The organism is Shewanella vesiculosa (genome assembly GCF_009994065.1).
In the GTDB taxonomy this organism is placed as follows: domain Bacteria; phylum Pseudomonadota; class Gammaproteobacteria; order Enterobacterales; family Shewanellaceae; genus Shewanella; species Shewanella vesiculosa.
The window spans coordinates 115,344-173,014 of record NZ_JAACSD010000009.1 but is presented as its reverse complement, the minus strand read 5'-3'; the positions used below and the strand labels follow the sequence as shown (position 1 = coordinate 173,014).

The following is a 57,671-nucleotide window of genomic DNA, read 5'->3' as shown; positions in this document are numbered from 1 at the left end:
GAACGCTGACCCACCAACAGTTTCACTAATTCGTATTGGCTAGTATTAGTATCTTGATACTCATCCACCAGCAAGTATTGAATTTTGGTTTGCCAGCGGGTACGCACCTCTTCATTCATCCGCAACAATAAGGTTGGAATTAAGATAAGATCATCAAAATCGAGCGCATTATAGGACTTCATATGCTGAGCATATCGTTGATACAAGGTAGCAAATAATTGGCTTTGCTCATCTTTTGCCATACTGATTGCCTGCTGAGGGATCACTAATCCCCCTTTCCAGTTCGATATGGCTGATGCCAAGGACTTGATTAAATCTTTATCGTCATCGAACTCATCTTCAGTCAGCTCTTTTAATAGCGCGAAGGTATCTTGATCATCAAACAAAGAGAAACCCGCCTTAAGCCCAAGCACTTTATGCTCACGCTTAATGATTTCGAGTCCTAAGGTGTGAAAGGTAGATATCCATAATCCACGGGCTTCTTTGCGGCCCATAGACTGAGCCACACGCTCTTTCATTTCACGCGCGGCTTTATTAGTAAAGGTTACAGCGGCAATATTACGGGCTTTGTAGCCACACTTTTCAACTAAGTAAGCAATTTTATTAATGATAACTCGTGTTTTACCACTCCCCGCGCCAGCAAGCACTAAGCATGGACCCGACACATAATGTACGGCTTCATTTTGCCCTGGATTGAGTTTCATTAATTATTACACCTTACTTAACGTTAAACGAAGGCGGATCATAGCAGAATCAACTGGTGACGGTTAACGAAAAATCACAGTTAAGGTTTGGAAAAGCGCTCACCTCGGTTACAATTAACTCAATATATCAGTAGGGGATCATAATGATTAATCCAAAGAAAATTGAAGAGCTCGCTAAACAACTTAGCGACAACTTACCTAGCGGTGTTAAGCAGTTTGCCGGGGAATTTGAAGAGCGCAGCAAGCAGCTATTACAAAACCAACTGATGAAGCTGGATGTGGTATCGCGTGAAGAGTTTGAAGTGCAGCAACATGTGTTACTGAAAACCCGTGAAAAGCTGGAAGCATTACAAGTACAAGTCAATGAATTAGAGAAAAAGTTAGCTGATTAGCGACTAAATAATCTCTGAAAAATCATAAAAAATGACGCTCTAAAGCGTCATTTTTATGATAATTCAACAATCAATGTTTATGTTAACGACTCTTCTAATGCGTGTAAGCAAAGGGCGACATTTTCACGACGAGCACTGAAGCCCATCAGGCCGATACGCCATGCTTTACCTGCTAAAGCACCTAGCCCAGCACCAATTTCTAAATTATATTCTTCCAATAAATGCTTACGCACTGCAGCGTCATCGACACCGTCTGGAATATATACTGTATTGAGTTGCGGTAAACGCGACGACTCTTCAACCACAAATTTAAAGCCTAATGTTGTTAGCCCATCACGCAGTAACAAGTGCATTTTTCGGTGTCTTGCCCAGGCATTTTCGAGCCCTTCATTGGCAAGTAAACGTAAAGATTCATGCAGAGCATATAAGGCATTCACTGGCGCAGTATGATGATAACTGCGTTTAGCACCAGCACTATTGCCCCAATAACCCATGACTAAGGTTTGATCTAAAAACCAACTTTGCACCTGGGTAGTACGGGCTTTAAGCTTGGCAACCGCTTTAGGTGAAAATGACACAGGCGATAAACCGGGGACACAGGAGAGACACTTTTGGCTGCCAGAATAAATGGCATCAATGCCCCACTCATCCACCAGCAATTCAACACCACCCAATGAGGTTACGGCATCAACAATACTGATACAGTCATGTAATTGCGCTAAGGTGCACAAGGTTTTCGCATCAGACAGTGCACCTGTTGAAGTTTCGGCATGTACAAATGCGAGAAATTTTGCATCTGGATGCGCCACGAGTGCTGCTTCAACTTTATCTGGGCATACAGGTTCGCCCCATTCATTGTCGACAACAACTGCTACACCGCCAACTCGTTCAACGTTTTGACGCATGCGCTCACCAAACACCCCATTACGACATACGATGACCTTTTCGCCTGGCTCAACTAAATTGACAAAACAGGTTTCCATACCGGCACTGCCTGGTGCTGATACCGCTAAAGTCATTTCGTTTTTAGTTTGAAAAGCATATTGAATTAAGCTTTTGAGCTCATCCATCATGCCGACAAATAATGGGTCAAGGTGACCGATAGTCGGCCTTGATTGTGCCGCAAGCACTTCGGGATACACATCAGATGGGCCTGGGCCCATTAAGATTCTGCGCGGTGGCATAAAAACTGGAATTGTTGGCACGGGTAACATCAATGTCTCCTTAAAATGAGGTCTAAAATTCATAACTCAATATGAATCTGGAAAAATTTACCCTACATATAAAGCAAAACATACCAATCAGTTGCAGCAAAATAAATCAACATTAACTTGTTGGTAATCGTTTCTACAGACCCACGAATATTTTTTCGTTTTAGGCGTACTGACAATACCACATTGAGGCACTAAATCACCTAAGAATGGTAGTTAACCTGAACTAGGGATAATAAACGCCTCTCAAACAGCCCTTTGTCTTGCTAACGGTGTTGAATTAACTTGCCATAGACCCGCTATTGACGCGCAATTCGCCTTGTTAGTAAAACAAATGACAAGTTTGATAGTAATAAACGTCTAAGGCTATGATATTTAATATCATATCTTCATCTCTTATCCCGATTTCAGGTCAGTTAAAAATGAATTATGATTTTGCTTTCGCACTATTTAAAAATAACTGATAAGCCGGACTGTGGGTTTCTTCTTGATAAACGAAACCGAGCTCCATTAAAAATTGCGCAAACGCGACGTCATCTTTAGCCGGTACTTCAAAACCGGTTAACACCCTACCAAAGGCTGCACCATGGTTACGGTAATGAAATAAACTGATATTCCATTTGCTCTGTAAAGTGGTTAAAAACTTCAGCAATGCCCCGGGATGCTCAGGAAACTCAAAGCTAAATAAGCGCTCTTCTAATGGCTCAAGTGGGTGACCACCGACCATATAACGCACGTGTAATTTAGCGGTTTCATCTTGGGATAAGTCTTGAACTTCAAAGCCTTCAGACTCTAACTTAGCAATGATCTCACTGAGTTCTGCTTGGCCGCCAGTGAGACGAATACCCGCAAATACCACTGCAATATCACGACTGCTAAAACGGTAATTAAACTCGGTCATCACTCGTTTATCAAGTAACTCACAAAAACGTAAAAAACTGCCTGGTTTTTCAGGTATTTTAACCGCTAATACCGCCTCTTTTTGCTCAGCTAATTCACAACGTTCAGACACATAACGTAAACTATGAAAATTGACGTTAGCACCACTGAGAATAGCCGCTACTTTTTTGGGGGCATCGATAGAGTCACCCTGTTGCGCCATGTACTTTTTAAGCCCCGCAATCGACAAGGCTCCAGCGGGTTCGGCTATCGCGCGGGTATCCTCAAAAATATCTTTTACTGCGGCACAAATTTCATCAGAAGTGACGGTAACCACTTCATCAACGTATTCACGCGCTAAACGAAATGGCTCAGTACCAATCCGCTTAACCGCTACGCCGTCAGCAAACAACCCCACTTGAGCCAAAGTTACTGGTTCATCAGCTTCGAGTGCCGCCTTTAAGCAAGCAGCGTCTTCGGGTTCAACCCCAATGATCTTAACTTGCGGCATCACAGCTTTGTAATAGGCCGCAATACCGGCAATTAAACCACCACCGCCAACAGGCACAAACACGATTTCAATATCGCGTTGTTGTTGTACCATTTCTTGAGCAATAGTGCCTTGTCCGGCAATAACCGCTTCGTCATCAAATGGGGCGATATACACCCGTCCTTCTGTTGCCGAGAGGTTTTTGGCATAGTCATTGGCTTGATCAAACGCCTGCCCATGAAGGACCACATTGCCACCCAAGCGTTTCACCGCATCAATCTTAATATCTGGCGTGGTACTAGGCATTACAATTACGGCATCAATACCGCGACTGGCAGCAGACATAGCTACCCCTTGAGCGTGATTGCCCGCTGATGCGCACACCACACCTCTATCGCACTCATCTTGAGTTAACGCTGCGATACGGTTGTAGGCACCACGTATTTTAAACGAATGCACAGGCTGCATATCTTCACGCTTTAAATACACCTGACAACCAAAGCGAGCAGACAATTTATTCATGCTCGACAATGGCGTCACTTTAGCCACATCATAAACAGACGACAGCAAAATTTTCTGTAAATAATAATGCGCTAAATCTAATTGAGTTTGAGACGCCAAAGCCAACATATTACCCCTCCAGCTTAGAGCGATCGCGAACGGCACCTTTATCAGCACTGGTGGCCAATAATGCATACGCCTTAAGCGCTAATGACACATAACGTTCACGAGCAACCGGCTTCCAACCTAGCGGACCTTTGGCATCCATCGCAGTGCGACGCTGAGCAAGCTCTTTATCGCTGATATTAAGCTGAATGCTACGCTTGGGAATGTCGATGGCAATTTGATCGCCGTTCTCGATAAGTGCAATGGTGCCACCTGACGCCGCTTCTGGTGACACATGACCAATCGATAAACCTGAAGTACCACCGGAAAAACGCCCATCGGTAATTAACGCACATTTAGTGCCTAAACCACGTGATTTTAAGTAGGTTGTTGGATAGAGCATTTCTTGCATACCCGGACCACCTTTAGGGCCTTCGTAGCGAATAACCACTACATCACCTTCAACGACTTCGCCACCGAGAATACCGGCTACCGCATCGTCTTGGCTTTCATACACTCGAGCGCTACCAACAAAGGTTAAGTTAGACTCGTCTACCCCTGCGGTTTTCACAATACAACCATCAACGGCCACATTACCTGACAATACGGCTAAGCCCCCTTCTTGGCTAAAGGCAAACTCACGCGAACGAATACAGCCATTTTCACGATCATCATCAACACTGTCCCAACGACAATTTTGGCTGAATGCTTTCGTGGTGGGAATACCAGCAGGGCCGGCACTAAAAAAGCGGATTACATCTGGATCGTTAGTTTGTTTAATGTCGTACTTAGCTAAGACTGATTTTAAATCACCACCATTGTCTGCGGCCACATGCGGTACATCGTTATGGATTAAACCTGCTCTATCTAACTCGCCTAAAATCCCCATTACCCCACCAGCACGGTGAACATCTTCCATATGATATTTAGGCGTTGATGGTGCAACCTTACATAGATGAGGCACTAAGCGCGATATGCGATCAATATCCGCCATAGTAAAGTCAATTTCCGCCTCTTGCGCTGCGGCGACTAAATGCAACACAGTATTAGATGAACCTCCCATGGCAACATCGAGTACCATGGCATTTTCAAATGATTTAAATGACGCAATATTACGTGGCAAGGCAGTTTCATCGTCATGCTTGTAATAACGTTCAGCCAGCATCATCACCCGGCGACCTGCTTCTAAAAATAATTCACGACGGTCTTCATGAGTTGCAAGCATTGAGCCATTACCCGGTAAAGACAAACCTAAGGCCTCGGTCAAACAGTTCATTGAATTAGCAGTAAACATACCTGAGCACGAGCCACATGTAGGGCAAGCACTGCGTTCAATTTGCTTGCTGTCTTCATCACTGACATTAGAATCTGCACCGGCAATCATGGCATCGACTAAATCAAGTTTAATAATTTGATCAGATAACTTGGTTTTACCTGCTTCCATTGGGCCACCAGACACAAATACCACAGGGATATTTAATCGCAGCGCGGCCATTAACATGCCTGGGGTAATTTTATCGCAGTTAGAAATACACACTAATGCATCTGCACAATGAGCGTTGACCATATATTCAACACTATCTGCAATTAACTCACGAGACGGTAAGCTGTACAACATGCCGCCATGACCCATGGCGATACCATCATCGACGGCAATAGTATTGAACTCTTTGGCAATACCGCCCGCCTCTTCAATCGCGCCAGCAACCAATGAGCCCATATTCTTTAAATGTACATGACCCGGTACAAACTGGGTGAACGAATTGGCAATGGCAATAATGGGCTTACCAAAATCATTTTCTTTTACGCCAGTGGCACGCCATAGTGCGCGGGCGCCTGCCATGTTGCGGCCTTCGGTACTGGTTGCTGAACGTAATTTTGGCATTGCAAATATCCTTGTTTAATGTGGAGCGCGTTACCGATTTGATCACGGATAACGTTCTAATAATGAGTGATAAAAAAGCTTAACTGTTTGCTGCTTGATCCAGTGACACTGCTGGCAAAACTTTACAATGCATCACATCAATGAGTTTATCTAACTGGGTACTTAACAATTCAATGGCGCGTTCGGCCTCAACCCATAAGTCGACCGCCATACTGGTGTCATCGTTGATGCGCACCTGCATTTGAGTCACTTTAAATCCTCGATGGCGAGTCACACGGAGCACGCGTTCAAGTACCTCGGGGCGTTGCTGAACGGTTATTTCTAATGCATGCATCATGTTTGCTTCTCCATTTGGTCCATCATGTCACTATTACTCGCACCCGGCGGTACTAAAGGCCATACGTTAAAAATATCATCAATCGATACATGCAGCATGTAAGGACCGCTACTGTTTAACATATCATCTAATCCTTGCTCGACTTGATCCGCACGCGTAATGGTTCGGCCAGGGATATCAAATGCCGACGCCATAAGGACAAAGTTAGGGTTATCAGATAAGTCTGTTTCACTGTAACGTTCTTCAAAAAATAGCTGTTGCCATTGCTTAACCATACCCAGTTTTTGGTTATCAATCAGTAAGATTTTCACCGGTAATTTACGGCGTTTAATGGTGGTTAACTCTTGGACATTCATCATAAACGAGCCATCACCAGAGACAGTAACCACAGTCGCATCGGGGCGTGCGACTTGGGCACCAATGGCGGCAGGTAAACCAAAGCCCATAGTGCCTAACCCTGCGCTGGTTAAATGATCTTCAGGGCGGCGGAACCACATGTGCTGTGCAACCCACATTTGATGCTGGCCGACATCGCAAGCAACTACGCTGTCTTCCGGTAATTTATTGGCTAAACGACGTAACATCGCTGGCGCATAAATTAAATCACCTGGATGGTGATAATCCCATTGATGCTTTCGAGACAACTCCTCAACATCTGCTTGCCACTGACCAATATCAAGCTTATCTGCTACCGCCGCAGTTAATGCTGGCAACACTATGCTCAACTCGGCGGCAATGGCGACATCCGCCTGGCGTAACTTGCCAATTTCGGCGGCATCGATGTCTAAATGCAATACTTTGGCATTACTGGCGAAACTGGCAAGGCGGCCAGTAACCCTGTCATCAAAACGTGCACCGACAACCATCAATAAATCGCATTCTTGCACTGCAAGGTTGGCACCTTTACCACCATGCATACCCAACATGCCTAAATAACCTTTAGTCCCATGTGCAATACTGCCCAAGCCTTTTAACGTCGCTACGGATGGGATACCCGTGGTGTCGATGAACTGACGTAAATGCGCAACAGCACCCGCCATCCCCACACCACCGCCAACGTATAACATAGGTTTTTTAGCCTGCTTAATTAACTCTGCAGCTGCATCTAAATCGCTTATCTGAGGTTGTAACTCATCAGCAACGCTTTGAAGCGGTGTTCTGTATTCTAATGCCGCAAGTTGGATGTCTTTTGGGATATCAACTAATACAGGACCAGGACGTCCTTCTGCAGCGATTTCGAATGCCCGATATAAAGTCGGGATTAACTCGTTGATGTCGGTGACCATAAAGCTATGTTTGGTACATGACAACGACATACCTAATACATCGATTTCTTGAAATGCGTCAGTTCCAATAACACTAGTAGACACTTGACCGGTTATGGCAACTAATGGCACTGAGTCAAGTAAAGCATCGGCAAGTGAAGTGATGAGATTCGTGGCCCCTGGACCTGAGGTGGCAAAGCACACTCCGGTTTTACCACTGGCGCGGGCATACCCTACAGCAGCAAACGCAGCACCTTGTTCGTGACGACTAAGCAAGTGTTCTACCGGACCGCCATAAAGGGCATCGTAGATTGGCATAATCGCTCCACCAGGATAACCAAATACGGTTGTCACACCATGTGCTGCTAGTACTTTGATTACTGCATCCGCGCCGCGCATTTTCTGTCCTGCTTCCATATGTTGCTCTCTACTTCGTCAATGGTTCTGCTGCTCTACTGTGTGGTTGTTTTTCTTTAAGCCTAAAACTAAAAAACCCCCGGTCCTTTCGGAGCGGGGGTTTTTGCAATCTGTTTGACTCTTAGGTCAGTCTAGTTGCCAAACGCCACCCCCGCTGTGACTTAATAATCACTACGGTAATAATTACGAGAATGAGCATGGCTGCATGGTTTAACATGTTTTAGACTGTATCCTAAGTTTCTAGTAAATAATTTGTTTAGTTATGTTCAAATAACGTTACGGTATTACTAACAAGTACCATAAAAGATTTACTTAGCACAACTAATAAATTGTCTTTATAAAAAAAATTCAGCTTCCCTGCCGAGACAATGCAAACAACAACAAAAACTTAACCTATGAGTTCAACGACATAATCAAGTCGAACTCACTCTAACTATTTGTTTTCCCCACGCCTCAATCAGGAGGATGAAGGCGTTTCGATTGATGCCTGTCCGACAACGGAGCTGTATTTCCAGCCAAAACTCTGAACAGGTACAACATCAGTTCAATTAAACACTTGGTAATTAGTGCTTAGTTCGCTTCCACAATGCCTTTCATGTCGGTCATGTAACCGCGTAATTCTGCGCCAATGAATTCAACATCGGTATGGCGAATTTGCTCATTCACTTCAATCAAACGTTTGTTATCAACACCATTTGATGAAACATCCAGCCCTGCACCTAAATATGCCGCTGGCATGGCATTCACATAATCACGTAACATTGGCACGGCAGCATGGTTGAACAAGTAACAACCGTATTCTGCCGTATCCGAAATCACTACGTTCATTTCGTATAAACGCTTGCGTGCAATAGTGTTCGCAATCAAAGGGGTTTCATGTAACGACTCATAGTAAGCAGACTCTTCAACAATACCTGCGGCAACCATGGTATCAAATGCCAGCTCAACACCGGCTTTGATCATCGCCACTAAGAAAATACCTTTATCGAAGTAGGTTTGCTCATCAATATGTTCAGATGACACTGGCGCATTTTCAAATGCGGTTTCGTTAGTTTCCGCTCTCCAACGCAGCAAGTTAGCGTCATCATTTGCCCAGTCTGCCATCATAGTGCGAGAAAACTCACCGCTAATAATGTCATCCATGTGTTTTTCGAATAATGGCTTAAGGATAACTTTTAACTCTTCAGCCATATCAAATGCTTTGATTTTTGCTGGGTTAGATAAGCGGTCCATCATGTTGGTAATGCCGCCGTGCTTAAGTGCTTCGGTAACCGTTTCCCAACCTTGTTGAATTAACTTGCCGGCATAACCAGGTTCAACACCGTCAGCGACCATTTTCTCGTAGCCTAAAATGGCACCCGTTTGCAACATGCCACATAAAATGGTCTGCTCGCCCATTAAGTCTGACTTAACTTCAGCCACAAACGAGGACATTAAAACACCGGCACGGTCGCCACCTGTTGCACTAGCATAAGCCTTAGCAATGGCTACACCGTCACCATTAGGATCATTTTCTGGATGTACAGCAATCAAGGTCGGCACGCCAAAACCACGCTTATATTCTTCACGAACTTCTGTCGCAGGACACTTAGGTGCAACCATAACAACAGTAATGTCTGGACGAACTTGCATGCCTTCTTCAACAATATTGAAACCATGTGAATAAGATAGCGTAGAACCTTGTTTCATTAATGGCATAACCGCATTAACAACATTGGTATGTTGCTTGTCTGGTGTTAGGTTTAACACTAAATCAGCTGCAGGAATAAGCTCTTCAAAGGTGCCGACTTTAAAACCATTATCGGTCGCTTTTTGCCATGAGGCACGCTTTTCAGCGATCGCTTGCGGACGCAAGGCAAAAGAAATGTTCAGCCCTGAGTCTCGCATGTTTAAACCTTGGTTAAGGCCTTGTGCGCCACAACCTAAAATAACGATATTCCAATCTTTAATATATTGGCAACCATCACTGAATTCAGTACGGTCCATAAAGCGGCATTGTGCTAGTTGAGCTAATTGTTGACGTAAATTCAGAGAGTTAAAATAGTTAGCCATCTGATACCACCTTTAAAATTTAATAATTTGGGACTCAACATCTTATAAGTCAGCGACCTTAAGCGTTGTGATTGAAATCACTATAGCGCATGCATATGATTGCTTAAAATGATATATTCGGGACGTCACGTTGCAATTAATGCAACATGGACTGATTAACCTCATACTCAACTGAATTTGTGCTTTAAGGTACTGTTATGGATATTCGCTCACTTAAATTGTATTTACACTTGTGCGATAGCCTGCATTTTGCCAAAACTGCAGAGCAATCTCATGTCAGTCCCTCGACGTTAAGCCGTGCTTTACAGCGTTTAGAAGAAGAAGTAGGCAGTAAATTGTTCGAGCGTGACAATCGCAGTGTCACTATTACCCATGCAGGCATTGAATTTAAAGGTTTTGCGGAGCAAACTTTAGCGCAATGGACCCAACTACGCAGTCGGATTGATCCCAATCAGCAGGTGTTACGCGGTAATCTTAATCTGTATTGTTCGGTGACCGCTGCTTACAGCCATTTACCGGCACTGTTAGATCGCTTTAGACGTGAACATCCCCATGTAGACATCAATCTCAACACCGGAGATCCGGCAAATGCAGTCGGCCAAATTCAAAAGAATCGTGCTGATATTGCCATTATTGCATTGCCAGAGGTGCTCCCCAGCAGTTTGCATTTTACCCCGATTGATAAAGTACCGATTTCTGTCATTGCACCCACAATACAATGCCAAGTTCAGCAATGGGTCAATCAAGCAAAAATTGACTGGGCTAAATTACCTTATATCGTACCGGACCATGGTCCCGGCAGAAAAAGAATCGATTTATGGTTTAAGCAGATGGGGATTAAACCCAATATTTATGCTCAAGTATCCGGTCAGGAAGCAATTGTCTCTATGGTCGCACTCGGTTGTGGTGTTGGTATTAGTCCAGAAGCGGTGATCCACAATAGTCCGGTGCGAGAGCGTATCCAAACCTTATTGTCACCGGTGCCGATTCCTCCTTTTGAATTAGGCTGTTGCTGCAAAGAAAAACGCACCAATGATCCAATCATTAGTGCGTTCTTAGACATCATTTAATCGTACCGAGGCGACTTAGACTTAAGCGGATAGACGACACTTAAGGTAGTGGTGGCATCTCAATATCTAAACGAGTAACCAGTAATTGGTCCACTTTATATGAATCAATATCGACTACCTCAAACTTGTAACCCGCGTAATTGACAAAATCAGTCCGTTTAGGGATTTTGCGCAACATATACATCATAAAACCAGCAATGGTTTCGTAATTTTGATTATGCGGAAAGGCTTCAATATTAAAAGCGCGCATCACATCAGTGATAGGCGTCACACCATCGACTAACCAAGAATTGCCATCACGAGCAACAATTTGCTCCTCACTTTCGTGTAATGACCACGCCCCCATCACGGCGCTTTGTAAGTCATTAGTGGTCACAATGCCGACGACTAAAGCATACTCGTTCATGACCACCGCAAAGTCAGAACGATTATTCTTAAAATATTCCATCGACTCAGACAAAGTCAACGTATCAGGAATGATCAGACAATTATGCACTAGGGTACTGCCTTTTAAGGTGATGTTCTCGCCGTTAATCACCCTAATGAGCAACTCTTTAGCATCAACAAAACCTTTGATCATGTCCAGTTGGCCGTCACAAACAATAAACTTATTATGTGGATTCTTAGCAATTTTTTGTTTGATGACTTCTTCACTATCTTGCAGTAAGAAATACACTAAACTTTCACGCGCCGTCATTGCAGAGGTCACCGATACCGACTGCATTTCAAACACGTTCTCCATCATTTGCTGCTCACCTTTATCCATTACACCAGCTTCAGTACCTGCGGTCATCATGGCGTAAATATCATCGTGAGTAACTTGATCATTTCGCGCTGTAGGCACTTGCAACAATTTAAAAATCGCATTGGCCAGGCCATTAAAAATCCACACGAAAGGTTTTAACACTTTAATACACAAAATAATCGGCATCACAAAAGTGACCGCGACTTGCTCAGGGATCACCATGGCAATCCGCTTCGGCATTAAATCAGCAAATAGAATGAATAAGGATGTAACTGTGATAAATGAACACACAAAACTCAGTTGTAAACCCCATTCGTTGCCTAATAAAGGTAACAATAGTTGTTCAAAATGAGGTCTAAAAGCAGACTCTCCAACGATACCGCCCATGATCGCCACCGCATTGAGGCCGATTTGGACAACGGTAAAAAAACTACCGGGATGAGCTTGAAGTTTCAGCACTTTGGCTGCACGTAAGTCGCCCTCATCAGCCATTAATTGCAGACGAATTTTACGCGACGCCGCAAGGGCAATTTCGGACATAGAAAAAAAACAACTAATGCCGATGAGGCACAAGATGATGACTAAATTATCAGAGAGGCTCATAGTTTACCTTTACCTGAATACTAGCCAAAATATCAGGAATGTATGGACATATCATTGTTACAAAATGGGTAAATGTAAAACCAAGCGATTGATTTAAATAAAAAATCAATAAAGCTAATGATTCAATACAAATAGAAATAACGACAGATGGAATATGATTATAGCGTTTCACAGCAAAAGGCCTATTGATTAACAAGCCTCTCGTACTATAAAGCCGCGGTATTCTACTCAACATCAGTGATTTAAACTAGCGTGCCAGCATAATTATATCTGAGTTATTTGGGCTTTATCACGCAAAAAAACACATCGCTGCTAGACTATAATCACGTGTTGATTTGTATATTATTCAAACAAAAGGAATTGTTAATGGCGATTGCCTGTGTATTTACCCGAGCGAGTTGCGGTGTAGAAGCGCCGAGAGTCACAGTTGAAGTCCATTTAAGTAATGGTTTACCAGCATTTAATCTGGTGGGATTGCCAGAAACGTCAGTTAAAGAAGCTAAAGAGCGGGTCAGAAGCGCGTTAATTAATGCAGGATTTGAGTTCCCGCAACGACGGATCACTGTCAACCTAGCGCCAGCAGATTTACCTAAGCAAGGCGGTCGCTATGATTTGCCTATTGCCGTTGGAATTCTCGCAGCATCAAATCAAGTCCCAGCCAAAGCATTACATCAATGTGAATTTGTCGGTGAACTGGCTCTTTCCGGTCAAATTCGCCCTTGCAGTGGCTTGTTACCTGCTATTATTGCCGCCCGTAACGATCAGCATCATTTCTTTATGCCTATCGAAAATCGCCATGAGGCAGAGCTCGTTGGCTATCATCACAGTTATTTTGTCGCCCACTTACAAAACTTAGCGGCATTTCTACACGGCCAAGCACAATTACCTTTACTCGATACTCTCCCCGAGTGGATTGAAGAAGAGCCGCAACTGCAATCATCACTTTGCATGAGCGATGTCATTGGTCAATATCAAGCCAAACAAGGATTAGAAATCGCAGCTGCCGGGGGACATAACATGCTATTCATAGGCCCCCCTGGCACAGGAAAAAGCATGTTAGCTAATCGAATTATCCCACTATTACCCAAACTCACCTACGATGAGGCCATTGAAGTGGCAGCCATTCACTCTGTCGCCGGATTACATATTAAACCACAAAGTTTCCTTAACCGCCCTTTTCGCTCGCCGCATCATACGTCATCATCGATTGCGCTTATTGGTGGTGGCAGTCATCCAAAACCTGGGGAAATATCGTTGGCTCACCGTGGTATATTATTTCTTGACGAAATAGCTGAGTTCCCTCGAAAAGTATTAGATTGCCTGCGAGAGCCACTAGAAACTGGTCAAGTTGAGATATCACGCGCAGCCGCTAAACTGACTTTTTTGAGTCGATTTCAACTCATCGCGGCAATGAACCCCAGCCCCTGTGGCGATACGGAACGTACTCGTTCTACCCCTGATCAAATTCAACGTTACTTATCACGTCTATCAGGACCTTTTTTAGATCGTTTCGATTTAACCGTTGATGTACCCAAACTGCCAGCTGGCACCTTAACCCAACAACATCAACCCAGTGAGTCCAGCGTTGAAATCGCTAAACGGGTTAAACAAGCACGCGATCGACAACTCAACCGATCTGGGGTATTAAATAGTGAATTAAGCCCAAAACAACTCAAACAAGACGGCGGAATAACTCAAGCAGATTTGGCTTTTTTGGAGCAAAGTGTGGTGAGTTTAGGGTTGTCGGTTCGCAGTTTTCATCGTATTCAACGGGTATCTCGCACCATTGCCGACTTACAGCAATCACCAACCACCGAACGCAGTCATATTGCTCAAGCCCTTGGCTATAGGGCAATGGACCGATTGCTGGCAAAATTGAATCAGCAATAAGCGTAATTTAACCTATCGTATTGATTGAGCAAAACAGCGACTACGAGTAACATAGCACTCCGTTTAATAGGAGATACAAATGTCGCTGCTTTCGAAAATCAAAGGTTCAATCGCATTCTTATGTTATGTCATTAATACCATTTTTTGGACCATCCCGATCTTAGCATTTAGTTTTGTAAAATTGATCCCTATTGGTATTTGCCAAAAAATCTGCAGCTATATTCTTGATAATTGCGCCACTGCTTGGATTAGCGTCAATACCGTCATCGAAGCTATTTTTCATCCGATGCGTATTCGCGTTACAGGTGATCAATCATTTTCGGAACAAGAGTGGTATATGGTTATTGCTAACCATCAATCCTGGGTCGACATCCTCATTTTACAACGAGTATTTAATCGCAAGATCCCCTTTTTAAAGTTTTTCCTGAAACAAGAACTGATTTTTGTGCCCGTACTAGGCTTGGCTTGGTGGGCATTAGACTTTCCTTTTATGCGCCGTTATAGCACATCACAATTGCGCAAAAACCCTAAATTGAAAGGGAAAGACATTGAAATCACACGTAAAGCATGTGAAAAATTTAAAACTAAGCCTGTGAGTATAATGAACTTTGTTGAAGGTACGCGTTTTACTGCAGCTAAACACGATAAACAAGCATCACCTTTTCAACATCTTTTAAAACCTAAAGCTGGTGGTATGGCGTTTGCTCTCTCAGCCATGGGTGAACACATTAACAAGCTGGTTAATGTCACTATATATTACCCTGATACGGTACCCACATATTGGCAATATATCAGTGGCGGGTTGTCTGAGGTAAGAGTCGACATCAAAATCACTGATATTCCTCAGAAGATGCGAGGTGATTACCTAAAAGATCGTGAGTTTAAAATTGAATTTCAAGAGCAGCTCAATCAGCTTTGGCTTAAAAAAGATTTACAGTTACAGGAATTTTCTTCGCAAGCAAAGCAAGAGGTATAACAAGGAATGCTGTCTTTTCTACCAGGTCCGATACTGTTTATTATTAGTCTGTCACTATTGATCATCAATACCGCAATATGGAGCACCTTATTGACCATTGGTGGGGTGGTAAAATTATTACTGCCTTTCTTGCCCGTTCGTCGTCTATTAACGCGAATAATGAACCGATTCATGTGGGCGTGGGCAACATGCAATGGTGGTATTTTATATTTAATCTCAAATATAGAATGGGACGTCGAAGGTTTAGATAAACTTGACCCTAATGGCTGGTATTTATTGATCAGTAATCATGTTAGTGGTTTCGATATAGCAGCCCAAACATACTTATTGCGTAACCACATTCCAATGTTGAAATTCTTTTTAAAAAAAGAACTCATCTATGTGCCCATTATGGGTCTAGGTTGCTGGGCACTCGATATGCCATTTATGGATCGCACCAGTGCTGCCAAACTGAAAAAAAATCCCAAATTAAAAGGCAAAGATCTGCAAACAACCCGCAAAGCTTGTGAACGATTTAAGCACATGCCGACATCCATTATTAATTATGTCGAAGGGAGTCGGTTTACCGAAGAAAAACGCCTGCGTCAAAACTCACCTTATCGCCATTTGTTACGCCCTAAAGCAAGCGGTATCGCTTTTACACTTTCAGCAATGGGCGAACAATTTACCGGACTGCTCAATATCACTTTAGTGTATCCAGAAACGTCAGAAAAAGTATTAGCCAATGTCATGCATGGGCGCACTAAAAAAGTGGTTATGCGTGTTGAAACGCTACCCGTGCCTAAAGTGGATTCAGAAATTTACTTTTCAAGCCCTGAAAACCGTGTCGAATTTCAGCGCTGGTTAAATCAGCTCTGGTTAGATAAAGACCAGCAAATTGATGACATAATAAAAGTTTACCAACAGTAATAAGGGTATTGGATAGGTTTAATTGTCAGAAAGTCGACAAATGACGATTTTCTGTTGCGTTGAGCATGTAAAACTGTCAGTTTTAGAAATAAAATAGTTTTCAGATAACTCAATTGATAAAATTAGTTAACAACTGAATCTGCAAAGCTTAAATTAGCATATCATTGTTAACATAATTAAAAATTTTCGCAGCCTTCCAATGAAATGTTTATAGGTGAAATTTGAATTTTCGTGCCTTAACGCTTGCAACACACTGGCTAATTTTGGTCATTACATTGAGTTTCTCAGTGTCTGTTGCAGCGCAAAAAAATGCTCCTTATGACAGCCTAACTGAAGTAAAATTTGAGCACTTTGATACCAAGGATGGCCTAAATCAAAACTCTATTACTCGCCTTTTCATGGACAGTGCGGGAATGCTATGGATAGGTACTCAAGACGGTCTGCACAGTTATAATGGTGTAGACTTTAGCTTGTATTTGAAACAACAAAAAAGCACTAACTCTATTTCAGGCAATTTTATCACTGATATTTTGCAGTCACCTGACGGCGATTTATGGGTCGGTACTCTCAATAATGGTCTCAATAGGTTAAATTTAACCACAGGCAAATTTACTCAGTTTAAAAAAGCTCAAGGCTTGCTAGATCTTCAGGTGACCAAACTTGATGTTATCGGTGATACCCTTTGGATCGGCACACGTTCAGGTCTTTACATTCTCTCGCTAAAAACAGAAAAAATAACCTCCGTTAGCCTAGGCAATAACATTGCACCTGAAATTACCAGTATCGCTAACATCGACAATAAGTACATTGTTGTCGGTACTCAAGCGCATGGCATATTTGCCATCGACAGTAACACTATCATTCGACTTGATATTCCGGTCAATATGACAGTAAATCAAATTAAATCGAGCTCAATCTATTCAGTTTGGTTAGCGATTAATAATCAAATTTGGCGCTACAATCTTGATACCCATGAAAAAGAACTCATTTGGACAAATGAAAATAGTTACGGATACAACCGTAATATTGCAGACTTTGTGGTGATTAATGCCAATCAGATTTTTGCTATCGGCAATAACAATGGCCTTTTTCAGCTGGATTTTTTTGATGAACAATGGCATAGCAGGCATTACAAGTATAATCCGCAAACCCTCAATACCATCAGTGCTAATAATCTGCAAAACCTAATGCTTGATCCAAATGGCACCTTATGGATTGGCACAGGTTATTCAGGAATTGATAAACTCTCTCTTACCAATCAATACTTTAGCCATCTCTACGATTACCAAACTGATACCCCAGGCATGGCAAACATGATCCGGGCTATTTTTCGCGATAAGCAGCAACGCCTGTGGGTTGGTACTGATGGTGCAGGGCTTAAATATTTAGCTCCTAATGACCATCAATATCACTATATTAATGAATTATTTGCTAAAACATTAGCAATACCAGCAGAAGAGTTATCGTTTGTAGTACACGACATAGTGCAAGATAACCAAGGTTTACTGTGGTTTGCCACCAATATAGGACTGTTTACTCTCGATAACAACAACACCCTCAAACAAGTAAAACCTGCAAATGAGCAATTTAGTACCGATACCAAGTTTCGCAGTTTAACCATTGATGACAAAGGCCGTTTATGGATAGCAAGTTCACAGGGGTTGTATTTCATCTCTGAATATAGTCACACTATGATGGCTTATAACTTTGGCTTTCAAGATGACTTTTCACCCTATAAATACCAGATTATTAAGCTCTATTTTAGCCAAGGTTATTTATGGCTAGGCACCATGGGCGGTATCGTTAGGCTCTCTGCTGAAGCGCAACAATTAGTGTTGTTAAACCACGACCCAGAAAATCCTTACAGCATTAGTGATAACCGTGTTAGAGACTTTTTACTGGCCGATAACGGTGATTTTTGGATAGCAACCCATGGTGGTATAGACAAGCTAACGATTGAATACGGTACATTTAAATTTGAACGGATGGACGTTAACGCGGATAACAGTAGCAATACGGTTTATGCCATTTTAGAAGATGACGCTCACGATTTGTGGCTCAGCACTAACTCAGGAATTTCACGATTTACTCCAAGTACTCAGAGCTTTATTTCCTATAATAAATTCGAAGGTCTACAAGCTAACGAGTTTAATGGTACTGCCAAATTTAAAGAGGCGAATGGCGCCTTATGGTTTGGCGGTATTAGAGGGCTTAATCAGTTTAACCCCAGCACGATTCCCACTCAGAGAGCGGAGAATAAACTGGCGCTAACGAAATACACCGTAGGTGAAAACCAGCATCCTATTCTCGACTTAAGCCATGCACCTCACATTGTCATGCCTTATGAACAACAACTGATCAGTTTTGAAATCGGCTCACTCAATTTTAATTACCCTGGATTAAACCGTTTTAGTTACTTTTTAGACGGCTATGATAGTGATTGGCATGAGTTATCTAACGGCAATGACATCACTTATACGAACTTGCCGCCGGGTGAGTACACCTTAATGGTTCGCCATGCTCTGGGAACCAATAGATACAGTCAATATACACTAAATGTAAATGTATCCGTCATCCCGCCTATTTACATGACCAAGATGGCCTATGCACTTTATGCCACATTCGGGTTATTTATTATTATTTGGATTTTTTCGACTAGAAAGAAAAAACGAGCTAAACAACGCGAGTTTGACAGCAGTATCCGCGCATCTGAAGAGCGTCTCAAATTAGCGCTTTGGGCTTCTGGCGACGGTATGTGGGATTGGAATATTAAGGACGATAAAGTTTATCGCACTAATATGATTGAGCCGATGAATTTATCATTAACAGATCAACTATTGATTAAAAATATTGATCCAGAAGATAAGCCTCGAGTTCAACAACTGCTTAACGAACATCTCAATGGCGACAGTGAGTTTTTTGAAGCTGAGTACCGTGTTGAAACCAAACCCGGAGAATGGGCTTGGGTACTAGACCGGGGCCAAATCGTTGAACGTGATCACAATAATATTCCCATACGGATGGCGGGAACACATAAAGATATTACGAGTCGTAAAATTACCGAAAATGAACTTAAACTGTCATCACAAGTATTATTCAGTATGAACGAAGCCGTTGTCGTCGGCGAGTTGGATTACCAAATCCGTTCAATCAACCCTGCGTTTAGCCGTATAACTGGCTTTAAACACCGTGATGTTGTTGGCAAGCACTTCTTATTTTTGACCATGGGTAAGCAGTCTCGAGAATTTTATAATGCTGTTGAAACCCAGCTACTAAGACACAAACATTGGGCTGGTGAAATTCATATTCGAACTCGCGATCGACGCGGTATTCTTGCATGGTTAGAGATCAACCAAGTCATAGATAATAAAGGTGAAACCAGTCACTTTGTTGCAGTATTTACTGATATTACCGCACGTAAAAAAGCTGAAGAAGATTTACGTGTATTGGCTAACTTTGATCCACTGACCGGACTGCCTAACCGCACTCTGTTTCAAGACCGACTAAATCAAGCAGTAACCAAAGCCCATCGCGCCAATAGTATCGTGGCATTATTATTTTTAGATCTCGATCGATTTAAACATATTAACGACTCAATGGGCCACCATATTGGTGATTTGCTGCTTAAAGCCGTCGCCCATCGTCTACAAAATGCTGTACGAGATGGCGACACGGTTGCTCGTTTGGGCGGAGATGAATTTACCATTATTTTAGAAGGCGTGGCTAAAACTAAAGCGGCCACTATTATTGCGGAAAAAGTGTTACATGCATTTCAAACCCCATTCTTACTAGACGATAAAGTACTGACGATCTCACCGTCAATTGGTATCAGTTTGTATCCTGAAGATGCTAAAGATACTACATCGTTGATTAAGTACGCCGATACAGCCATGTATCATGCTAAATCATTGGGGCGAAACAATTTCCAATTCTATACTGAACAGTTAAACCAATATGCAACCCGCTATGTTCAATTAGAAGCAGGGCTAAAAAAAGCGATTCAAGACAACGAATTATATTTGGTTTATCAACCTAAATATGATGTTAAAACTGAAAAGATTATCGGCGTTGAAGCCTTAATGCGTTGGGAGAGTCCAGAGCTAGGGCTTATTTCGCCAGTTGAGTTTATCCCGCTGGCAGAAGAAACGGGCATCATTAACCAGATTGGTCACTGGGCGATTAACCAAGCCTGTAGTCAATTGGCACAATGGCATGCGCTTGGTTTTGAGCATATATCTGTCGCGGTAAACCTTTCGGCTAGACAGTTAAAAGCCGATATAATTTCTATCATAGAGGTCGCATTAGCCGTCTCTGGATTACCAGCAAGCGCCCTAGAGCTCGAATTAACAGAATCAATGATCATGGGCAATCCTCAAGATTCTGTAGCGATATTGGCGCAATTAAAGGCACTAGGGTTAACTATTGCTGTTGATGATTTCGGTACTGGTTACTCTAGCTTAAGCTATTTAAAGCGCTTCCCTATTGATACCTTAAAAATTGATAAAGAATTTGTGCGTGATATCACTGAAGACCCTGATGATGCCGCCATCACTAGCGCGATTATTACTTTAGCCCACAGTTTAGATCTTAACGTTGTTGCTGAAGGTGTAGAAACCCAAGCACAATTAAATTTCTTACGTGAAGGCGGTTGTGATCAAGTTCAAGGCTTCTTACTCAGTAAACCCTTAAGTGCCGATGACTGCATGACTTTATTAACATACGACAAAACTGACACTCGTCATTTTTAAGATAAAATAAAAGCTCCCAAGGGAGCTTTTATTATTATAAACATAATAAGCTAAACTATGGAGCAACGCGCTCAATACGCTTTACCCAGCCTGCTGGTGCAGGAATATGGCCTTTTTGTAACTCAGTAAATACTTTATAGATACGTTTGATATTAGGCCCAACATTACCATCACCGACTGTGATAATGCGTCCATCCTCAAAAATATATGAACTAACAGGTGATACTACTGCAGCGGTACCAAAACCGCCCGCTTCAATAATTTCGCCAGACTCAATATCAGCAACAAACTTATCTAACATTACAGTTTCTTGCCTCACTTCACATCCAAGTAAATCGCCCAACTCAAGAATTGATTGCGAGGTGATTGACTTTAAAATCGTATCGGTAAATGTCGGAATAATCACCGTACCGTCTTTTAAAATATGAAAATGATTCATTGCGCCAACTTCTTCAATTTGAGTGTTGGTTGAATCTAGATACAGCACTTGCGCAGCACCATATTCAGCTGCCGCTTTTCCTGCACGTAAAGAAGCGGCATAGTTACCCGAAGCCTTTGACGCTCCCGTACCACCAGAAACAGCACGGTGAAACTTAGTCGTAATTAATAAGCGAATACCATTATTAACCCCAGAAGCATAATAAGCACCAGATGGGCTTAACATGACGCAAAAAGTGTATTGCTGGCTTGGGCTAACAGACAAGCGATCTTCAGTGGCAAAAATGAAAGGTCGAATGTATAAACAGGCACCATCTTGCTGCGGGAACCACAAACGATCAACATCAATAAGGGCATTAATCGCCTTTACTTGCATCGCTTCATCGATATTTGGAATACACACAATATCGGCAGAACGATTCATACGCTCAGCATTTTTATTTAAACGGAAAGTATAAATCTCACCGTCTTCATGCATAAATGCTTTTGCACCTTCAAAAATCGATTGGCCATAATGCAATGTCATTGCACCTGGCGCCATTTCAAAAGGACCATAAGGCACTATGCGCGGATCGCACCATTGACCATCACGGTAATCCATTAAAAACATGTGATCAGTACGAAGTCGACCAAAACCAACATCACCTTCTGGTTTAAAGGGTTCTGTGCGGCGCTCTGACGCTGATTTTAAATTATATTTTATGTCCATTGCATACCACCTTAAAAACTGAGCTTGCAGACTATGGAGGCTAGAGATTAATGTCAAGTCGCAGCCATATATCCTAAATCAAAATACGTCAATTGAACGTAACAAGCATCAATATATTTATTCAAATTGCAACAGACAAACTGTCAGTGCATGTCTGATTTTCATCGCGCGCTTATTAATCAAAGTGAATCCATTAAGGCTAATCACTGACTTAAGGCAATAACTCGTTTACCACAGCGGCAATCACTGATATTTCAACTAAGTATTCCGGCTCCGCAATCGCAGCTTGCACACATGCTCTTGCAGGAGCATGGCCCACTGGCAACCAACTATCCCATACTAGGTTCATAGCATCGTAATCTGTCATGTCTTTGAGGTAAATAGTCGCGGATAAAATATGATCGCGTCGGCTACCAGCTTGTGCCAGTAAACGATCAACCTGTTCAAGCATGCTCGCCGTTTGAGTATTAATGTCTGCGTACTTATCATTTGCAACTTGGCCACACAGGTAAACAGTATCATTATGGATCACAATACTGCTCATTCGCTCACTGACATCGTGTCGAGTAATTATCATAACTAAGTCTTTTATTACCATAGAGGGCAGATGAAAATAGCGCGATCTCAGATAAAGTACAATATAGTACGATTTATTGAATATATTTTAGCCACTTAGTTTTAAAGGCTATTCCTATAGGCCTTGTCACTGCTAGAATCGGGATTCCATCCAGAAACGTATAGGACTCCCCATGAGCCTTGAATTATTGTCCCAACTGGAAAACAAAATCCAGGCAACTCTCGAAAATATTGAGCTACTAAAAATGGAGCTTGATGAAGAGAAGCAAAAGAATGAAGCATTAGTATTACAGCAGCAAGAATTGACACAAAAAAACCAACAATTGCAGCAGGACCTAAACTCTTGGAGTGATAAGGTCAACGGCCTTGTTGGTTTATTGAATAACGAAATCTAAATGGATTGATACTGCTTTGATTGTGTTTCAATCAAGGCATTTAGTTCGCTGATAGCCTGCTTAACTTTTGGCAGGCTTTTTTTCGTCTGTAAAAAGCGGCCCTTATCAAACTCAAGTAACCCTAAGTCTTTTACCCAGATAACACCACTCAAAAAAATCCTCGCATGCTTAACAATCAATTTAGGTGCATACACAGGGAACCTTCTCATACGATTTCCTCCAACAAGATAACATATGTAAATTGCGATGAAATAACGACAATAAGTTATGTATAACTCGACAGATAGAAGTCTAAAGCGTCGATAAAACCACTTAACACGACTATTCACTTTTTGTTTAGTTTTCTAGTTGAGCCACTACAAGGTTAATGTCAAAAGATTAGACCACGCGCCTGCGGAAGAGTTTCATCAATACGCTATTTTTTATCAGGTTGATCAATCCAAAAACAAAACGACACTTTAATGCCGCTTGCCAATATTTTGACGCCATGTTAGGATCTTTAATGTTACTCAGGGTAAAAAAGAGTTATTTAACTCATCTCCGTATCGTCTTTTATAGACATACGGTTTTTTTTTGCCTGACACTTTTTACTTACAGTCTTTTGATTAACGTTTTTGCCGTAACGTAATATCCGCTCCCCCACCACAATACACTCCCTATAAATAATGCGACCAAGCTCTTTTACAGGCGAATAAGTGACGACTGGCCCTTGCCAGCATTTAAATCACAAATATTCAGGCAACAAAAAAGGAGCCTAAGCTCCTTTTAAAATATCAGCAGTTAACACTACTTTTTATTCATAGACGTTAAGTAATATGCAATATCAATTAACTCGTCATAAGATTTAATTGAGCTTGTTTCAACACGATATTTACCATTAACAACCAATGAAGGCACACCTGAAATTTTCGCATTTTCAGTATCACGCTTCATTTTAGACATCTTGGCATTCACCATAAATGATTTTGCTGCGGCATCATAAGCTTTACCATCTATGCCATTAGCAATAAATATCGCTCTGATATCATCAGGACGGGTGAACTGCTGGCGTTTTTCATGGATAGCGCTAAACAAAGCTGCTTCCATTTTTTTCTCAACATTAAGCTGCTGCGCAACTGCAAATGCACGAGACATTTCAACACCCATTTCACGACCAATAAACTCAACATGTTCCTGATTAAAGCTTACGCCTTCAGGTAAAGTCGCTTCTATTTTAGGCACCACAGTTTTAGAAAAATTAAAACAATGTGGGCAGTAAAAGGAGAAAAACTCAGTAATTTCTGGCTTGGCAGTTTCAGGGCCATCACTAATCACAGTGTAATGAACACCTTCTTTATAATCGGCAGCCATCGCAGCCATCGGCGCTAGCAAGAGTGCAGCAGCCATCAGTAATGCTTTTTTCATTTTACTTCCTTCTAATAGGCAAAATATAAATACGCTGGCTCTATCATAGTCTAGCGTTAGCCTGTAACTCAATTGCTAGCTAATTGTATTTGTAACTAAATACGATTAGGTAGTGATTATGAAATATTGTTAATTAAAACTGGGTAAACTCAGCGGAGGTTCATTGAGCGTAGATAACTGCTCTTTAAACGCTAGCGTTTGTTGTTCCCAGTACTTTATATCACCAAACCATGGAAAATTCATTGGAAATGCTGGGTCTTGCCAGCGTTTGGCTAACCACGCATTATAATGCACCATCCTGAAAGCCCTTAACGGCTCAATCAGAGCCAGCTGTTTAGCATCAAAATCACAAAACTCTTGATAGCCTTCTAATAAAATATCAAGCTGCAACAACTGTTGATGGCGATCACCAGTTAACATCATCCACAAATCTTGTATTGCTGGGCCTTGCCTGGCATCGTCTAAGTCAACAAATCCGGGGCCGTCTGGGGTCCATAAAATATTACTAGGGTGCAAGTCTCCGTGCAGGCGTATAGGCGTAAAACGATGTTGCTGCCATATCTGCTTGGCTTTATCTAAGACCTGCTCAACTACGGTAAAAAAAGCTGTTTGCATCGCGCTTGAAACCATATCACTTTCACGTAAATAGCGATAAGACTCATCTCCCAAAATCTCCGGCGTTAGCGATTCACGGTACTTAAAAGGTTGTGTTGCACCATACTGATGAATTCGCCCAATAAAACGGCCCACCGATTCGAGTTGATCTAAATTATCAACTTCAAATGCCCGACCACCAATAGAGGGGAATAGTCCAAAACGATAACCTTGATACTCAAATAAGGTTTTACCCTCGATAACCACAGGAACAGCAATAGGAATATCTTCGGCCGCTAAAGCCAAGGCGTAATCATGTTCTTCTTGAATTTGCTCATTACTCCAACGATGTGGTCGATAGAACTTGACCACATAGCGCCTCCCTTGGTCACAACGGAACTGATACACTCTATTTTCGTAACTGTTTAGCGCTAATAATCCCGTCTCAGGGAAGATACCAATGCTTTCAATGGCATCAAGAATGAGATCGGGTCTCAGTGCCTGAAAATGAAATTCTGCGCCCGTACGGTTATCCATGTATGCCTTCTTTAGTCGTTTGAATATGTGGAGCAAGTAGCGTTAACAAAAACGCTAGTACGTCTAATTCTGCAGCGCTATCGGTAGATATCCAACAAATATCACCATAAAACTCATAATGTAACCATAGAGGACTGCCTTCAAAGTTCAGCAACCATTGGTGGCGATCTGCGCCCCATTGGCGCTCACGGATTTCGCAATCAAGTGCCGCCGCCAGCGGTTCTGCAAATCGTTCAAACTGCTCAAAATCCACCTCAGCTTTAATAATAAGACTTAATGCTGCGGGATCTAATTGGGCTGACAATAATTTCATAAATTAACTCGACTAAAATAATTCAATTAACTGCTGCAAGACATAATTAGGCCTTGTCCCCATTCTGGTGGGCGTTTAGCAAAATCTTCCATCTCGGGCTGTTCGTCAAAAGGACGACTTAACAATTGTTGGAGTTGTAATAACTTACTGTTATCGCCACTTTCTTCTATATCAATAATGGCCTCTTGCGCGAGGTAATTACGCAAAATGTATTTCGGGTTAACACTATTGCGATCACCTTGCCACGCATTGACATCTGCCACTTCACCCACTCGCTTTTGATAAGCTTGATACCAAGTATCAAAGCCTGCAAGATCGACCATATCATCACGTAAAGTACAATAAGAGCTACTCGGGTCAATTTGACCCACACGACGTAAACTATTGGTGTAATCAAGTTGATTCGCTTCCAGTAAAACAGTTAACTGCCCCACGAGCTGTAAATCTTGCTGATCCAGCTCAGCTTGAGCCGCCTGAGTGCATGTATTTGAGTTAATGCTCGCTTGAGGCAGCCCTAATTTGGCGCGCATTAGGCTTAAATACTGGTTAACTAATTCAGTTTGATAAGTATTTAATGCCGCAATTAAATCATCAGCATCAATAATGGGCGAGAGTGCTTGGGCTAAACGTTTAAGGTTCCATAGACCTACTCCGGGCTGCTGGCCAAATGCATAACGGCCCTCGTGATCAGAGTGGTTACAGATAAAGTTTTCTTTAAAAGTATCTAAAAATGCAAAGGGGCCAAAGTCAAAGGTGTCACCGAGTATCGACATATTGTCGGTATTCATTACCCCGTGAGCAAAACCAATGGACTGCCAATGGGCAATCATTTTTGCAGTAGATTGCACCACCTCATAAAACCACTGCTTATAACCCGCAGCATCGGCGGATAAGTGGGTAAAGTGCTGCTGAATCGTAAAATTCACTAATTGAGTCAACTTACCAGCATCACCGCTTTCGCTGTGAAAAAAATATTCAAAATGACCAAAACGAATATGACTTTTAGCCAGGCGTACCGTAATAGCTGCTGTTTCTTGGCTTTCACGCCATACAGGTAAGTCGGAACCGATAACGGCTAATGCGCGGCTTGTGGGCACATTAAGCGCCGCAAGCGCTTCTGATACTAAAAACTCGCGCACCGCAGAGCGCATTACTGCCCGGCCATCACCTTGGCGAGAGTAAGGTGTTGGGCCGCCACCTTTTAACGCGACATCCCAAGCACCATTAGGGCCAATAGCTTCACCTAATATAATTGAGCGACCATCGCCTAATCTGGGAGTGTAACCGCCAAATTGATGACCACTATACACTTGCGCATAATAACTGGCGCCAGGCGCGGCATAGTTAGCCGATAACTGCATCAACAATTCATTATTAGGTTTTTGTAATCCAATCAGTTTCGCGGCGTCATCACTCCAACCAAGCCAATGAGGATTGCTGATGGGTAGCGGATAAACTTGTGAATAAAAGCCGTCTAATTGTTCAAAAAAATCTTGCTTAAAGTGCATCATATGCAGCACCAACAACCTGACTTTTACATTGTAATTGCTGTTGTTCATTTACCTGACACTGTTCACCACAAGCAAAAGCTTTCTCTGCTGGCAATGATGATGCCTGTAAGCGTAACATTCCTGCACCTTTAGCTTGGCATTGTTCTAATGAATCGTAATAACCAGAAATATGCTCTTGCAGGACAATTTGCGTCGGCACAGGCGTGTGTTCAGCCACATAAAATAAGGTCCATTCTGGAGTACGCATACACCCGCCAAGTAAGACAAGCGTGGCAGTTATCAGCAATATTGTAGTCAATGTACGGGTCATTAATATCATTTTAAACCTTAAAATCATTGGATCTGAAGCAACAAAAAAGCGAACCAAGGTCCGCTTTCCTTTTGAATATCATACCTGATATCCATGCAACAGTGTTGATTAGCCTATTAGCTCGCTTTAGCTTTAGCTTTTTCGATGCGTTTTATTCGCCCTTCAAACCCAGTGACAGTTCCATCAGTTAACTGGTATTCAAGTGCTTGCTGGCACACCTTAAGCGCTTCATCAAATTGACCAACATCATTTAACAAGGTTGATAACTGCATAAACGCTGGCGCTTTGATATCGTCAGTATTTTTTTGAGCCACATGTTGCTGATGCAGTGAGCGATAGAGCTCTAAATAGGTTAGCTGCAATGCTGCGCCATATTGGCAATAATCAGCTTGCTTACGCATTTTATAACAATGGTTAATCACACTGACTAAACCATCATGCTGGCCTTGAAGATCTGTGGCATTGTTGGCTACTTCAACCTGTTGTTGCAAACTCTCACTAGCCCAATCGCCTTTAGCGGGCTCCAAACTCAATCCTCCAGCTTGGAGAGTCGACACTGCAGTCGCAGATGTATCCGCTGATCCAGTTTCATCATGAGTCAAGGTATCTGTAGTTTCAGAATCATTTGGCTCAGCATCTGGCTTGGTCGTGAGTTTTACGTTTGGAGTATCGACAGGAGAAGCGTTAACTGATGGACTATTAGCATGACTCAAGGTATCTGTAGTTTCAGAATCATTTAGTTCAGCATCTGGCTTGGTCGTGAGTTCTGCTTGTTGAGTATCGACAGGAGAAGCGTTAACTGATGGACTCTTAGCATGACTCAAGGTATCTGTAGTTTCAGAATCATTTAGCTCAGCATCTGGCTCAGTCGTGAGTTCTGCTTGTTGAGTATCGACAGGCGAAGTATTAGCGGTTGTACTTGGTTCATCGACCAATGTAGCCGATGTGCTCTGAGGGGCATTAATTACAGAATCGCCTAAAACGACATCAGCTGCCGGTTTATCTAATTCCTTATGCTCTGCATCCGCCGTATCGGTAGCGGCTGGCGATGACGGTTGAGCAACTTCAGATGATGACGAATGCTCAGTGGCATTGCTATCGGTTTTATCAAGTTCTTGTTTTGCCACTGCTTGAGTGCGTCTGTATAGGTACAGAGCAATTGCAACCAATACGAGCATTAAAATGATCTTCATTAGGCTTCCACCTTGCTGATTAAGTGCCATAACACACTATTTGTTCTCACTCACAACGACATTTATTGTGAGGTAATGTAAAGGGTTAATGATAGCGCGCTGTTTTTTTAAGCATCTACCATTATTATTTCAATGTACACTATAAAAGCGACAATTTATCTATTTTAATCTGTAAAAAGGCATACATAGCCGATCATTTGAGCACTGGTCCAATCTTTTTTGCGATCTTAGCCTCATATAAAGTTAATTTTGGGCCGAATATCAAAGTTAACTACACTCAGTTTGTTAGCTGTTATCATCGAGCTTACACTGCAAATATCAGACTATTTTACTAAGGTATTAAATCAAGGATAACCTTATGGCTGAAGCAGAATTATTGAGTGACCAATTACTCTATGAGTTTCGCACTATGCAAGCTATGGTGGAAATCTACTGTAAAGTGCACCACCCACTCAAACCAGCCAAAGATGTGTGCCTACAATGTAGTGAGTTTCTAAGCTATGCCAACACTCGTTTAGATCGTTGCCCCTACGGCCAACAAAAACCAACGTGTAATAAATGCCCAGTACACTGCTACAAGCCCCAAATGAAACAAAGAGCCCGCGAAATTATGATGTTTGCTGGGCCAAGAATGTTATTACCACATCCCATTATGGCGATTAAGCATTTACTTGCTGAGCGTAAACCTGCACCAGGTTTACCACCAGAAAAAGCCTCAAACAGACATTTTCGAAAAGTTAAGCAAGGTTAACAATCGTAAACTACTTGCTTTGCAGAAAGTAGGTTAGTATTCACTGTCGTCCAAGAGAGTGAAAATGAACCAATTTAACGATTTATTTATTCAAACATACTGGTGGCTTTCCTTACTCGGAGGCATTCATTGCCTTGGAGTGGGCGTGTATGTTCATTATATTTATCAAAGCAGCACTCGCAGCCATAGCCTACTCGCCGGAATATTTTTACTCATCGGTTGTTATTTTTTAACCGGGTTGCTAACACAAGAAACAGCTCCAATACCAATCCATTTGGCCCTAACGTTATTCATTCCAATCTATTTTTTACTCATGCCCATGCTGTATTTATATTGTAAAAGCAGCTTAACCGAACAAGACTACCAACCACTGATCATTAAACATTTTGGCGGGGCTATTCTTGCTGCCTTAGTCACCAGTTCAGCCATCTTGTTTCATATTCGTATCGCCCCTAAAAACTTACAAAACACTATTACATCACTCGCTGAGTTAAACACGATTAACCTACTAGCAGTCATTTTACCCCTATTATTAATGCTGCAAACCATGGGTTATTCTTGGGCGATTTATTGCTTGTTATCACGCTATCGACCACAATATTTAGCCAGTAGGCAACCTAACTTACAAGTTATTCGTTTTCGCTGGTTAAGCGTATTAACCATAGGTATTTTGATTAATTGGGTGCTGCGAATTGTATTGGTATACTTACCATTTTACTTAGGTGATTCAGTATCCTTGTTAATTCAAGCAGTAACTCAATTAAGCCTTCTATTCACAGTCTATGTGTTTGCCTTGTATGGTATCCATCAAGTCACACGATCAGCCTATTTGCGCGGTGCACTCAACGCCAGCAGCAAAGATGATACGTCACAGTCGCAACTTAAAGCTCATTCGCTACTAGACGATGAAGAAATCACCTATTTACAGCAGTTAATGACCAATAAAGATGGACGCGATACCAGTCAATACACGACTAAAAATAGCAGTGATAAAAAAGACTAACAGCGCATGTCTCACGTTAACATTATGCTTAAGAGCGTATTGCGAGTAGCAGAATATAAATGTTAATTAACGCACGCTATGTAAGGGTTATGCTACTCTAAGGCCAGTTTTATCATGACAATATAGTCACCGAGGTTATTTATGAAACGTTCAATTAGCTTAGTGTTTTCTAGTTTTCTTGTGTTATTAAGCTTCGCGTTTTCAGCTCCTAGTTTTGCTGACGAAGCAGCTTATAACGATGCAACTACCAATTTTAAAAAAGCCAATGAAAGCCGACATTTATTTGATTCAGCTTATGGTTATGCAATCTTCCCCAGTGTCGCCAAAGGGGGTATAGGTATTGGTGCTGCTTATGGTAACGGTCGAGTGTATCAGGCAGGCTCGTACATGGGTGATTCTACATTAACCCAACTATCAATCGGTTTTCAGCTAGGCGGACAGGCCTATAGCGAAATAATCTTCTTTAAAGATGCCAAAGCATACAATGATTTTACCAGCGGCAGTTTTGAGTTTAGCGCTCAAGCGTCAGCAGTAGCAATTAACCTTGGTGCTAATGCTCAAGTTGGCACCACAGGTAATTCTGCGGGTGCAGGACAAGCTGGCAGTAATCATGCTGCGACTGCAGCCTACATCAATGGCATGGCGATATTTACCGCCGCTAAAGGTGGATTAATGTTTGAAGCCGCCCTAGCCGGTCAGTCATTTACTTTTGATGGTAAGTAACCGCGACGAGTCTTAACACTCTTAAGCACATAACATTCAGGCTGCCATTGGCAGCCTGAATTATTTTGAATAAGTGGTTTTTAAGGTATGGCCTGTGGCCATAAATACAAAAGTACAAAAGTACAAACCTGGATCCCGGCTCACGAACATTACCGGGATGACGATTAAATTAGCCTGCGTAATAAGACAACCTACTAACTTACTCTGCTATGGGCGAAGCACCACAACGCTAGTGGCCGCAGGCCATGCAAAACCGATAAACCTACCAAAAACCTATTTATATCCCCCAAGGGGCTGGCGGTAATGCAACTGGTTGAGATAAATCAAACTCAACTTTAAAGTCGCGATTTTCCCTGGTTAACCGATAAGTAAAAGTATTGGCTTCAATCATCATTTGCCACTCGTTAGTAACCGATTGCGTTAAGCCATGTTGCTTAAAGTTGGCAATAGACTCATCGTCTACTGGAAACGTTTGCAAGTTGGCTGTGCCTGTATCACGGGTCTCTCCACCATACATAGTCACTTTGTCATCGCTGCCATCTTTATGGCGATGATCATGCTTTAAGCGCAATCCGGTATCGGTTTGAGTTATCACCCAAGTGCGAGAGTGATCATCACCAACATGAAATGGAATACGTAACTGGTGATCGGTGCATTCTCTTACATGCATAACTAATGGTTTGCCACTAAAGCCATCTCCTTCACTGCCACCAGCAGTGATCTTACCGGCAAAAGCTTTCCCACAAAGAGCGCTAATAGCTTCAAAAAATTGCTGTTGCTGTACCGAGTTTGCGGCATAAGCAGGATTAACCAACATAGTGCTACCACACAGTAATACCCCACTAAGGTATCCGCTCAGCCTAATTAACGTTGGCATAATGATTATTCCTTGTTTATCAAATAATTAGATTTTCAAACGATTAAATCGATAAAGAGTCATAGTGTAAAACACTTATGACTATTCGCTACAGTATTAGCGACAGTATTAGCCCACATTACCTTGTTATTGAATCTATTGCTGCTAGAAAAACAAAACCCGCAAATGTTAATGCGGGTTTTATGACAATAAGTTAACGTGTTAGCTTACTTAGCGTATTTAGACTTAGTCGCCCAAGTGGTCGCTTTAGCTGGACGCTTAGCGCCCTGGCTTTTGGGTGCTTGCCCATTTGCCGCTTGGCTCGAAGGCTTAGCTGGAGACTTTGGTTTCTTCCCTACTGGCTTAGCACTGCCTTTATCCGCTTTAGTGTTACCTTTACGGTCTTCAAACTGGTCGGCAGAAAAACGGGTCATCGCCTTTTGGCCGCCTTGTTCTTTCGCTTTAAGCGACGGCTTTTGGCCCCACTTCACTTTAGTTTGCTCGTTACGCGTTTCTGGTGGTACCAAATGATTTGGACCATTACCAATTAACGACTCTTTACCCATAGCCACTAACGCTTCACGGATCATCGGCCAGCCGACAGGGTCGTGGTAACGTAACAAAAATTTATGCAATTTACGCTGACGGCCTTTTTTCGGCACTGTCACTTGTTCACTGTCATGTTTAATGTTTTTCAGTGAGTTAAGTTCGGTATGATAAATCGTGGTCGCATTGGCCATCGGCGATGGATAAAAATTTTGTACTTGATCCAATTTAAACTTCTGGCCTTTTAACCATAATGCCAAATTGACCATGTCTTCATCGGTAGTACCAGGATGCGCCGAAATAAAGTACGGAATTAAAAACTGCTCTTTACCGGCCTCTTTAGAAAACTTATCAAACAGCTCTTTAAACTTGTCATAGGTTCCCATACCTGGCTTCATCATTTTACTGAGTGGGCCTTCTTCGGTATGTTCAGGGGCAATTTTTAAATACCCCCCCACATGATGTTTCGCTAACTCTCGAATATATTCTGGGTTTTCGATAGCCAAGTCGTAACGCACACCCGAAGCGATTAGCACTTTTTTAATGCCAGGTACTTCACGCGCCGCTTTGTATAAGTCGATGGTATGTTTATGGTCGGTGCCCAGATGGCCACAAATAGACGGGAACACACACGATAAACGTCGGCAGGTTTTCTCTGCTTTCTCACTGGTACAACCTAAACGGTACATGTTTGCCGTTGGGCCACCCAAGTCAGAAATAACACCGGTAAAACCTGGCACTTTTTCTTGAATGTCTTTAATTTCTTTGATGATCGACTCTTGCGAGCGACTTTGAATAATTCGCCCTTCATGCTCGGTAATCGAACAGAATGAACAACCACCAAAACAACCACGCATGATATTGATTGACGTCTTAATCATATCGTAAGCTGGGATTTTTTCTTTGCCATACATCGGATGCGGGATGCGTTGATACGGTAAATCGAATACCGCATCCATCTCGTCAGTGTTTAATGGCCACGCTGGTGGGTTTACCCATACACCACGGTTGGCATCATGTGGTTGAAACAAGGCACGGGCACAACCCGGATTTTGCTCTTGGTGCAAAATACGCGAGGCATGGGCATACAAATACTTATCTTCGCTGACCTTGTTATAGGCAGGAAGCAGCACATAGGTTTTTTCCCATGGCTTTGGACGCGGCGGTTGCACGCTAATGGCTTTGGGCGCATCGTTATCAAAAATCTTTTCGTCTGTTGGACCAGATAAATTACTGCAACCAACATCATCAGCACCATATGGGCTAGGTAATGGCTCAATTTTATGTAGTTGGTCAATTTTGCGTGAATCCATGCCGCGCCAACCGGGCATAGGTTCTTTACGCATTGTTGCGGTACCACGAACATCGTCAATATCACCAATGGCTTCACCCGCAGCAATACGACGTGCAACTTCCATTAATGGTCGTTCAGCATTGCCGTAAATTAAAATATCGGCTTTGGCGTCAAAAATCACACTGCGACGGACTTTATCTGACCAATAATCGTAATGAGCAATACGGCGTAAGCTGGCTTCAATGCCGCCAATCACAACCGGTACATCTTTAAAGGCTTCTTTACAACGCTGGGTGTACACGGTTACCGCACGATCTGGGCGTTTACCACCAATATCTCCGGCAGTATAGGCATCATCATGACGTAACTTGCGGTCTGCTGTGTAACGGTTAATCATCGAATCCATGTTGCCAGCGGTTACCCCAAAAAACAGATTTGGGCGACCTAGCTGCATAAAGTCTTCTTTGTTTGACCAGTCTGGCTGCGAAATAATACCCACACGATAACCTTGAGCTTCTAACATTCGCCCAATCACCGCCATACCAAAGCTAGGATGGTCAACATACGCGTCGCCAGTCACGACAATAATATCGCAACTATCCCAACCTAAAATATCCATCTCTTTGCGAGACATAGGTAAAAAAGGTGCAGTTCCGTAGCATTCAGCCCAAAACTTTGGATAATTAAATAACGTTGACTCAACTTGCATGTATATGACCTACATAAATGGGGAAAACCAGTCTAACTGATCCGATGACAACATCAGCCTACAGCTGAATTTAACGGACGCGGAGTATAGCAGTACAGCGACACTAAGTGTGACTAAAAAAACATCAAAAGTGAAATATTTTTATCCTTTTATAACCTTGTAAAACACATGGGAATATTGCTATTCCCTTATGCTTTCAATGTTATAACCCAAGAAAGAAGCCAATATTAGCGACCGCTAAGGTTAATAGCACAATCCACGTGATTAATACGCCCCAAAAACGGCCAAAATGATAGCCACCTTGACCTTGATTTAATCCAATAGCATGTAATAAGCGCGCCACAATCCAAGCGGTGCCCAAACAATGTATCAAGTAAACTGGCATGCCATTTAATTCAGCCAACGCTAACAAAATAAGTACTATGGGTGCATTTTCAATTAAATTGCCATGCGCTCGAATCGCAATCGATAATCCTTGGTGACCACCATCACCGATACCTATTTTATTTGCGCGACGAAATTTAACCACTTTGTACGATAATGCTAAAACCAATACCGCCGTTAAACCCGCGTATAAACCCGATATCATCAATGTCATGTGTTATTCCTTGAGTCGACTATATTATTGTTATTACATCAATCTTTAACATATCGATGTTATACCAACATTTTGGATCAGTTTGGCTGTAAACACACGCCTTAATCGGTTAATATTCGCGCCAAAACTAGCTCAACACCCTAACAAGAGTGACTATCGCCCAGTGGATAATCAGGATTTTTTAGAAAAACGCCGATTTATTATTAAGTTAGGAAAATACTTACATAAGTTTGGTACGCCTGCGTATCGCTTAGAATCCCACTTGCAAACGGTATGTAGCACGCTCGGTATTGAAGGTTACTTTTTAATATCACCGACTTCGATGACTTTTGTACTGCAACACGATACTGAACAAGAGTATAACCATGTCGCTCGCGTCAAACCTGGTGACCTCGATTTAGGTTCATTAGCACGCACTTTTGAGTTAGTGGAAGAGCTTAGTTCTGGCCAGCGCACTCTGCAAGAAGCGTTAGAGCGCCTAGAAGAAATCGCCAATAAACCCAATCCTTATGGCCATAAACTCACCTTATTAGCTTTTGGCTCAAGTGCGGGGGCCTTTGCCATGTTAATGGGTACTGGTTGGCATGACGTTTTTTGGTCGGCTATTTTAGGCTTACTGGTATACAGCCTCGTTTTTTGGGCTGAACGTTCAAAACGTATTGCAGAAATGCTTGAGCCTATGGCGGCGGTCGTTTGCGCTATCTTGGCAACAGGGATTGCGCAATTTGACCCGAGTATCAATTTACCTGTGACCATTTTATCAGGGATTATTATTTTTGTTCCTGGTCTTGCGCTCACGCTTGGCTTAGCGGAGCTAGCCGCCCGCGACTTAATCTCGGGTACTGCACGTATCATGGATGCAGTCATGCAGTTGTTTAAACTGTATTTTGGTGCAGTGCTTGGCATGACCATAGGGAAAGCGATATTTGGCGAAACCATTTATGTCGAACCGATACCACTGCCGCGCTGGGCGATTTGGTCTGCAGTACCGCTATTGTCTATGTCACTGGTGATTATCTTTAAAGCACGCTTAAAAGACTCTCCTTGGGGTGTTTTTGCTGGCATTGTGGCCTTTTTCTCTGCCATGCTCGGCGGTATCTACTTAGGTGAATCTATTGGCATTTTTGTCGGCGCGCTCGCGGTAGGTATTTATTCGAACCTATACGCCCGTTGGATGAAGGCACCAGTGTCGATTGCGTTACTCCAAGGTATTGTTATTCTTGTTCCGGGTAGCAAAACTTATATCGGCTTAAATGCACTTATCTCAGGTGAAACGATGCTGAATCAAGCCCATTTAGGCTCACAAATATTCCTCATTTTTATGTCCTTAATCGCAGGACTCATTTTTGCCAACGTAATAGTACCTCCTCGCCGTTCCTTGTAAGCCTCCGATTATTATATTTCAAACAGCATAAGGGCATGATAAATACAGCCCTTATGTTGTTAACAATCTAAATACCCTTATCTTTTTAGTGGCTAAATGAAATATTTATTTAAGCTACATGTTTGACTATGATGTTATTCAGGTATGATACAAAACAAAGAGGCAACATAATAATTTCATATTAGAAACAATTACCCTTTGTTGCTGACCTCTTAAAAAACATAACAATAAAAATAAGGACGAAGCTATGCCAATCATATTTATGGCAGCATTTATTTTCTTCATCCTGCTGACTTCGCAGAGTGTTCAAGCTGAGGTTGCAGCCACTCAGTCACAGCTAACCGCCAACGATGACTCTGACATCAATGAGCAATCGACAACTAATAAGCACCTGGTTGATAAGGTCGCTAAAATCGTTATTGTTAGTCACCCTATTTTTGATGAGTCCGCACCAGATGCTATCTTTTTACATCGCTGGGCTAACTATTTGCACATCAACACCAAAGAATCGACCATTCTCAATAGCTTAAGCTTTGAACAAGGCGATAAGATCACCGAGAAAGATCTGCAAGAAGCGCAGCGATTGTTGCGTTACGAATCTTATATTCGCGATGCTAAAATTAATATTGCCAGAAAAGACCCATTGGCAACCGATAATGTTGAAGATGTGGTGTTAGTCGAAACATGGGATAACTGGTCATTATTACCCACGGTAAGCTTGAGCAAAAATGGTGGCGACACTAAATATTCTTTTGGTATGAAAGAAGATAACCTACTGGGATTAGGGGTTAAAACCAAAATAAAATACCAATCAAGTGCCGATCGTACCGGTTATAAATTAGCTTTTGATGCTCCAGTAAGATGGCTTAAACACGCTAATGTGTCGGTTGATTTTTACGACAACAGTGACGGTCAAGCATCCTCAATTGCCTTTAATAAGCCCTTCTATACCCTCGATAGCCAAAATATGTATGCAGCGTCGTGGTTAACCGACACCCGCATTGATACCATTAGACAAAATGGTCAAGACATTAACGAGTTTGAGCATGTTATTGATTATGCAAACTTAGGTTATGGTTGGTTAGTCGATAAACAAGCGGATCAATTGCATCGTATCAGTGTCGGTATTACCCAAGACCAACATCAATTCAATAATATAGACTTATATCCTCAGTCACCATTACCTTATGATCGTGAATTTATATATCCATGGATCAGCTACGAATATGTCCAAGATCAATTCACAGTCCTAAATAATATTCACCTGATTAATAAAAACGAAGACTTTAATTTGGGTTGGCATCATAGGGTCAGTTTAGGATTAGAAACCAATGACGTCGCTGATAATGCCGATCTCGGCTACCACTTAACCATGCTAAGTACCCGTGGCTGGCAAAAAGACAACCAATTATTGCTCATGACTATCGATGGCCAGACCGATATTCAAACGAGTCAACAGGACTTTTATAATGTCGGTTTAGGGGCTGAATTTTTCCATCAAATTAGCCCTAAGTGGACGGCCTACTCCAAGGCCCGCATTGCCACTTCGCACAATAATTACCTTGACCGAACTTTTGCCCTTGGCGATGAAACCGGCGTGCGCGGTTACCCTAATGACTATCAACATGGTGACAACCAATGGTTACTTACTGGTGAGATCCGTTATTACCCTAATATTAACTTATATCAACTGGCCGAATTAGGCTGGGCAGTATTTGCTGACATTGGCGAAGCAAGCGGCGGCACAGATCAGCAAAATGAAGTCAATGGCCCTATCGGCAGTGTTGGCATCGGCGCGCGCATTTACTCCCCTAAATCAAGCTACGGTAACGTAGCCCATGTTGATATTGCCGTCCCTATCACCACAGGTAATGACATCAATGCCTGGGAATTTAGATTCCAAGTTAAGGACCATTTTTAAAGCGGTAGGTAGACCGTTTAGTTACGATAAACTTTCGCAAAGTAGTCAGCACTAAATGCTTTATGTGCTGCAATGTAGACTTGATGACCAAAACGGTCTCAACTGGTGGCCACAAAGCCAGCGTGTAAAGCAGCGGCTTAACAAAAAAGGAGTAAACAATAAATTGTTCACTCCTTTTTATTCAACAACACGTAAATACTACTGCAACTAACCGTCTTAGTTTAAAAGTGATGTGATACCTGCAACACCACTTCTCGTGGTGCACCAGGGAAATGACCATTACGTTCAGAGAAACCGCTCACGGCATATTGTTTATCAAACAGGTTTTTCACATTTAACTGAAATTGCGTATCTTGCCACCGAGTTGTCCAGCTCATATCAAACACAGTATAAGGCTTAACACGCTGCGCATCCGCGCTGATTTGCTCACTAACATAGTCGGCACCTAATGCAATAGAAGACTGCAAACTGTCAATCTCATAACGCGTCCACAAACCCGCTTGATGTCGCGGCGCATTAATAAATTTAGTGCCATCGGCATAAGTATCGCCCACATCGCCTTGAGTAACGCGGGCATCGTTGTAGGCATAATTGGCCATAATGGTCCAGTCGGCAGTAATATCGCCCACCAGAGTAAACTCAACCCCTTTACTTTCGACCTGCCCTAAACTAACCAAGGCAGGGATATCATCATCAAGACCGGTATAGTCAGGGTTACTCATGGCAACATCTTTTTTGGTAATTTGATACACAGCAACCGTGGTCATCATACTACCGTCAAACCACTGATTTTTAATACCGAACTCAACCTGCTCGCCCATTTCCGGATCTAAACTCGCGTCTTTACTTACAGTTTCTTGATCGCCAAGGGAGGTCGGATTAAAACTTTCAGCGTAGTTAATATATAACGACGTATCGGTGGAGTATTTATAAACAACACCACCACGCGGTGATACATGGCTATCACTAAACTCAAAGCCAGTTTCTTTGTCAAAATCGTTAAAGTGATCGTAACGTAGTCCCATCAACAACAACCATTTCTCGCTTAAACTAATTTGATCTTGAACATATAAACCCGCGCGTTCGGTTTTAGTGCCATCACGATGTTGATCTTGTAAGTTATAAGTTGAAGGATATGTTTCACCGTAATTAAGATCAAAAATGTTGAGATTAGCCACCCCGTCAGCCTCGTAACGGGCACGCCAATAATCATAATCGCTGTTTACGTGATGATAATCTGCTCCAAATAATAAGGTTTGCTCAATATCAGTATCTAATCGATATACAAAATCTGACGTCACACTCACTTCTTGGTTAGCGCGATATTGTTTACGATATTCACGTTTAATGGTTTTATCATCAATATTGGCTTTACCATCGCCATTCACATCAACCCAACTTTGTGATTCGTGATACCCCTGAACGCGCTCGTTATCCAGATAACGCACTGTGGTATTAACACTCAACTCATCGCTAAAGTGATGTTGTAAGTTAGCTTGTAATATTGTTGCTTCAAGGTTTTGATAGTCGGATTTTTCATTCGCGTTATAGCTTGGATCCACTAAAAAATTACCCTCATCGTCAACGGGAACACCACGTAAACGATTACCGCCTAAGTCTTGTTTGATATAATCAATGGTGGTTGTGAGCGCTGTATCATCGCCAAGTTGAAATAATAACCCACCGGTCAGCTCGGTGTTTTCAGAGTCTGCATTATTACGAAAGCTGTCTTTTTGTTCATAAAAACCACCTAAACGATAGGCAACTGAATCTGTTAAACCACCTTTAGAATCAATTGACCCGCCCATACGATCGTTATCACCAGTGGTTAATGTCACTTCAGTATCTTGGACAAAGCTCGGCTTTTTATTGACATAATTGATCATCCCGCCAGGTTCACCACCACCGTATAACGCAGCAGCAGGACCTTTTAATACTTCTACTCGTTCAATATTAAATAACTGCGGTACGCCGAATCCCGAAAAAGGGTCGCCTCTTACACCGTCATAAAACACATTGCTGTCATCACGAAAACCACGAAAGGTCACTCCCGAGTAACTGTAAGTGCTTACCCCCGCAATAGAACGATATAAGTCGGTGATTTCACGTGCCGCTTGGTCAACAATCAACTGTTCATTCAGCACCTGCACCGATTGTGGTAAATCCATAATATCAGTTTCAACTTTGGCACCAACAGACGTAGAAGATTCACGATAAAAGGTCTGTGCCCGCCCCATGACAGTTATTTTCTCAATTGACTGATTCGAATTCACAGCCGATTCATTAGCACTGACACTCAACGCTGGTAATAGTAGGCTTAACACCCCAATATTCGTAACCTTCAAATGCATGACACTTTACCTAGTAACAATCTATCGCTATAAAATTGCGTGCAATATAGCATCAAACACTAATGACAACCATTCTCATTCAATAATTTACATTTGTGATATTTTGTTAATTATTATCCAGCACAGAATATTGCTAGCATGAAGTCATTGCAGTAGGTTGAGCATGTAGCAGTAAATAACAGCCGTTGTTATTCTGTGCATTGGTGTGATAGTAAATTGAGGAGGTGTTAATTGGTCAAACATGCTATTGCCGACGTGTACCACCCTTTTCAGAATCAGATTATTGAAGTATAAACACACCAATTCGTTTGCAACAAAAATGGTTAAGAGCAATGATTTTATTGAAATTATTATAGATAATGATCTTCAATAGTCGTAAACAATAAACTGAGATATCAGCACATAAACACATTGATCTCAATTGGCGCTAACATATATAGCCTAGCTAAATTCACCTAAACAGAGGTTCACATGACACAACAATGGATAACTATTACTCCTGACCAACCTTTTGCCGGATACCTGAGTTTACCTCCTACAGGCACAGGTCCAGGTCTGGTTTTACTTCAAGAAATTTGGGGAGTGAATGAACACATTCGTGCCGTTGCCGACAGCTATGCGCAAGCTGGTTTTGTGGTTTTCGCTCCTGACGTGTTCTGGCGACTCACTCCACGACTGGATTTAAACTATGATGACGCAGGTACCCAAAAAGCCTTTGAGTGTTACCAAACTCTGGATGCCGATCAGGCTGTTAGCGATGTTGTGACGGCAATTGATTTCCTTAAAACACGCCCAGAGGTCAATGGAAAAATCGGTATTATTGGCTACTGCCTTGGCGGTCAACTGGCCTATCGCAGTGCGGCTGCAAGTGCAGACATCAGCGCAGCTGTATGTTATTACGGTGGCGGCATTGCGAATTATTTAGATGTTGCGCCGCAGCTTAAGCAAGCGATTATGTTCCATCACGGTGCACATGACGAACATATTCCAGCCGATGATGTTGCTAAAATTAAAGCAACGTTTGCTCATCACACTCATGCACAATTTTTTGACTACCCTGCAGGACACGGTTTTAACTGTTGGGGACGTTCAGGAATGTATCATCAACCATCCGCGGCTTTAGCTCAGGGACGTTCACTGGCGTTTCTTGCCGAACAACTCTGCATTTAACCCACAGGTGTCTGTAACATAAAAGGCCTCACATTGCTGTGAGGCCTTTTATTATAAAGAGGTGAGTTGGCCGATAAGCCGGGTCCTGTCGTGGACAGTTATTCATCTAGGCCTGCAATCGCTCACAGGCTCAAGCAACCTACCCGGTTCCAACGCGAGCAGCGCCATGCGGAACCCTATTTGGTCTTGCTTCGGGTAGAGTTTACCTTGCTACGGACTATTGCTAGCCGCACGGTGCGCTCTTACCGCACCCTTTCACCCTTACCATCTTAGCCGAGGCCAAAATGGCGGTCTCCTCTCTGTTGCACTTGTCGTCGGTTCACACCGCCCAGGCGTTACCTGGTACCCCGCTCTTTGAAGCCCGGACTTTCCTCCCCGTACTTACGTACGCGGCAACTGTCTGGCCAACTCGGCGCGGATTATAGCCTAAGCAGCGCAACAAACCAATGCCAAAGCGACCAGCTTTTTATAAATCCAGTTCTAAACCATATTTATATAGGGCATTTTTCTTTAAACCATGAATTTGCCCAGCTATAGCTGCGGCTTTCTTAAGCGGTAATTCTTCACAAAGTAACTTTAATGTAGCAACTGCAACCGCTGGAATACCTTCTTCATCAGTTAATGTAAAGCCATGGCACATAATGACCATTTCGCCTTTTTGCTGATTATCATCGGCTTCAACCTGTGCCAATACTTCAGCAGCGGTACCCGATAAAAAAGTTTCGAAGGTTTTAGTGACTTCACGAGCCATCACTATTTGTCTATCTTCGCCTAACACCTCAACAATAGCAGCAAGGCTATAAAGAATACGGTGAGGAGATTCGTAAAATATCAGCGTACGAGGATCTTCTTTAAGAAATTCAAGCTTATCGATACGCGCTTTTTCTTTTGAAGGTAAAAAACCTTCAAAACTAAAGCGATCAGACGGTAACCCTGATGCACTTAGGGCGGTAATGGCGGCACAAGCGCCAGGCAGTGGCACGACTCTGTGGCCAGCTTGGCGAACATGATTAACTAAATGATAACCAGGATCAGAAATTAATGGCGTACCCGCATCAGAAATAAGTGCGATTGATTTACCTTCATTTAACTGTTCAACTATCCATTGCGCTCGGTCACGTTCATTGTGATCATGTAATGCCGTTTTACGGGTTTCAATACCAAAGTGACTCAGCAGCCTTCCGCTATGGCGTGTGTCTTCGCAGGCGATTAAATCAACCTGTTGCAGCACCTCTATTGCCCGAGCGCTGATGTCGCCAAAATTACCAATTGGGGTGGGAACAATATACAGCGCGACCATTTGGTCCATAATTACCTCGATAATGAATCTACCTGAGTCTTTCGCCAAGCTTAAGAGCAGGTTAAACTAGTGACAGCATCTTACCAGAGTGAAGCCAAGTGTTAAAAAGACTGAATACTACAAAATTCGTGTGCGCGTTGATTTTCTCTGTATTGGTGGTCGGTTGTGCCACCAATAAACAGCAAGATAATATTGACGCAAGTGCATCGCTCGTTGCCGCTGAACATCCAGCTAAAGTTTATTTAGCCCAAGCAACGAATAGCAGTTTACCAGAAAAGCGTGATCGTTATTTATTACTCGCCGCTCACGCTTATATCAATGACGGAAACTTTAATTCTGCCGCTAAAGTATTAACCTCAATGCAGAAGTCGATGGTGACCGTTCCCTCGCTTCAAGCTGAGCACATATACTTGCGTGCGCGCATTGCAGAGAAAACCAATAGCAGCCAAGCTGCGCTGGATATATTACAGTATCCGCCTCATTGGCAGTTACCGCGTTGGCAAATGGCGAGTTATCACCAATTTAAAGCCAAGCTGTATAAGAATACTCAACAGCCAATTGATCAAGTTAAGCAATTAAGTCTGTTAAGTAATTACTTACCAAAATCTGAAACCTCTGCGATTAATAATGTCATTTGGAAGCTTCTACAGCCTTTACATGAAGAAACAGTGCAGTCGTTTATGCGCGATCAGTCTAATCCGATTTTTGCGGGTTGGTTACAATTAACCTATATTGCTAAGCATTATGCGGTTGAACCAACTCAATTAGTGCGTTATTTAGGTGAATGGCAGCGTAATAACCCTAATCATCCTGCGGCGATGAAATTACCCGCAGATCTAGAGCAGGCACTTAATGCTAAGCCCTTTAGACCGCAAAATATTGCGGTGTTATTACCATTAAGTGGTCCACGCGCTGTGGTTGCAGAGCCCATTCGTCAGGGGTTAATGTCAAGTTACCTGTCAGACTATGACGCCAATGTATCAATTAACTTTTATGATACTCAGCAAGGTGTTGCTGCCGCTTATCAACAAGCCGTTGCCAAGGGGGCGGAATTTATCATTGGGCCATTATTACCCAATGAAGTTGAAGAATTACAGAAAGTAAATGATAAACAAAAAACCACTATTCCTCAGCTGTATTTGAATCAAACAGACACCTTTACACCACAACCAAATCTGTTCTATTTTTCATTGTCACCCGCGCAAGAAGCCAGTGATGCAGCACGTAAACTGTTTAATGATGGCGTCAAACTGCCATTGCTTTTAGCCAGTAATGACCCGATTGGTAAACGTATGGCCGACAGTTTTCAACAAACATGGCTGACATTAACCAGTAACGATGCCGAAGTGTATTTCTATGATGCTGGCGACCAAATGAAGTTGACCGTTCAAGAAGCATTGGGCGTAAAAGATAGCCAAGCACGTATTAGTAGAATGCGCGATTTATTAGGCAGTCGCTTAGAATCAGATTTTCGTTCTCGCCAAGATATTGATGCGATTTACATGATTTCTGGCTCACAAGATTTAGCCCTGCTAAAACCCTTTTTAGACGTTAACTTTAGTGTGTTCTCTGAACCGGTAACCTTATATACCACTAGCCGGAGCCGCCTTGAAAGTGAGTCAGCACAATCAGCACAAGAGTTAAATAACTTGATCATTAGTGATGTTCCTTGGCTAATGCAATCGAATAGCGAAACTCAAATGGTGTCAGAACTGTGGAGTGGTTGGAATAATAGCCAAAAACGCTTGTATGTCATGGGGTTTGACGCACTTGAGTTGGTTAATCGTTTAGCGCAAATGCGTGCGTTCCCTGGCTATCAATTTATGGGGCGTAGCGGCGCATTATCAGTGAAACCTAATGGCGTGATTGAGCGTCAATTGTCTTGGGGTAAATATACTCAAGGAAAATTAACACCACTATGAACAGTGGACAATTAGCTGAGCAACGTGCACGAACTTATCTTGAACAACAAGGTCTGATATTTGTTGCCGCTAATGTCCGCTATCCATTTGGTGAAATAGATTTGATTATGCGCCAGCAAGATGTATGGGTGTTTGTGGAAGTCAAATTTAGAGCGTCAAATCAGTTTGGTGGCGCCTTAAATGCACTTACAAATAAGCAAATCACCCGGATAAGATTAGCCGCGGATCATTATTTACAAAGACAAAAATTGAATCCACCTTGTCGCTTTGATGTCATTGCGATGAATATTGATGAAATAAACTGGCTACAAGGCTGTTTTTAAGCGGCAATTGATTACCATAACCTTGATTTATGGCATCATAGAGTCAAATCACCAAGTCTTACTGATGAGCGATATTAAAAAGGCCAATCAGAGACATACGTAGACATAATTTAGCGTAAGGATTGTTGCATGTTAGAACGTATTAAAGATAGTTTCACCGAATCGATTCAAACTAAGATTGATGCTGCTGAAGCATTGCCAGAATCGATTGAAAAAGCGGCCGAGATGATGGTGCAATGTCTACTTGGCGGTAATAAAATTCTGTCATGTGGTAATGGCGGCAGTGCTGGCGATGCTCAACACTTCTCAGCTGAATTATTAAACCGTTATGAAATTGAACGTCCACCTCTACCGGCTATTGCATTAAGCTGTGACACGTCAACCATTACGGCTATCGCCAACGATTATAGCTACGATGAAATTTTCTCGAAGCAAATTTTAGCTTTAGGACAACCTGGTGATATTTTATTAGCGATTTCTACCAGTGGTAACTCAGGTAACATTATTAAAGCCATGGAAGCAGCATTAAGCCGTGACATGACAATTGTTGCATTAACTGGTAAAGACGGCGGCGCAATGGCAGGTTTAATGAGCGCTGGTGATGTAGAAATCCGTGTACCGTCAAACGTGACAGCACGTATTCAGGAAGTTCATTTACTGGTTATTCATTGTTTATGCGATAACATCGATCGCACCTTGTTCCCACAGGACGAACAAGCATGATAAGAGGGTTACTCATCATCTCGATCCTTGCGATGTTGCAGGGATGTGCTGGTGCGGTCATGGTTGGCGCCGTTAGCGGTGCCAAGATGGCAAACGATGAGCGCAGCATGGGCACGCAAATCAGCGATACCAATGCTGACTTTGTTATTGCCAGCGCATTATCAAAACATGATGACCTCAACAATCAAACCCATATCGCTGCCATTGTGATGAACAAAAATGTATTGATGATAGGCCAAGCGCCTAATTCAATGCTGCGCGATAAAGCCGTTAAAGTCGTACAAGATTTACAAATTGGCGGCAAAATACATAATCAAATCCGTATTGGCACACCAACCTCATTTACCACTCGCAGCAATGACACTTGGGTCACCACCAAAGTAAAAGGCCGCATGCTGAATGAGAAGTCGCTCGATATTACTCGCATTAAAGTCATTACCGAAAACGGCGAAGTGTTTTTGCTTGGGTTAATTGACCGCAAACAAGCTGATTTAGCCGTTGATATCGCTCGAAATACAGCTGGTGTTCGCAAAGTGATTAAGGTTTTTGAATACACTGAATCTTAATCCTGCTGTAGCTAACAACTTATCGCGATTTAAAAAATTCATCCTGCATTTTGCTCGATGAATTTTTTTTGCGATCTTTTGGCTTGTATCCAAGGGATAACCAGTGACGGTAACACAATAAAACTAGCGCCTAACCAACTTAGTCCATCAAGCCATTCGTCAAAAAATACCCAGCCCAAGAAAACACAGAACAACAAACCTGTATATTCTGCCACCACAATTTGACTGGCTTGCGCTTGACGATACGCTAAGGCACAAAACCACTGGTATGCGAGTAAAAATACGTTACTTAACACTGCGATGACCACTAAAGAAACACTTATTCCCTCTATGCCTTGTACTAAGGCCATCACAAAAACTAACGGCATGCTAAGTAAATTATAAAGCATTAGCGTAACGATTGGACTTTCTGTACTAGGTAACTTGCGCAGTGCCAACTGGTTAATCGCAAACGTAAATGCTGAAATTAATACTGCAATACCAAACCAGTTAATTTCACTTGGGCGCAGTAAAATAATAATGCCAATAAACCCCAAAATAGCCGCTAACCAATGCGCTGCAGTAACGGTTTCTTTCAAAAACAAAAATCCCATTAATACAATCATTAATGGCGCTGAGTAAAATAACGAACTCACTGTAGCAATCGGTAGCGCAATTAAGCCCATAACTAAACATACAGCGCCAATAGCGCCGGTATTAGCCCGCACTAAATGCACCTTTACGTGGCGGCTGGTTGGTTTGTTAGCCGCCAACCACAAAGGCAGCAACATGATTACTGATGTTAACTGTCTAATTAACAGAAATGTTGCAGCGCTACTGCCCTCTGGAAGCCATTTTATAGACACATCATACATAGCGCTAAAAAGGTTACCGACGACCAATAACATCATGCCGATGGCGATTGTGGATTTCATTGTACTTACAACCTAAGAATCAATAATTGGCTGCATCATATCCTTAGCAATTTATATCGAATAATGATGTTTTTAATCAATGCATGAGTTAAATTCATATATAGTAAATTTTAATAAAATAAACTCATATTTAAGGTGCATATGCGCAAACTTCCACCACTGAGGGCACTACAAATATTTGAAGCGGCAGCAAGGCATGCGCACTTTTCTCGGGCGGCAACTGAGCTTTGTATTACTCAAAGTGCGGTATCGCATCAAGTGAGGCTGCTTGAAGCTCATTTTGGTGAACGATTATTTAGCCGCGAAGGCAGGCAACTCTGTTTAACCAGTAAAGGCAGTGTGCTTTATCATGAGCTAGAACGAATATTTAATGAGCTGAATGATTTAAGCATGCAAATCACTGGAGACAGTAATGATCAACTCCGTTTAGCGGTATACAGTTCATTTGCCATTAAGTGGCTCATTCCTCGCTTAAGCGATTTCCATCGATTGCATCCACAAATTAAAATTCGCCTAGATATGATCACCGACGACCCACTGATGAGTGATAGTGTGGCTGATATGTTTATTACTGGCCAAAGTGGCCAACCCGGTTATGTGCATCGCATGTTACACCAAGAGAGACTGATCCCAGTGATTTGTCCTGGGCTGCTCAATACCGACCTCTCGGCGCTGAGTGTATTACGTCAGCATGCATTACTTACCGTTGACGAAGGGCCAATAGGCTTCGATTGGGAGCGCTGGTTATCCGTTAATGACATCAGCATAGCCGCGACACAACAACAGCATGTATTTAGCCATGTGTTGTTAGCCATTGAAGCGGCAATTGCCGGTCAGGGTATCGCGCTAGCGTCAGATTTTATGGTAGAGCGAGATATTAGTAAGGGAGCATTAGTCGCGCTTAACTTACCCGCTATGTTGACTGGCTTTGAATTCAATTTTAGCTGTAAACAACGACGTTTAAAGGAACCTGCTATCGCTGCGTTTGTGCAATGGTTAACCAAAAAATAAGCCAGCAATTTGCTGGCTTTTCAGTAACAATAGCTAAAGTTTTACTTACACGATAAGGCCAATTTTTTCGTAGACTTTTTTAATGGTCACTTCTGCACGCGCTTGGGCTTTTTCAGCACCTTCCGCCATCACTTGGCTTAGGAATGCATGATCGGCGCGGAACTCTTTAAAGCGAGCTTGTAATGGCTCTAACATACCAACAACCGCTTCACCGGTAGCCACTTTTAAATGGCCATACATTTTGCCTTCAAATTCTGCTTCTAAAGATGCAATTGACTGCCCTGTACAACCTGACATTAAACTCAGTAGATTAGACACACCCGGCTTTTGTTCGATATCAAAACGCACCACTGGCGGCTCTTCACTATCAGTCATGGCTTTTTTAACTTTCTTTAAAATCGCTTTAGGATCTTCAAGTAAACCAATAACGTTATTGCGGTTGTCATCTGATTTGGACATTTTCTTTAGTGGGTCTTGCAGTGACATGACCTTAGCACCATGCTCAGGAATAAACGGCTCAGGAATAGTAAACGTGTCGCCATAAGCATTGTTAAAACGAGTGGCAATATCGCGAGTCAATTCTAAGTGCTGCTTCTGATCTTGACCAACTGGGATTTCATTAGCTTGATACAGCAAAATATCTGCCGCCATGAGCACAGGATAACCATATAGCCCAACGTTAATGTTATTAGCATGCTTTAAAGACTTATCTTTAAACTGGGTCATGCGGTTTAACTCACCCATTTGGGTGTAACAGTTTAATACCCAACCAAGTTGAGTATGCTGCGGCACTTGCGACTGAATAAATACGGTGCTTTTTTTAGGGTCAACACCACACGCAAGGTACAAGGCTAATGTATCTAAACAGGCTTCACGGAGTAACTTAGGATCTTGACGAACCGTGATGGCATGTAAATCAACAACACAATATAGGCAATCATGACTATCTTGCATGGCAACCCATTGACGAAGTGCGCCCATATAATTACCTATGGTTAATTCGCCTGATGGCTGCGCACCGCTGAGTACTATGGGTTTAGTCATGTGTTTTATTGCTCCAGATTATCTTTTTGAAAATTAAAATTATTATGAAAGTAAGTATTGCTCTATATCAGCAAAATTTTCGCATACCGCATGGGGATGACTTAGGCCGATATCTTCGCCGTAGTTGTAGCCATAGGTCAAGCCAATAGACATAACATTGGCAGCTTTAGCTGCTAAAATATCATTCTTTGAATCACCAATCATCAGTAATTGCGACTCATCCAATTGCCACTGTCCAAGCAAATGCTGCAACGGCATAGGATCCGGCTTCATTTTGGCTAATGAATCGCCGCCGAGCACTTCGCTAAACACATCATCGAGGCCAAAAGCACTTAATATCGGCAAGGTAAAACGATAAGGTTTATTGGTGACGATAGCCAGTTTAAAACCAGCTTGTTTTAGCTTTTGTAACGTAGTGATCACCCCAGAGTACAAACGACTATGCGTATGTAAATGCTCACTATAGTAAAGCATAAATAGTGGCATCGTTTTCTCAAGTAATGCCTGTAGCTCAGGAGTATTTTCTGCCATGCCAGAGGCATAACTTAATGCACGTTGCATTAATACACGCGCACCATTTCCGACCCAACTCAGCACCAGCGCTTCTGTTACGGGTGGATATTGGCATTGTGCTAATGTGGCATTGGTGGCAGCAGCTAAATCAGGCACACTGTCGATTAATGTACCATCTAAATCAAAAGCGATAGCGCTAATGTTTGACCATTGCATCATGTTAAGTCCTAATAATACGAAAAGACGTTATGATACCGTAGCAAGTTCTGCACGCATTTGATCAATAACAACTTTATAATCTGGTTGATTAAAAATTGCCGAACCCGCGACAAACATATCTGCACCGGCAGCCGCGATTTCAGCAATATTGTCGACCTTTACGCCACCATCGACTTCTAAACGAATATCAAACCCACTCGCATCTATGAGTGCACGAACTTGGCGAAGTTTGTCTAATGTATGCGGAATAAATGACTGACCACCGAAACCTGGGTTAACCGACATCAATAAAATGACATCAAGTTTGTCCATAACGTGATCTAAATAATGCAATGGTGTGCCGGGATTTAAGACTAAACCAGCTTTGCAGCCAGATTCTTTAATAAGCTGTAAGGTACGATCAACATGCTCTGAAGCTTCTGGGTGAAAAGTAATAATTGAAGCGCCAGCTTTAGCAAAGTCAGGAATAATACGATCGACGGGTTTTACCATTAAATGTACATCAATATCTGCAGTGATGCCGTAATTACGCAGTGCAGTACATACCATAGGGCCAATGGTTAAATTAGGAACATAGTGATTGTCCATTACGTCAAAGTGAACAACATCCGACCCCGCATCTAATACGGCTTTAACATCATCACCTAAACGGGCAAAATCGGCGGACAAAATTGATGGTGCAATTAAAAATGGGCGCATAATCTTCTCTATTGGCAGATCAAAGTGTCGACATTTTACCCTTTGCAGCCGCAACCCTCTAGTCTCACGCGAGAAATAACCACTCTGAAACTGGAATTTAGTCGAAAATGCCAACATTGGTCAACTTTGTTATTTTTTAAACAGAAACCAGTGTTCAATAACTAAGCTATTTTGCTATAATGCGAAAATGTTGTTATGTTTATGATCCAATATAAGATCTTACATCTGTTGTAGTATTAATCGATTTTACACCACGGATAGGGCAAAATTTATGCTTAAGTACTTAATACGCAAGCTTTCTGGTCGTGATGGCAAATTATTGTCAATACAGATTTTTGCTGTTTTTGCGACATCAGCTTCGGCACTATTGCTAAGCCAAGTATTAATGAGCACCGAAAATAACTCTGCCAATAGTAAAGCATGCGTGTGTAATAGCGGCACCAACTACAATACTAGCTTGCCAAGTAGTCATCCTACCAACCGATGTGCAGAACAATCAAACGATGTGAGCTGGGGGAATTGGGTTACAGGAAACAGTCGCTCAAGCCAATTTCATTTCATTGATTTACTTGAACTGATCCACGGCCACAAAGATAAGCCATTAAATGATATGCCAACATCTGGCAGCCCAACTCAGATATCGCGTTAATGTCTATTTGGCGAGTATTTAGTAGTACTGTAGCGGCTTTTTTTGGCGTGCAGACAGAACAAAACCGTCAAAAAGATTTTCAAACTCAATCTCCTCTGCCCTTCATCATCATGGGAATTATCTTAGCAATTACTTTAGTGATTTCAATAATCTTGATTGTTAACCAAGTCTTAAGTTAATTACCTGCTTTGCTAAATATCCCACTGTAATATTATTCTTCTTCACGATAATGATGGTCATATAACGCCATAATTTCGTCGACTTTATGACGTGAACCACCTTTAGGACTAATATTACGTTGCACCGAAATCGTTGAACAAGATGCACCGCGATATAATTCTCGAGTTAACGGAATATCATGGTTACTGATCAGCACAGGAATATTTCGTTCATGAGCAATAAGCCGTGAATGACGTGCAAGTAATGCTTGGTCGTCTAGGCTAAAACCAGGGCCGGCATAAGTGGTAAAACTGGCTGTTGTCGATAAAGGTGCATAAGGCGGATCACAATAAATAACATCGCCGCTTTCAGCAATATCAAAGGCTTGTTCGTAACTTATACATTTAAAGGTCGCTTTTTGCGCTTTTAATGAAAAATAACGAATTTCGGCTTCTGGAAAATAAGGTTTTTTGTACGAGCCAAACGGCACGTTAAAACCACCTTTACGATTGTATCGACATAGACCATTAAAACCATGACGATTCATATACAGAAAATATACTGACCGAATAAATGGATCGCTACAGAGATTAAATTCTGCACGAATACGATAATAGGCATCTTTGTCATTCATCTCATCGACAAACATTGCTTTTGCCGCTTGAATGTATTTATCAGGCTGTTGCTGAACAATTTGGTATAAATTGATTAAGTCTTGATTAATGTCACACAACAAATAATCATCAAACTGAGTATTGAGGAATACCGAACCCGCGCCAACAAAAGGTTCAATGAGTCGATTGCCTACTGGAAGGTGTTTTGCTAGCTCATCAACGAGCTTGTATTTACCGCCTGCCCACTTTAGAAAGGCTCTATGCTTTTTTATCATGAAAAGGAATTATACCAGCAAAATTAAAGCTGAAGATTGTACTCTGTTTAACGACAATTATCATCGGCTAAAGTAGATTAATTGTGTTGATTCTTCATGTTATTGACTTAAATGCTCCAGAATATGATGCAACTAATCTTGTCGCTTATAATCACTTAAGTCGGCCCACTTTCTAACCCAAGGTGCCGCTAACCCATATTTTTCCTGCAGACTTTTCGCTTTTAAGCTAGCGCTCGTAGCCGTTTCAAAATCACCCAATAATATAATGTGACGTTGTTTGTAACTCATAATGTAAACCTGCGGCTCTTGCGCCAATTTCACTAATATAGGCGTAAGTGAATCTTTGTCATTCACACTCGCAAGTTGCAGTGTAAACCCTTTAACTTTTAGGTTGGGAGTATTGTCTCGCTCAACGATATCATTCGGTTTATTGACCGGATTAACTTGTGCTTTGGGTAATTTCCCCTGAAAAGACAAGCCCGTTAATGATGAGTTGACCACCACCTCGGTATAATTATCTACAGGCACACCTTCAACAAGCTCAGTCGCATCTTTATCTTCAATTAGGCTATCTGTAATGACTTGCTCCTCTATAAGCAACTGTGCTTGCTCATTGGCGCTCGACTTAGTGAATACCAATTGCCTCTGAGCAAAATAAGCGGTTAATGTTTTATCGGCATAACTCATCACATATTTTGTTGCTTTGGCACGCAACCTTGATTGCTCAGCCGTTAATGTTGGCGATATCGATGTAGAAATTGCTGGAGGTAATTGACGACTAATACCCCACCACATTGCCACACTCGCTAATATGGCAAACAAGGCAATAAGCATTTTCGCCGACCAGGGCCAAGATGCTTTGCTGGTTTGCGGCTCTTCTAATGCTAACGCTAATAATTTAACCACTTCAGCTGGCGTGCCCTGCTGTTTTTCTAATTGTTTATGGATGATTTCACGGGGAATAAACGGCGTTTGCTGGCTACGAAGTAATAAACTCTGGTAAAGACCATCTCGCTCAGGTAGCGATAAAGGCTCGATCGTAACCGGGAGCAATCTAGCACGAATATCATCGGTTAAATCTGCCACTAAGGTATACCAAAAATCAGGGCTAACCGTTACTGTGACCGCTACAGGTTTACCAGCACAATGGATTTGACTCAGAAGAATGCATTCAGCCCAAATATCTTTAGGCAATAGATCGGCATCATCAATAATGATGTGTAATGGCTTTTTCAAACTTGATTGAATTCTAAGAACGGTATCCATTAAAGGACGTTCGTCATCAAATATGGGGGCAGAGATGAGTTGAACAAGAATTTTTCGACGAATTTCTGCACTATCGGCATGTTGAGGGCATATAATTAAAGCTGAATTGTAATCATCTAACTCACTGGCTAGTGCAGCTGTAAGCGTAGATTTACCTGAGCCATCAACGCCACAAACCACCGACATCTGTTCACTATAGCTAGCAATATGCTGTAAACGCTGAATAAGCGCTTCTTGAGTGGGGAGTAACAATAGTCCTGGAGTCGTCAATGATTCACCACACTATAATTGAGATGTAGGAAGCATAACTTATTCGCAGCTAATAACCTGTTTTAACAAGTCTTCACCTACATCACTAAAGACGTCAGCTTGGCCTATACCTGTGGGTAATACTAAGCGAATCTTACCACCTAAAACTTTCTTATCACGGCGCATATGCTTAATAAACTGTTCAAAATCCATCGACTCAGGAGCCGTTATAGGCAAATCAAACGCTAGCATTAACTGACAAATACGTTCAACACTTAAATCATCTAATAGATTGAGTTTACATGCAGTTTTTGCCGCAAGAACCGTACCAGCAGCGACAGCCTCACCATGTAACCAAACTCCGTAGCCCATTTCGGCTTCGATAGCATGACCGAAGGTGTGCCCAAGATTTAATAACGCTCTGACACCTTGTTCAGTTTCATCTTGCGCGACAACATCAGCTTTAATCTGACAACATTTTGCAATGGCATAGTTAAGCGCATCAGTCTGGAGTGACTTTAATGGGTTAACATTTTCTTCCAGCCATAGAAAAAATTCTGCATCCCAAATAATACCGTACTTAATGACTTCTGCCATACCTGCTGCAAACTCATTTGCAGGTAATGTCTGTAAGCAAAGCGTATCGATAATCACAGATTTGGGTTGATAAAATGCGCCAATCATATTTTTTCCAAGAGGATGATTTACTGCCGTTTTACCACCGACAGAAGAATCAACTTGGGACAATAATGTTGTCGGCACTTGCATAAAATCAATACCGCGCTGATAACACGCTGCCGCGAAACCAGTCATATCACCAACAACACCACCACCGAGAGCAACTAAGACTGAGTCTCGGGCAAAATTATGCTCAAGTAGTTCAGTAAAAATATAATCTAGGTGTTGTAAATCTTTAAATTTTTCGCCATCAGGCAAAATAACCGTTTCAACACGCGCGCAAGCGCTCATCGCTTGTTGTATCTTTTGAAGATACAACGGAGCAATGGTGTCATTTGAAACAATTAAGGCTTTCTTGTTTGTTAGGTAGCGAGCAAATAGCTCGCTATCATTCATCAAATCCTGGCCAATATAAATGGGGTAACTTCTATCACCTAATTGAACCTGAATCTGTTGCATGTTGTTACCTAAAAGCCGAGTTGCTCGATAATTTGGTTTGCGACGATCTTCGCGCTTTGCTCATCCGTTTTAACGATAACATCCGCAATTTCCTCATATAAAGGATTACGAATTTCCGCTAAGCTTTCGAGCACTTCACGTGGATCATCTACTTGTAACAACGGGCGACGCTTATCACGCTGAGTACGCGCTACTTGCTTGTCGATAGTTGTCTCTAAGTAAACCACTATACCTCGAGCAGAAAGATAGTTGCGGATATCTTTACTCTGAACAGAACCACCACCTGTCGCGAGAACGATACCTTGCCTTTCTGAAAGATCACCAATGACTTGAGCTTCACGACGACGGAAACCCTCCTCACCTTCAACATCAAACACCCAGGCAATATCTGCACCAGTACGTTGTTCAATCTCGTGATCTGAATCGTGGAAATCTAAATGCAGCATTTGCGCCAGATGGCGACCAATTGTGCTTTTACCTGCGCCCATAGGGCCTACCAGAAAAATATTGCGTTTTTCAGCCATTTCGTATACGTCTGAATCTTATATGGAAGAATGCCTTATCGACTTAAACCTCAAGCCGACCTATAATTTAACCTTGCTCTATTGAGACTTGACGAAGGATTATCTCAGTTAAGGGCTACCGCTTGCAAGTCATCACAGCTATTTATAATGATTTTATTATAACCTCGAAGATAAAAACACCCTAAATAATGTAATGTGTACAGTTAAGTGTTTGTTAATGCAAAGACTATAGTTTACTGCAGACAACATAATCTAATTAATATCATTCGCTATAAACTTTAATAAAGTCACTATTATTGCCGCCATAGGCAGTCATTTTACTCACTTGAGTGATATTTACCGCTAGTGTATTTATCCTCAGTGGTAATTTGCTGCTCATAAACATGCACCATAAAAAAACCAGCGCTTACGTCGCTGGCTTTTTATGCTCGTTATCGCTAAAGAAAACTATCGTTTATCAGCAACAATCTTAGGGGTAACGAAAATCAACAATTCTTGACGCTCGTTGGTGTCAGTTGAGTTTCTAAATAAGAAGCCTACTAACGGAATATCACCCAATACCGGTACTTTACTCACTCGGCTAATTAAGTTCTGTTGGTATATACCACCGAGCACAATGGTCTCACCATTATCAACCAGCACTTGGGTACCAATACGTTGAGTATCAATCGCAACAGCTTCACCAGTCGCGGTGGCAACCGTTGTTCCTTGAGAGTCTTGAGTAATTTCAAGATCAAGGATAACACGGTCATCAGGGGTAATTTGTGGAGTTACCCGAAGCGATAACACTGCCTTTTTAAAGGTAACCGTTGTTGCACCACTAGATGCTGACTCAACATAGGGGATTTCAACACCCTGCTCAATATACGCCGACTTTTGGTTAGACGTCGTAATACGTGGGCTGGCAATAATCTCGCCTTTGTTTTCTTGCTCTAATGCGCTTAACTCTAAATCAAGTACCGTACCGTCAGCCAATTTAGCAACATGAAAAGCAATACTGGTTGCAGAGCTTGCTGCTGCCGGTAAATTTACATTAAGACGATCATTAACACTTGGGATAATACCGTTAGCAATATCAGTGGCACCATTAATGGTACCA

The 57,671-nt window shown here is 42.2% G+C and carries 51 protein-coding genes and 1 other RNA gene (2 of these 52 cut by a window edge); 20 read left to right on the top strand and 32 right to left on the bottom strand.

Going from position 1 to position 57,671, the window contains the following annotated elements; translation table 11 throughout:
- Positions 1–704, bottom strand: the 5' portion of a protein-coding gene (gene rep, locus GW828_RS11550; protein ID WP_124017537.1) for a DNA helicase Rep. It extends 1,309 nt beyond the left edge of the window; 704 of the gene's 2,013 nt are visible here — the first part of the coding sequence; its start codon is at positions 702–704; its stop codon lies off the left edge, out of view.
- A 143-nt stretch (positions 705–847) separates the two neighbouring features.
- On the opposite strand from rep, the gene ubiK reads away from it, so the two are divergent.
- Positions 848–1,096: a ubiquinone biosynthesis accessory factor UbiK gene (ubiK, locus tag GW828_RS11545; RefSeq protein WP_124017536.1), complete on the top strand. Its 249-nt coding sequence runs from the start codon at positions 848–850 to the stop codon at positions 1,094–1,096.
- 77 nt (positions 1,097–1,173) lie between these two features.
- On the opposite strand, the gene GW828_RS11540 is transcribed toward ubiK, so the two are convergent.
- The 6 genes from GW828_RS11540 to ilvC all read right to left on the bottom strand — a co-directional run bounded on the left by GW828_RS11540 (position 1,174) and on the right by ilvC (position 10,238).
- On the bottom strand, positions 1,174–2,310 hold the full coding sequence (locus GW828_RS11540; RefSeq protein ID WP_124017535.1) for a pyridoxal-phosphate-dependent aminotransferase family protein: 1,137 nt from the start codon (positions 2,308–2,310) through the stop codon (positions 1,174–1,176).
- Positions 2,311–2,734: 424 nt separating this feature from the next.
- The gene (gene ilvA / locus GW828_RS11535) at positions 2,735–4,306 is read right to left on the bottom strand and encodes a threonine ammonia-lyase, biosynthetic (protein WP_124017534.1); all 1,572 of its coding nucleotides are present in this window, start codon (positions 4,304–4,306) and stop codon (positions 2,735–2,737) included.
- A 1-nt stretch (position 4,307) separates the two neighbouring features.
- Positions 4,308–6,167, bottom strand: a complete 1,860-nt coding sequence (gene ilvD / locus GW828_RS11530) for a dihydroxy-acid dehydratase (protein ID WP_182742594.1) — start codon at positions 6,165–6,167, stop codon at positions 4,308–4,310.
- A 79-nt stretch (positions 6,168–6,246) separates the two neighbouring features.
- Positions 6,247–6,504, bottom strand: a complete 258-nt coding sequence (gene ilvM / locus GW828_RS11525; RefSeq protein WP_123778371.1) for an acetolactate synthase 2 small subunit — start codon at positions 6,502–6,504, stop codon at positions 6,247–6,249.
- On the bottom strand, positions 6,501–8,186 hold the full coding sequence (ilvG, locus tag GW828_RS11520; protein ID WP_182742595.1) for an acetolactate synthase 2 catalytic subunit: 1,686 nt from the start codon (positions 8,184–8,186) through the stop codon (positions 6,501–6,503). The genes ilvM and ilvG overlap by 4 nt, the downstream gene beginning before the upstream one ends.
- A gap of 570 nt (positions 8,187–8,756) precedes the next feature.
- Positions 8,757–10,238, bottom strand: coding sequence for a ketol-acid reductoisomerase (ilvC, locus tag GW828_RS11515; RefSeq protein WP_124017531.1), 1,482 nt, complete (start codon positions 10,236–10,238; stop codon positions 8,757–8,759).
- A gap of 197 nt (positions 10,239–10,435) precedes the next feature.
- On the opposite strand from ilvC, the gene ilvY reads away from it, so the two are divergent.
- Entirely contained in the window at positions 10,436–11,308 is an 873-nt protein-coding gene (gene ilvY / locus GW828_RS11510) for an HTH-type transcriptional activator IlvY (RefSeq protein WP_124017530.1), read from the top strand.
- A gap of 40 nt (positions 11,309–11,348) precedes the next feature.
- On the opposite strand, the gene paeA is transcribed toward ilvY, so the two are convergent.
- Positions 11,349–12,656, bottom strand: coding sequence for a polyamine export protein PaeA (paeA, locus tag GW828_RS11505; RefSeq protein ID WP_124017529.1), 1,308 nt, complete (start codon positions 12,654–12,656; stop codon positions 11,349–11,351).
- A gap of 366 nt (positions 12,657–13,022) precedes the next feature.
- Between paeA and GW828_RS11500 the strand changes: the two genes are divergently transcribed.
- The 4 genes from GW828_RS11500 to GW828_RS11485 all read left to right on the top strand — a co-directional run bounded on the left by GW828_RS11500 (position 13,023) and on the right by GW828_RS11485 (position 21,179).
- Positions 13,023–14,546, top strand: coding sequence for a YifB family Mg chelatase-like AAA ATPase (locus tag GW828_RS11500; protein ID WP_124017528.1), 1,524 nt, complete (start codon positions 13,023–13,025; stop codon positions 14,544–14,546).
- 79 nt (positions 14,547–14,625) lie between these two features.
- Positions 14,626–15,522: an acyltransferase gene (locus tag GW828_RS11495; protein ID WP_182697785.1), complete on the top strand. Its 897-nt coding sequence runs from the start codon at positions 14,626–14,628 to the stop codon at positions 15,520–15,522.
- 6 nt (positions 15,523–15,528) lie between these two features.
- Positions 15,529–16,431 (top strand): acyltransferase, encoded by a 903-nt coding sequence (locus tag GW828_RS11490; RefSeq protein ID WP_124017526.1) that lies wholly within the window; start codon positions 15,529–15,531, stop codon positions 16,429–16,431.
- A 287-nt stretch (positions 16,432–16,718) separates the two neighbouring features.
- The gene (locus GW828_RS11485) at positions 16,719–21,179 is read left to right on the top strand and encodes an EAL domain-containing protein (RefSeq protein WP_420542426.1); all 4,461 of its coding nucleotides are present in this window, start codon (positions 16,719–16,721) and stop codon (positions 21,177–21,179) included.
- Between the two features lie 55 nt (positions 21,180–21,234).
- Here the strand turns inward: GW828_RS11485 and GW828_RS11480 are convergent, their stop codons facing one another.
- Both GW828_RS11480 and GW828_RS11475 read right to left on the bottom strand, forming a co-directional pair.
- Positions 21,235–22,326 carry a branched-chain amino acid aminotransferase gene (locus GW828_RS11480; RefSeq protein ID WP_124017525.1) on the bottom strand — a complete coding sequence of 364 codons (1,092 nt, stop codon included), beginning with the start codon at positions 22,324–22,326 and terminating at the stop codon, positions 21,235–21,237.
- Between the two features lie 211 nt (positions 22,327–22,537).
- Positions 22,538–22,903 carry a RidA family protein gene (locus tag GW828_RS11475; protein WP_124017524.1) on the bottom strand — a complete coding sequence of 122 codons (366 nt, stop codon included), beginning with the start codon at positions 22,901–22,903 and terminating at the stop codon, positions 22,538–22,540.
- Positions 22,904–23,075: 172 nt separating this feature from the next.
- Here GW828_RS11475 and GW828_RS11470 point away from each other — a divergent pair, with 172 nt between their 5' ends.
- Positions 23,076–23,297, top strand: a complete 222-nt coding sequence (locus GW828_RS11470; protein ID WP_124017523.1) for a cell division protein ZapB — start codon at positions 23,076–23,078, stop codon at positions 23,295–23,297.
- On the opposite strand, the gene GW828_RS11465 is transcribed toward GW828_RS11470, so the two are convergent.
- The 7 genes from GW828_RS11465 to GW828_RS11435 all read right to left on the bottom strand — a co-directional run bounded on the left by GW828_RS11465 (position 23,294) and on the right by GW828_RS11435 (position 29,159).
- Positions 23,294–23,506: a DUF1107 domain-containing protein gene (locus tag GW828_RS11465; protein ID WP_124017522.1), complete on the bottom strand. Its 213-nt coding sequence runs from the start codon at positions 23,504–23,506 to the stop codon at positions 23,294–23,296. The genes GW828_RS11470 and GW828_RS11465 overlap by 4 nt on opposite strands.
- A gap of 577 nt (positions 23,507–24,083) precedes the next feature.
- Positions 24,084–24,701: a thiol:disulfide interchange protein DsbA/DsbL gene (locus GW828_RS11460; protein ID WP_124017521.1), complete on the bottom strand. Its 618-nt coding sequence runs from the start codon at positions 24,699–24,701 to the stop codon at positions 24,084–24,086.
- A 129-nt stretch (positions 24,702–24,830) separates the two neighbouring features.
- The gene (locus GW828_RS11455) at positions 24,831–25,832 is read right to left on the bottom strand and encodes a serine/threonine protein kinase (protein ID WP_124017520.1); all 1,002 of its coding nucleotides are present in this window, start codon (positions 25,830–25,832) and stop codon (positions 24,831–24,833) included.
- Positions 25,825–26,145 (bottom strand): DUF3630 family protein, encoded by a 321-nt coding sequence (locus tag GW828_RS11450; RefSeq protein WP_124017519.1) that lies wholly within the window; start codon positions 26,143–26,145, stop codon positions 25,825–25,827. Before GW828_RS11450 ends, GW828_RS11455 begins: the two co-directional genes overlap by 8 nt.
- Positions 26,146–26,171: 26 nt before the next feature.
- Positions 26,172–27,653, bottom strand: a complete 1,482-nt coding sequence (locus GW828_RS11445) for a protein adenylyltransferase SelO (protein ID WP_182723127.1) — start codon at positions 27,651–27,653, stop codon at positions 26,172–26,174.
- Complete coding sequence (locus GW828_RS11440; protein WP_273058829.1) at positions 27,643–27,903, bottom strand: hypothetical protein; 261 nt, start codon at positions 27,901–27,903, stop codon at positions 27,643–27,645. The genes GW828_RS11445 and GW828_RS11440 overlap by 11 nt, the downstream gene beginning before the upstream one ends.
- A 179-nt stretch (positions 27,904–28,082) precedes the next feature.
- Positions 28,083–29,159 carry a hypothetical protein gene (locus GW828_RS11435; RefSeq protein ID WP_182741964.1) on the bottom strand — a complete coding sequence of 359 codons (1,077 nt, stop codon included), beginning with the start codon at positions 29,157–29,159 and terminating at the stop codon, positions 28,083–28,085.
- A 358-nt stretch (positions 29,160–29,517) separates the two neighbouring features.
- Between GW828_RS11435 and GW828_RS11430 the strand changes: the two genes are divergently transcribed.
- The 3 genes from GW828_RS11430 (at position 29,518) to GW828_RS11420 (ending at position 31,636) form a co-directional block, all read left to right on the top strand.
- Complete coding sequence (locus tag GW828_RS11430; protein WP_182741965.1) at positions 29,518–29,910, top strand: nitrous oxide-stimulated promoter family protein; 393 nt, start codon at positions 29,518–29,520, stop codon at positions 29,908–29,910.
- A 64-nt stretch (positions 29,911–29,974) separates the two neighbouring features.
- Complete coding sequence (locus GW828_RS11425; RefSeq protein WP_273058834.1) at positions 29,975–30,913, top strand: hypothetical protein; 939 nt, start codon at positions 29,975–29,977, stop codon at positions 30,911–30,913.
- Positions 30,914–31,054: 141 nt separating this feature from the next.
- On the top strand, positions 31,055–31,636 hold the full coding sequence (locus tag GW828_RS11420; RefSeq protein WP_182697782.1) for a YSC84-related protein: 582 nt from the start codon (positions 31,055–31,057) through the stop codon (positions 31,634–31,636).
- A gap of 277 nt (positions 31,637–31,913) precedes the next feature.
- Here the strand turns inward: GW828_RS11420 and GW828_RS11415 are convergent, their stop codons facing one another.
- The 3 genes from GW828_RS11415 to GW828_RS11405 form a co-directional block, all read right to left on the bottom strand.
- Positions 31,914–32,513, bottom strand: coding sequence for a hypothetical protein (locus GW828_RS11415; RefSeq protein ID WP_182741967.1), 600 nt, complete (start codon positions 32,511–32,513; stop codon positions 31,914–31,916).
- Positions 32,514–32,719: 206 nt separating this feature from the next.
- Entirely contained in the window at positions 32,720–35,041 is a 2,322-nt protein-coding gene (locus GW828_RS11410) for a YgiQ family radical SAM protein (protein ID WP_182741968.1), read from the bottom strand.
- A gap of 202 nt (positions 35,042–35,243) precedes the next feature.
- Entirely contained in the window at positions 35,244–35,639 is a 396-nt protein-coding gene (locus GW828_RS11405) for an MAPEG family protein (protein WP_182697779.1), read from the bottom strand.
- A gap of 163 nt (positions 35,640–35,802) precedes the next feature.
- Between GW828_RS11405 and GW828_RS11400 the strand changes: the two genes are divergently transcribed.
- Entirely contained in the window at positions 35,803–37,023 is a 1,221-nt protein-coding gene (locus GW828_RS11400; protein WP_124017546.1) for a threonine/serine exporter family protein, read from the top strand.
- 262 nt (positions 37,024–37,285) lie between these two features.
- Positions 37,286–38,944, top strand: coding sequence for a ShlB/FhaC/HecB family hemolysin secretion/activation protein (locus tag GW828_RS11395; protein WP_420542425.1), 1,659 nt, complete (start codon positions 37,286–37,288; stop codon positions 38,942–38,944).
- Between the two features lie 221 nt (positions 38,945–39,165).
- On the opposite strand, the gene GW828_RS11390 is transcribed toward GW828_RS11395, so the two are convergent.
- On the bottom strand, positions 39,166–41,295 hold the full coding sequence (locus GW828_RS11390) for a TonB-dependent siderophore receptor (RefSeq protein WP_273058840.1): 2,130 nt from the start codon (positions 41,293–41,295) through the stop codon (positions 39,166–39,168).
- Between the two features lie 471 nt (positions 41,296–41,766).
- On the opposite strand from GW828_RS11390, the gene GW828_RS11385 reads away from it, so the two are divergent.
- Positions 41,767–42,465 (top strand): dienelactone hydrolase family protein, encoded by a 699-nt coding sequence (locus GW828_RS11385; protein ID WP_273058842.1) that lies wholly within the window; start codon positions 41,767–41,769, stop codon positions 42,463–42,465.
- A 58-nt stretch (positions 42,466–42,523) separates the two neighbouring features.
- Here the strand turns inward: GW828_RS11385 and rnpB are convergent.
- Both rnpB and rsmI read right to left on the bottom strand, forming a co-directional pair.
- An RNA gene (gene rnpB / locus GW828_RS11380) (RNase P RNA component class A) lies at positions 42,524–42,877 on the bottom strand.
- A 54-nt stretch (positions 42,878–42,931) separates the two neighbouring features.
- On the bottom strand, positions 42,932–43,774 hold the full coding sequence (rsmI, locus tag GW828_RS11375; protein ID WP_273058843.1) for a 16S rRNA (cytidine(1402)-2'-O)-methyltransferase: 843 nt from the start codon (positions 43,772–43,774) through the stop codon (positions 42,932–42,934).
- 89 nt (positions 43,775–43,863) lie between these two features.
- Here rsmI and GW828_RS11370 point away from each other — a divergent pair, with 89 nt between their 5' ends.
- From GW828_RS11370 to dolP, 4 genes are all read left to right on the top strand, one after another.
- Positions 43,864–45,687 (top strand): penicillin-binding protein activator, encoded by a 1,824-nt coding sequence (locus GW828_RS11370; RefSeq protein WP_273058845.1) that lies wholly within the window; start codon positions 43,864–43,866, stop codon positions 45,685–45,687.
- A complete protein-coding gene (locus GW828_RS11365) occupies positions 45,684–46,010 on the top strand; it encodes a YraN family protein (RefSeq protein ID WP_182697763.1) in 327 nt (108 codons plus the stop codon). The genes GW828_RS11370 and GW828_RS11365 overlap by 4 nt, the downstream gene beginning before the upstream one ends.
- 129 nt (positions 46,011–46,139) lie before the next feature.
- On the top strand, positions 46,140–46,733 hold the full coding sequence (locus tag GW828_RS11360) for a phosphoheptose isomerase (RefSeq protein WP_124017505.1): 594 nt from the start codon (positions 46,140–46,142) through the stop codon (positions 46,731–46,733).
- Entirely contained in the window at positions 46,730–47,299 is a 570-nt protein-coding gene (gene dolP / locus GW828_RS11355; protein ID WP_124017504.1) for a division/outer membrane stress-associated lipid-binding lipoprotein, read from the top strand. Before GW828_RS11360 ends, dolP begins: the two co-directional genes overlap by 4 nt.
- A gap of 38 nt (positions 47,300–47,337) precedes the next feature.
- Here dolP and GW828_RS11350 read toward each other — a convergent pair whose 3' ends face one another.
- Positions 47,338–48,213, bottom strand: coding sequence for a DMT family transporter (locus GW828_RS11350; protein ID WP_182741973.1), 876 nt, complete (start codon positions 48,211–48,213; stop codon positions 47,338–47,340).
- A 141-nt stretch (positions 48,214–48,354) separates the two neighbouring features.
- Here GW828_RS11350 and GW828_RS11345 point away from each other — a divergent pair, with 141 nt between their 5' ends.
- Positions 48,355–49,224 carry a LysR substrate-binding domain-containing protein gene (locus GW828_RS11345; protein ID WP_182741974.1) on the top strand — a complete coding sequence of 290 codons (870 nt, stop codon included), beginning with the start codon at positions 48,355–48,357 and terminating at the stop codon, positions 49,222–49,224.
- A gap of 45 nt (positions 49,225–49,269) precedes the next feature.
- Here GW828_RS11345 and trpS read toward each other — a convergent pair whose 3' ends face one another.
- Genes trpS through rpe form a run of 3 tightly spaced genes read right to left on the bottom strand, consistent with a single transcriptional unit; the run spans position 49,270 to position 51,699 of the window.
- Positions 49,270–50,268 (bottom strand): tryptophan--tRNA ligase, encoded by a 999-nt coding sequence (gene trpS / locus GW828_RS11340; protein ID WP_124017501.1) that lies wholly within the window; start codon positions 50,266–50,268, stop codon positions 49,270–49,272.
- Positions 50,269–50,310: 42 nt separating this feature from the next.
- Positions 50,311–51,000, bottom strand: a complete 690-nt coding sequence (locus GW828_RS11335) for a phosphoglycolate phosphatase (RefSeq protein ID WP_124017500.1) — start codon at positions 50,998–51,000, stop codon at positions 50,311–50,313.
- 27 nt (positions 51,001–51,027) lie between these two features.
- The gene (gene rpe / locus GW828_RS11330; protein WP_124017499.1) at positions 51,028–51,699 is read right to left on the bottom strand and encodes a ribulose-phosphate 3-epimerase; all 672 of its coding nucleotides are present in this window, start codon (positions 51,697–51,699) and stop codon (positions 51,028–51,030) included.
- A 271-nt stretch (positions 51,700–51,970) separates the two neighbouring features.
- Between rpe and GW828_RS11325 the strand changes: the two genes are divergently transcribed.
- The gene (locus GW828_RS11325; protein ID WP_182723102.1) at positions 51,971–52,348 is read left to right on the top strand and encodes a hypothetical protein; all 378 of its coding nucleotides are present in this window, start codon (positions 51,971–51,973) and stop codon (positions 52,346–52,348) included.
- The gene (locus GW828_RS11320; protein ID WP_124017497.1) at positions 52,348–52,527 is read left to right on the top strand and encodes a DUF2970 domain-containing protein; all 180 of its coding nucleotides are present in this window, start codon (positions 52,348–52,350) and stop codon (positions 52,525–52,527) included. Before GW828_RS11325 ends, GW828_RS11320 begins: the two co-directional genes overlap by 1 nt.
- Before the next feature lie 32 nt (positions 52,528–52,559).
- Here the strand turns inward: GW828_RS11320 and GW828_RS11315 are convergent, their stop codons facing one another.
- From GW828_RS11315 to GW828_RS11295, 5 genes are all read right to left on the bottom strand, one after another.
- On the bottom strand, positions 52,560–53,396 hold the full coding sequence (locus GW828_RS11315) for a Dam family site-specific DNA-(adenine-N6)-methyltransferase (RefSeq protein ID WP_182742757.1): 837 nt from the start codon (positions 53,394–53,396) through the stop codon (positions 52,560–52,562).
- Between the two features lie 132 nt (positions 53,397–53,528).
- A complete protein-coding gene (locus GW828_RS11310) occupies positions 53,529–54,932 on the bottom strand; it encodes an ATP-binding protein (RefSeq protein ID WP_273058854.1) in 1,404 nt (467 codons plus the stop codon).
- A gap of 39 nt (positions 54,933–54,971) precedes the next feature.
- Entirely contained in the window at positions 54,972–56,048 is a 1,077-nt protein-coding gene (gene aroB / locus GW828_RS11305; protein WP_182742755.1) for a 3-dehydroquinate synthase, read from the bottom strand.
- An 8-nt stretch (positions 56,049–56,056) separates the two neighbouring features.
- Positions 56,057–56,572, bottom strand: coding sequence for a shikimate kinase AroK (gene aroK, locus GW828_RS11300; RefSeq protein WP_011635865.1), 516 nt, complete (start codon positions 56,570–56,572; stop codon positions 56,057–56,059).
- Positions 56,573–57,019: 447 nt separating this feature from the next.
- Positions 57,020–57,671 carry the 3' end of a type IV pilus secretin PilQ gene (locus GW828_RS11295; protein ID WP_124017493.1) on the bottom strand. 1,397 nt of this gene lie beyond the right edge of the window, so the window shows 652 of its 2,049 coding nt (coding positions 1,398–2,049); the start codon falls outside the window, past its right edge; the stop codon is at positions 57,020–57,022.

Excerpts from the sequence above, each read along its gene's own strand:
- ubiK (WP_124017536.1), top strand. The coding sequence starts at position 848 with ATGATTAATCCAAAGAAAATTGAAGAGCTCGCTAAACAACTTAGCGAC.
- GW828_RS11540 (WP_124017535.1), bottom strand. The coding sequence starts at position 2,310 with ATGTTACCCGTGCCAACAATTCCAGTTTTTATGCCACCGCGCAGAATC.
- ilvA (WP_124017534.1), bottom strand. The coding sequence starts at position 4,306 with ATGTTGGCTTTGGCGTCTCAAACTCAATTAGATTTAGCGCATTATTAT.
- ilvD (WP_182742594.1), bottom strand. The coding sequence starts at position 6,167 with ATGCCAAAATTACGTTCAGCAACCAGTACCGAAGGCCGCAACATGGCA.
- ilvM (WP_123778371.1), bottom strand. The coding sequence starts at position 6,504 with ATGATGCATGCATTAGAAATAACCGTTCAGCAACGCCCCGAGGTACTT.
- ilvG (WP_182742595.1), bottom strand. The coding sequence starts at position 8,186 with ATGGAAGCAGGACAGAAAATGCGCGGCGCGGATGCAGTAATCAAAGTA.
- ilvC (WP_124017531.1), bottom strand. The coding sequence starts at position 10,238 with ATGGCTAACTATTTTAACTCTCTGAATTTACGTCAACAATTAGCTCAA.
- ilvY (WP_124017530.1), top strand. The coding sequence starts at position 10,436 with ATGGATATTCGCTCACTTAAATTGTATTTACACTTGTGCGATAGCCTG.
- paeA (WP_124017529.1), bottom strand. The coding sequence starts at position 12,656 with ATGAGCCTCTCTGATAATTTAGTCATCATCTTGTGCCTCATCGGCATT.
- GW828_RS11500 (WP_124017528.1), top strand. The coding sequence starts at position 13,023 with ATGGCGATTGCCTGTGTATTTACCCGAGCGAGTTGCGGTGTAGAAGCG.
- GW828_RS11495 (WP_182697785.1), top strand. The coding sequence starts at position 14,626 with ATGTCGCTGCTTTCGAAAATCAAAGGTTCAATCGCATTCTTATGTTAT.
- GW828_RS11490 (WP_124017526.1), top strand. The coding sequence starts at position 15,529 with ATGCTGTCTTTTCTACCAGGTCCGATACTGTTTATTATTAGTCTGTCA.
- GW828_RS11480 (WP_124017525.1), bottom strand. The coding sequence starts at position 22,326 with ATGGACATAAAATATAATTTAAAATCAGCGTCAGAGCGCCGCACAGAA.
- GW828_RS11475 (WP_124017524.1), bottom strand. The coding sequence starts at position 22,903 with ATGATAATTACTCGACACGATGTCAGTGAGCGAATGAGCAGTATTGTG.
- GW828_RS11470 (WP_124017523.1), top strand. The coding sequence starts at position 23,076 with ATGAGCCTTGAATTATTGTCCCAACTGGAAAACAAAATCCAGGCAACT.
- GW828_RS11465 (WP_124017522.1), bottom strand. The coding sequence starts at position 23,506 with ATGAGAAGGTTCCCTGTGTATGCACCTAAATTGATTGTTAAGCATGCG.
- GW828_RS11460 (WP_124017521.1), bottom strand. The coding sequence starts at position 24,701 with ATGAAAAAAGCATTACTGATGGCTGCTGCACTCTTGCTAGCGCCGATG.
- GW828_RS11455 (WP_124017520.1), bottom strand. The coding sequence starts at position 25,832 with ATGGATAACCGTACGGGCGCAGAATTTCATTTTCAGGCACTGAGACCC.
- GW828_RS11450 (WP_124017519.1), bottom strand. The coding sequence starts at position 26,145 with ATGAAATTATTGTCAGCCCAATTAGATCCCGCAGCATTAAGTCTTATT.
- GW828_RS11445 (WP_182723127.1), bottom strand. The coding sequence starts at position 27,653 with ATGCACTTTAAGCAAGATTTTTTTGAACAATTAGACGGCTTTTATTCA.
- GW828_RS11440 (WP_273058829.1), bottom strand. The coding sequence starts at position 27,903 with ATGCGTACTCCAGAATGGACCTTATTTTATGTGGCTGAACACACGCCT.
- GW828_RS11435 (WP_182741964.1), bottom strand. The coding sequence starts at position 29,159 with ATGAAGATCATTTTAATGCTCGTATTGGTTGCAATTGCTCTGTACCTA.
- GW828_RS11430 (WP_182741965.1), top strand. The coding sequence starts at position 29,518 with ATGGCTGAAGCAGAATTATTGAGTGACCAATTACTCTATGAGTTTCGC.
- GW828_RS11425 (WP_273058834.1), top strand. The coding sequence starts at position 29,975 with ATGAACCAATTTAACGATTTATTTATTCAAACATACTGGTGGCTTTCC.
- GW828_RS11420 (WP_182697782.1), top strand. The coding sequence starts at position 31,055 with ATGAAACGTTCAATTAGCTTAGTGTTTTCTAGTTTTCTTGTGTTATTA.
- GW828_RS11415 (WP_182741967.1), bottom strand. The coding sequence starts at position 32,513 with ATGCCAACGTTAATTAGGCTGAGCGGATACCTTAGTGGGGTATTACTG.
- GW828_RS11410 (WP_182741968.1), bottom strand. The coding sequence starts at position 35,041 with ATGCAAGTTGAGTCAACGTTATTTAATTATCCAAAGTTTTGGGCTGAA.
- GW828_RS11405 (WP_182697779.1), bottom strand. The coding sequence starts at position 35,639 with ATGACATTGATGATATCGGGTTTATACGCGGGTTTAACGGCGGTATTG.
- GW828_RS11395 (WP_420542425.1), top strand. The coding sequence starts at position 37,286 with ATGGCAGCATTTATTTTCTTCATCCTGCTGACTTCGCAGAGTGTTCAA.
- GW828_RS11390 (WP_273058840.1), bottom strand. The coding sequence starts at position 41,295 with ATGCATTTGAAGGTTACGAATATTGGGGTGTTAAGCCTACTATTACCA.
- GW828_RS11385 (WP_273058842.1), top strand. The coding sequence starts at position 41,767 with ATGACACAACAATGGATAACTATTACTCCTGACCAACCTTTTGCCGGA.
- rsmI (WP_273058843.1), bottom strand. The coding sequence starts at position 43,774 with ATGGACCAAATGGTCGCGCTGTATATTGTTCCCACCCCAATTGGTAAT.
- GW828_RS11365 (WP_182697763.1), top strand. The coding sequence starts at position 45,684 with ATGAACAGTGGACAATTAGCTGAGCAACGTGCACGAACTTATCTTGAA.
- GW828_RS11360 (WP_124017505.1), top strand. The coding sequence starts at position 46,140 with ATGTTAGAACGTATTAAAGATAGTTTCACCGAATCGATTCAAACTAAG.
- dolP (WP_124017504.1), top strand. The coding sequence starts at position 46,730 with ATGATAAGAGGGTTACTCATCATCTCGATCCTTGCGATGTTGCAGGGA.
- GW828_RS11350 (WP_182741973.1), bottom strand. The coding sequence starts at position 48,213 with ATGAAATCCACAATCGCCATCGGCATGATGTTATTGGTCGTCGGTAAC.
- GW828_RS11345 (WP_182741974.1), top strand. The coding sequence starts at position 48,355 with ATGCGCAAACTTCCACCACTGAGGGCACTACAAATATTTGAAGCGGCA.
- trpS (WP_124017501.1), bottom strand. The coding sequence starts at position 50,268 with ATGACTAAACCCATAGTACTCAGCGGTGCGCAGCCATCAGGCGAATTA.
- GW828_RS11335 (WP_124017500.1), bottom strand. The coding sequence starts at position 51,000 with ATGATGCAATGGTCAAACATTAGCGCTATCGCTTTTGATTTAGATGGT.
- rpe (WP_124017499.1), bottom strand. The coding sequence starts at position 51,699 with ATGCGCCCATTTTTAATTGCACCATCAATTTTGTCCGCCGATTTTGCC.
- GW828_RS11325 (WP_182723102.1), top strand. The coding sequence starts at position 51,971 with ATGCTTAAGTACTTAATACGCAAGCTTTCTGGTCGTGATGGCAAATTA.
- GW828_RS11320 (WP_124017497.1), top strand. The coding sequence starts at position 52,348 with ATGTCTATTTGGCGAGTATTTAGTAGTACTGTAGCGGCTTTTTTTGGC.
- GW828_RS11315 (WP_182742757.1), bottom strand. The coding sequence starts at position 53,396 with ATGATAAAAAAGCATAGAGCCTTTCTAAAGTGGGCAGGCGGTAAATAC.
- aroB (WP_182742755.1), bottom strand. The coding sequence starts at position 56,048 with ATGCAACAGATTCAGGTTCAATTAGGTGATAGAAGTTACCCCATTTAT.
- aroK (WP_011635865.1), bottom strand. The coding sequence starts at position 56,572 with ATGGCTGAAAAACGCAATATTTTTCTGGTAGGCCCTATGGGCGCAGGT.